The sequence below is a fragment of the Yonghaparkia sp. Soil809 genome (genome assembly GCF_001429705.1).
Lineage (GTDB): Bacteria > Actinomycetota > Actinomycetes > Actinomycetales > Microbacteriaceae > Microcella.
In genome coordinates this window covers 452,121-509,063 of the sequence record NZ_LMSV01000002.1, presented here as the reverse complement: position 1 = coordinate 509,063, position 56,943 = coordinate 452,121, and the positions used below count along the sequence as shown (strand labels likewise).

Annotated in this window: 50 protein-coding genes (2 of these 50 running past the window's edge); 27 read left to right on the top strand and 23 right to left on the bottom strand. The window is 69.3% G+C overall.

From position 1 onward, the window contains the following. The 3 genes from ASG83_RS09910 to ASG83_RS09900 form a co-directional block, all read left to right on the top strand. On the top strand, nucleotides 1–153 hold the 3' portion of the coding sequence (locus ASG83_RS09910) for a hypothetical protein (RefSeq protein WP_055860673.1). 75 nt of this gene lie to the left of the window's left edge; the window shows 153 of its 228 coding nt (coding positions 76–228); the start codon falls outside the window, past its left edge; the stop codon is at nucleotides 151–153. A 264-nt stretch (nucleotides 154–417) separates the two neighbouring features. After that, on the top strand, nucleotides 418–708 hold the full coding sequence (locus ASG83_RS09905) for a hypothetical protein (RefSeq protein WP_055860670.1): 291 nt from the start codon (nucleotides 418–420) through the stop codon (nucleotides 706–708). A 125-nt stretch (nucleotides 709–833) separates the two neighbouring features. Continuing rightward, nucleotides 834–2,981, top strand: a complete 2,148-nt coding sequence (locus ASG83_RS09900; protein WP_055860667.1) for a DUF2510 domain-containing protein — start codon at nucleotides 834–836, stop codon at nucleotides 2,979–2,981. A 60-nt stretch (nucleotides 2,982–3,041) separates the two neighbouring features. Here the strand turns inward: ASG83_RS09900 and ASG83_RS09895 are convergent, their stop codons facing one another. Further along, on the bottom strand, nucleotides 3,042–3,710 hold the full coding sequence (locus ASG83_RS09895; RefSeq protein ID WP_055860665.1) for an alpha/beta fold hydrolase: 669 nt from the start codon (nucleotides 3,708–3,710) through the stop codon (nucleotides 3,042–3,044). A 78-nt stretch (nucleotides 3,711–3,788) separates the two neighbouring features. Here ASG83_RS09895 and ASG83_RS09890 point away from each other — a divergent pair, with 78 nt between their 5' ends. The 3 genes from ASG83_RS09890 to ASG83_RS09880 are packed head-to-tail and all read left to right on the top strand — an operon-like array spanning nucleotide 3,789 to nucleotide 6,369. After that, on the top strand, nucleotides 3,789–5,300 hold the full coding sequence (locus ASG83_RS09890; RefSeq protein ID WP_055860661.1) for an NAD(P)/FAD-dependent oxidoreductase: 1,512 nt from the start codon (nucleotides 3,789–3,791) through the stop codon (nucleotides 5,298–5,300). Continuing rightward, nucleotides 5,300–5,797: an SRPBCC family protein gene (locus ASG83_RS09885; RefSeq protein ID WP_235460172.1), complete on the top strand. Its 498-nt coding sequence runs from the start codon at nucleotides 5,300–5,302 to the stop codon at nucleotides 5,795–5,797. Before ASG83_RS09890 ends, ASG83_RS09885 begins: the two co-directional genes overlap by 1 nt. Nucleotides 5,798–5,841: 44 nt before the next feature. Further along, entirely contained in the window at nucleotides 5,842–6,369 is a 528-nt protein-coding gene (locus ASG83_RS09880; protein ID WP_055860658.1) for a heme-binding protein, read from the top strand. A gap of 32 nt (nucleotides 6,370–6,401) precedes the next feature. Here the strand turns inward: ASG83_RS09880 and ASG83_RS09875 are convergent, their stop codons facing one another. Both ASG83_RS09875 and ASG83_RS09870 read right to left on the bottom strand, forming a co-directional pair. Next, nucleotides 6,402–6,665, bottom strand: coding sequence for a hypothetical protein (locus ASG83_RS09875; RefSeq protein WP_055860655.1), 264 nt, complete (start codon nucleotides 6,663–6,665; stop codon nucleotides 6,402–6,404). 90 nt (nucleotides 6,666–6,755) lie between these two features. Continuing rightward, nucleotides 6,756–10,418, bottom strand: a complete 3,663-nt coding sequence (locus tag ASG83_RS09870) for a bifunctional RecB family nuclease/DEAD/DEAH box helicase (RefSeq protein ID WP_055860652.1) — start codon at nucleotides 10,416–10,418, stop codon at nucleotides 6,756–6,758. A gap of 129 nt (nucleotides 10,419–10,547) precedes the next feature. Here ASG83_RS09870 and ASG83_RS09865 point away from each other — a divergent pair, with 129 nt between their 5' ends. The 5 genes from ASG83_RS09865 to ASG83_RS09845 all read left to right on the top strand — a co-directional run bounded on the left by ASG83_RS09865 (nucleotide 10,548) and on the right by ASG83_RS09845 (nucleotide 14,921). Then, a complete protein-coding gene (locus ASG83_RS09865) occupies nucleotides 10,548–11,153 on the top strand; it encodes a helix-turn-helix domain-containing protein (RefSeq protein WP_055860648.1) in 606 nt (201 codons plus the stop codon). Further along, nucleotides 11,150–11,710: a DUF6036 family nucleotidyltransferase gene (locus ASG83_RS09860; protein WP_055860644.1), complete on the top strand. Its 561-nt coding sequence runs from the start codon at nucleotides 11,150–11,152 to the stop codon at nucleotides 11,708–11,710. The genes ASG83_RS09865 and ASG83_RS09860 overlap by 4 nt, the downstream gene beginning before the upstream one ends. After that, on the top strand, nucleotides 11,707–11,994 hold the full coding sequence (locus ASG83_RS09855; RefSeq protein ID WP_055860642.1) for a nucleotidyltransferase family protein: 288 nt from the start codon (nucleotides 11,707–11,709) through the stop codon (nucleotides 11,992–11,994). The genes ASG83_RS09860 and ASG83_RS09855 overlap by 4 nt, the downstream gene beginning before the upstream one ends. A gap of 78 nt (nucleotides 11,995–12,072) precedes the next feature. Then, nucleotides 12,073–12,984, top strand: coding sequence for a M48 family metalloprotease (locus ASG83_RS09850; RefSeq protein ID WP_055860638.1), 912 nt, complete (start codon nucleotides 12,073–12,075; stop codon nucleotides 12,982–12,984). A 38-nt stretch (nucleotides 12,985–13,022) separates the two neighbouring features. Then, nucleotides 13,023–14,921 (top strand): hypothetical protein, encoded by a 1,899-nt coding sequence (locus tag ASG83_RS09845; protein ID WP_055860635.1) that lies wholly within the window; start codon nucleotides 13,023–13,025, stop codon nucleotides 14,919–14,921. A gap of 33 nt (nucleotides 14,922–14,954) precedes the next feature. Here ASG83_RS09845 and ASG83_RS12925 read toward each other — a convergent pair whose 3' ends face one another. The 3 genes from ASG83_RS12925 to ASG83_RS09835 are packed head-to-tail and all read right to left on the bottom strand — an operon-like array spanning nucleotide 14,955 to nucleotide 17,281. After that, complete coding sequence (locus ASG83_RS12925) at nucleotides 14,955–15,248, bottom strand: dual specificity protein phosphatase family protein (protein WP_200959285.1); 294 nt, start codon at nucleotides 15,246–15,248, stop codon at nucleotides 14,955–14,957. Nucleotides 15,249–15,278: 30 nt separating this feature from the next. Next, nucleotides 15,279–16,394, bottom strand: a complete 1,116-nt coding sequence (locus ASG83_RS09840) for an ADP-ribosylglycohydrolase family protein (RefSeq protein WP_200959284.1) — start codon at nucleotides 16,392–16,394, stop codon at nucleotides 15,279–15,281. Continuing rightward, nucleotides 16,391–17,281: an ARPP-1 family domain-containing protein gene (locus ASG83_RS09835; protein WP_055860632.1), complete on the bottom strand. Its 891-nt coding sequence runs from the start codon at nucleotides 17,279–17,281 to the stop codon at nucleotides 16,391–16,393. The genes ASG83_RS09840 and ASG83_RS09835 overlap by 4 nt, the downstream gene beginning before the upstream one ends. 85 nt (nucleotides 17,282–17,366) lie before the next feature. Here ASG83_RS09835 and ASG83_RS09830 point away from each other — a divergent pair, with 85 nt between their 5' ends. Together ASG83_RS09830 and ASG83_RS09825 are read left to right on the top strand one after the other, a co-directional pair. Next, the gene (locus tag ASG83_RS09830; RefSeq protein ID WP_055860629.1) at nucleotides 17,367–18,032 is read left to right on the top strand and encodes an NUDIX domain-containing protein; all 666 of its coding nucleotides are present in this window, start codon (nucleotides 17,367–17,369) and stop codon (nucleotides 18,030–18,032) included. Between the two features lie 40 nt (nucleotides 18,033–18,072). Continuing rightward, on the top strand, nucleotides 18,073–19,632 hold the full coding sequence (locus tag ASG83_RS09825; RefSeq protein WP_055860626.1) for an SIR2 family protein: 1,560 nt from the start codon (nucleotides 18,073–18,075) through the stop codon (nucleotides 19,630–19,632). Between the two features lie 40 nt (nucleotides 19,633–19,672). Here ASG83_RS09825 and ASG83_RS09820 read toward each other — a convergent pair whose 3' ends face one another. Next, on the bottom strand, nucleotides 19,673–21,007 hold the full coding sequence (locus tag ASG83_RS09820; RefSeq protein ID WP_082599243.1) for a hypothetical protein: 1,335 nt from the start codon (nucleotides 21,005–21,007) through the stop codon (nucleotides 19,673–19,675). Between the two features lie 377 nt (nucleotides 21,008–21,384). On the opposite strand from ASG83_RS09820, the gene ASG83_RS09815 reads away from it, so the two are divergent. Continuing rightward, nucleotides 21,385–24,714, top strand: coding sequence for a DEAD/DEAH box helicase (locus tag ASG83_RS09815; RefSeq protein WP_055860620.1), 3,330 nt, complete (start codon nucleotides 21,385–21,387; stop codon nucleotides 24,712–24,714). Beyond that, on the top strand, nucleotides 24,711–26,705 hold the full coding sequence (locus ASG83_RS09810) for an AAA family ATPase (protein ID WP_156711088.1): 1,995 nt from the start codon (nucleotides 24,711–24,713) through the stop codon (nucleotides 26,703–26,705). The genes ASG83_RS09815 and ASG83_RS09810 overlap by 4 nt, the downstream gene beginning before the upstream one ends. A gap of 27 nt (nucleotides 26,706–26,732) precedes the next feature. Here ASG83_RS09810 and ASG83_RS12715 read toward each other — a convergent pair whose 3' ends face one another. The 6 genes from ASG83_RS12715 to ASG83_RS09785 form a co-directional block, all read right to left on the bottom strand. Next, nucleotides 26,733–27,008, bottom strand: coding sequence for a DUF2130 domain-containing protein (locus tag ASG83_RS12715; RefSeq protein ID WP_235460171.1), 276 nt, complete (start codon nucleotides 27,006–27,008; stop codon nucleotides 26,733–26,735). Next, nucleotides 26,989–29,535 (bottom strand): DEAD/DEAH box helicase family protein, encoded by a 2,547-nt coding sequence (locus tag ASG83_RS09805; protein ID WP_055860614.1) that lies wholly within the window; start codon nucleotides 29,533–29,535, stop codon nucleotides 26,989–26,991. The genes ASG83_RS12715 and ASG83_RS09805 overlap by 20 nt, the downstream gene beginning before the upstream one ends. Then, nucleotides 29,528–31,171 carry an Eco57I restriction-modification methylase domain-containing protein gene (locus ASG83_RS09800; RefSeq protein ID WP_055860611.1) on the bottom strand — a complete coding sequence of 548 codons (1,644 nt, stop codon included), beginning with the start codon at nucleotides 31,169–31,171 and terminating at the stop codon, nucleotides 29,528–29,530. The genes ASG83_RS09805 and ASG83_RS09800 overlap by 8 nt, the downstream gene beginning before the upstream one ends. Then, on the bottom strand, nucleotides 31,168–33,399 hold the full coding sequence (locus ASG83_RS09795; protein ID WP_055860607.1) for a DUF262 domain-containing protein: 2,232 nt from the start codon (nucleotides 33,397–33,399) through the stop codon (nucleotides 31,168–31,170). The genes ASG83_RS09800 and ASG83_RS09795 overlap by 4 nt, the downstream gene beginning before the upstream one ends. Continuing rightward, nucleotides 33,396–34,055: an N-6 DNA methylase gene (locus ASG83_RS09790; protein WP_235460169.1), complete on the bottom strand. Its 660-nt coding sequence runs from the start codon at nucleotides 34,053–34,055 to the stop codon at nucleotides 33,396–33,398. The genes ASG83_RS09795 and ASG83_RS09790 overlap by 4 nt, the downstream gene beginning before the upstream one ends. 202 nt (nucleotides 34,056–34,257) lie before the next feature. Then, a complete protein-coding gene (locus ASG83_RS09785; RefSeq protein ID WP_055860603.1) occupies nucleotides 34,258–35,994 on the bottom strand; it encodes a nuclease-related domain-containing DEAD/DEAH box helicase in 1,737 nt (578 codons plus the stop codon). A 105-nt stretch (nucleotides 35,995–36,099) separates the two neighbouring features. Between ASG83_RS09785 and ASG83_RS09780 the strand changes: the two genes are divergently transcribed. The 4 genes from ASG83_RS09780 (at nucleotide 36,100) to ASG83_RS09765 (ending at nucleotide 38,389) form a co-directional block, all read left to right on the top strand. Then, nucleotides 36,100–36,996 carry an HNH endonuclease gene (locus tag ASG83_RS09780; RefSeq protein WP_082599199.1) on the top strand — a complete coding sequence of 299 codons (897 nt, stop codon included), beginning with the start codon at nucleotides 36,100–36,102 and terminating at the stop codon, nucleotides 36,994–36,996. Nucleotides 36,997–37,102: 106 nt separating this feature from the next. Continuing rightward, nucleotides 37,103–37,585 (top strand): DUF2510 domain-containing protein, encoded by a 483-nt coding sequence (locus ASG83_RS12920; RefSeq protein WP_055860597.1) that lies wholly within the window; start codon nucleotides 37,103–37,105, stop codon nucleotides 37,583–37,585. Nucleotides 37,586–37,691: 106 nt separating this feature from the next. Continuing rightward, a complete protein-coding gene (locus ASG83_RS09770; RefSeq protein WP_055860594.1) occupies nucleotides 37,692–38,102 on the top strand; it encodes a DUF2510 domain-containing protein in 411 nt (136 codons plus the stop codon). 80 nt (nucleotides 38,103–38,182) lie between these two features. After that, entirely contained in the window at nucleotides 38,183–38,389 is a 207-nt protein-coding gene (locus tag ASG83_RS09765; RefSeq protein ID WP_055860592.1) for a dodecin family protein, read from the top strand. Between the two features lie 100 nt (nucleotides 38,390–38,489). Here ASG83_RS09765 and ASG83_RS09760 read toward each other — a convergent pair whose 3' ends face one another. Next, nucleotides 38,490–39,311 carry a hypothetical protein gene (locus ASG83_RS09760; protein WP_156711082.1) on the bottom strand — a complete coding sequence of 274 codons (822 nt, stop codon included), beginning with the start codon at nucleotides 39,309–39,311 and terminating at the stop codon, nucleotides 38,490–38,492. 199 nt (nucleotides 39,312–39,510) lie between these two features. Further along, nucleotides 39,511–40,287 (bottom strand): DarT ssDNA thymidine ADP-ribosyltransferase family protein, encoded by a 777-nt coding sequence (locus ASG83_RS09755; protein WP_055860586.1) that lies wholly within the window; start codon nucleotides 40,285–40,287, stop codon nucleotides 39,511–39,513. A gap of 175 nt (nucleotides 40,288–40,462) precedes the next feature. Here ASG83_RS09755 and ASG83_RS12705 point away from each other — a divergent pair, with 175 nt between their 5' ends. The 4 genes from ASG83_RS12705 (at nucleotide 40,463) to ASG83_RS09740 (ending at nucleotide 44,006) form a co-directional block, all read left to right on the top strand. Further along, nucleotides 40,463–41,017: a hypothetical protein gene (locus tag ASG83_RS12705; RefSeq protein WP_156711080.1), complete on the top strand. Its 555-nt coding sequence runs from the start codon at nucleotides 40,463–40,465 to the stop codon at nucleotides 41,015–41,017. A 122-nt stretch (nucleotides 41,018–41,139) separates the two neighbouring features. Next, complete coding sequence (locus tag ASG83_RS12700; RefSeq protein ID WP_156711078.1) at nucleotides 41,140–41,895, top strand: hypothetical protein; 756 nt, start codon at nucleotides 41,140–41,142, stop codon at nucleotides 41,893–41,895. 208 nt (nucleotides 41,896–42,103) lie between these two features. Beyond that, entirely contained in the window at nucleotides 42,104–43,057 is a 954-nt protein-coding gene (locus ASG83_RS09745; protein ID WP_055860580.1) for a carbohydrate kinase, read from the top strand. Nucleotides 43,058–43,148: 91 nt separating this feature from the next. Further along, nucleotides 43,149–44,006, top strand: coding sequence for a DUF429 domain-containing protein (locus ASG83_RS09740; RefSeq protein ID WP_055860577.1), 858 nt, complete (start codon nucleotides 43,149–43,151; stop codon nucleotides 44,004–44,006). On the opposite strand, the gene ASG83_RS09735 is transcribed toward ASG83_RS09740, so the two are convergent. The 6 genes from ASG83_RS09735 to ASG83_RS09710 all read right to left on the bottom strand — a co-directional run bounded on the left by ASG83_RS09735 (nucleotide 44,003) and on the right by ASG83_RS09710 (nucleotide 50,737). Then, the gene (locus ASG83_RS09735) at nucleotides 44,003–44,392 is read right to left on the bottom strand and encodes a hypothetical protein (RefSeq protein WP_055860574.1); all 390 of its coding nucleotides are present in this window, start codon (nucleotides 44,390–44,392) and stop codon (nucleotides 44,003–44,005) included. The two genes, ASG83_RS09740 and ASG83_RS09735, sit on opposite strands and share 4 nt — an antisense overlap. Before the next feature lie 54 nt (nucleotides 44,393–44,446). After that, a complete protein-coding gene (locus ASG83_RS09730) occupies nucleotides 44,447–44,884 on the bottom strand; it encodes a hypothetical protein (protein ID WP_055898725.1) in 438 nt (145 codons plus the stop codon). Between the two features lie 165 nt (nucleotides 44,885–45,049). Continuing rightward, nucleotides 45,050–45,982 carry a DnaJ domain-containing protein gene (locus ASG83_RS09725; RefSeq protein WP_055860568.1) on the bottom strand — a complete coding sequence of 311 codons (933 nt, stop codon included), beginning with the start codon at nucleotides 45,980–45,982 and terminating at the stop codon, nucleotides 45,050–45,052. Between the two features lie 47 nt (nucleotides 45,983–46,029). Next, nucleotides 46,030–48,177, bottom strand: a complete 2,148-nt coding sequence (locus tag ASG83_RS09720) for a glycosyl hydrolase (protein WP_055860565.1) — start codon at nucleotides 48,175–48,177, stop codon at nucleotides 46,030–46,032. Next, nucleotides 48,174–48,917, bottom strand: a complete 744-nt coding sequence (locus tag ASG83_RS09715) for an HlyD family efflux transporter periplasmic adaptor subunit (protein ID WP_055860562.1) — start codon at nucleotides 48,915–48,917, stop codon at nucleotides 48,174–48,176. The genes ASG83_RS09720 and ASG83_RS09715 overlap by 4 nt, the downstream gene beginning before the upstream one ends. Further along, on the bottom strand, nucleotides 48,914–50,737 hold the full coding sequence (locus tag ASG83_RS09710; RefSeq protein ID WP_055860561.1) for a glycosyltransferase family 2 protein: 1,824 nt from the start codon (nucleotides 50,735–50,737) through the stop codon (nucleotides 48,914–48,916). Before ASG83_RS09710 ends, ASG83_RS09715 begins: the two co-directional genes overlap by 4 nt. Before the next feature lie 305 nt (nucleotides 50,738–51,042). On the opposite strand from ASG83_RS09710, the gene ASG83_RS09705 reads away from it, so the two are divergent. Beyond that, complete coding sequence (locus ASG83_RS09705; RefSeq protein ID WP_156711076.1) at nucleotides 51,043–53,289, top strand: S9 family peptidase; 2,247 nt, start codon at nucleotides 51,043–51,045, stop codon at nucleotides 53,287–53,289. Nucleotides 53,290–53,319: 30 nt separating this feature from the next. Here ASG83_RS09705 and ASG83_RS09700 read toward each other — a convergent pair whose 3' ends face one another. Continuing rightward, complete coding sequence (locus tag ASG83_RS09700; protein ID WP_055860555.1) at nucleotides 53,320–54,246, bottom strand: aldo/keto reductase; 927 nt, start codon at nucleotides 54,244–54,246, stop codon at nucleotides 53,320–53,322. Between the two features lie 36 nt (nucleotides 54,247–54,282). Continuing rightward, nucleotides 54,283–54,777 (bottom strand): 8-oxo-dGTP diphosphatase, encoded by a 495-nt coding sequence (locus tag ASG83_RS09695; RefSeq protein ID WP_235460213.1) that lies wholly within the window; start codon nucleotides 54,775–54,777, stop codon nucleotides 54,283–54,285. Nucleotides 54,778–54,826: 49 nt separating this feature from the next. Between ASG83_RS09695 and ASG83_RS09690 the strand changes: the two genes are divergently transcribed. From ASG83_RS09690 to ASG83_RS09680, 3 genes are all read left to right on the top strand, one after another. Beyond that, complete coding sequence (locus tag ASG83_RS09690; RefSeq protein ID WP_055860551.1) at nucleotides 54,827–55,540, top strand: Pr6Pr family membrane protein; 714 nt, start codon at nucleotides 54,827–54,829, stop codon at nucleotides 55,538–55,540. A gap of 1 nt (nucleotide 55,541) precedes the next feature. Beyond that, entirely contained in the window at nucleotides 55,542–56,417 is an 876-nt protein-coding gene (locus tag ASG83_RS09685; RefSeq protein WP_055860548.1) for an aminotransferase class IV, read from the top strand. 70 nt (nucleotides 56,418–56,487) lie between these two features. Then, nucleotides 56,488–56,943, top strand: partial view of a hypothetical protein gene (locus ASG83_RS09680; protein WP_055860545.1) — the 5' portion only. Its footprint extends 870 nt past the window's final position; the window shows 456 of its 1,326 coding nt (coding positions 1–456); its start codon is at nucleotides 56,488–56,490; the stop codon falls past the right edge of the window.

The following is a 56,943-nucleotide window of genomic DNA, read 5'->3' as shown; positions in this document are numbered from 1 at the left end:
GTTCCCGGCGACCAGGTCACGAGCGGCGGCGGAGTCTCCGCCGACCCGCTCGACGGGCAGAACGCGACCGGCGGCTACGGCGACGAGTCCACGGGGCTCTCCGACCAGGCCGACGACGCGGACGAGCGCAGCGGCGGGACCACCGACCGCTGAGCAGGCGATCGCCGGCCGCGGTGCGCGACTCGGAGGGCGGTGCATCCTCCGGCGCGAACATCTGTGACGGATGCGCGGCCGGCGATCAACGAACCGGCTCGGCGGAGGCTGGAGCCCCACCGGGTCGATGAGCCGCGACGACATCAGGGCTGACAGCGTTGCGGCTGCGGGCGCCCCTCCCTCCGATCAGGGGGGCGCCCGCGTCCTACTCCCCCGATCGTCCGCCCCCTGACCGCTCCCACGATCCAGAAGAAGGCGCATGACATGGATGCTCAGACCGACCGCCACGGAAGCGACGACCCCGTCGCCCACGACATCGAGAGCCGCAACCCCGACTCCGGCGACATCGTCGCCGGCGAGCAGGTGCTCGACGAGGGGCACGTCGCTCCCGACCAGGACGAGCGGGGGCCGAACGAGGGCTCGGCGTCGGCGGCTGCCGGCGGTCCGATCGAGGGCTCACCGGAGGGCGAGCCCGAGTCGCTCGAGGAGCGCCGCGACGGCGCCGACGAGCGCACCGACGCCGCCGCTCCCCCGAAGCAGGAGCAGCCCGGCTAGTACGCGCCGCCCGCCGCCGTGTCCCCCGCTTACGGGGGTATGACCGGCGTTTTCCCCGACCTAGACTCGCCTGAAGCTGTGCTGCGTGCACAGGTGATTCCGGGGGGAACACGATGACTGAGTCGATGACGGGGAGCGCACTGCCGCCCGCGGGGTGGTACCCCGACGCCGGGGGGCCCGGATTCGCTCGCTGGTGGGACGGCAGTGCGTGGACCGAGCACGTCCAGGCCCTCGGCCCCGCTCATGCCGAGCCGCTCGCTCAGGACATGTCGCGCCCCGTCACTCCCGTCTCGCTCGGTCAGCCCGGCCCGATCGGCGTCGGCATGGACCCGGTCGACATCGTGCAGCGCCTCCAGGATGCGGGCGAGCCCGCCCCCGTCTCCCCCGTCGACTTCGTCACGGGGCAGCACTCGACCTCGGCCTTCCTCGACGGGGGCTCCAGCGGTTCCGGCCCCTCCGGCTCCGGCGGCGGCGCGGCGCCGTCGAGCTCCGGCGGCGGTGAGCTCGTGCTGAGCCGCCGCCAGCGCCGCGAGCTCGAGGCCTCCGGCACCGTGCTCGTCGAGCCGGCCACCGCCGCGCCCGAGGCGACCACGACGACCGTCGCACCCGAAGCGACCGTCGCCGAACGTCTCGCCGAGGCCGGAACGGCCGCGGCCGCCGCGCCCCGCGCCTCCGTCGTCCCGCCCTCTCCGGCACCCACCATCCCGCCGCCCGGTGCGGAGGCGCCGGTCGCCCCGGCCCACGAGGTCGTGCCCGCGGCCGAGGCCGCCCCCGTCGCCGACGTGACGCCCGAGCCCACCGCGTCCGCCGCGCCGACCCCGGAGGAGATCGCCGCAGCGATCGCCGCGCGCCCGCGCGGAGCGCGTGCCACGGCGCGCGCCGCGACCGCCGCCGCCGCGACCGCGCCCGGGGTCGACCCGCTCATCGCCGCCGCCGTCGCGGCGCAGCCCCCGGTCGTGGTGACGACGCCGTCGAGCGCCTTCGGAACGTCCACCGCGCAGACCTCGCTCGCGGGCGACCCGGCCGACGCCGCGCCGCACGGCGTGCCCGTCGACTACCCGATGTCGGCGACCGTGCTCCAGGTCGAGCTCTCCGTCTCCATCCCCTCCGCGCCCACCGTCGCCCCCGAGTTCGAGGCGCTCGCGCCGTCGGCGCCGGGCGCGGGCGGGCTCGTCGAGCCGGCCCGCTCACCGCTGGCCGGGCTCACCGGGCCGCAGCGCATCGCGCCGCAGGCCGCGCGCGCGACCGCGACCGCGCATCCGTCGCTCGCCGCGCCGGGCGGGCCTGTCGCAGCACCCGTCGCCGCAGCGCCCGCGGCTCCCGCACCCGTCTCGGCCGCCACGACCGCCGGCGCGACCGGCTTCGACTCGCTGCTCGCGATGGCCCCGCCGCCCGAGCCCGGAACCGCCGCGGCTCCGGTCACGGCCGGTGCAGCCCGCGTCGCCCCGCCGTTCGCCCAGGCTGAGGCCGACGCGTCCGCTCCGGCGCGCGGCCGCTCGTTCGCGCAGCCCGCCTCGGGCGAGCCGGGCTCGGCCGACTTCGGGGCGATGGGCCGCGGCTGGCCCGGATCGGTCGCGACGCCGCCGCAGCGCGCGGGGCGCGCATCGACGGGCGCCGCGTGGATGCTCGCGCTCTCGCCGCTCGTCGGCCTCATCGTCACCGCGCTCGTGCTCGCCGACCGGATCGCACTCGCGGTGCCCGCCCTCGCCCCGGTGCTCACGCCGGTCGGCGGTGCGATCGCCGGCGCTCTTGCTCTGCTGCCCGCGGCCGTCGCCCCGTTCGCGCCGCTCCTGCTCGGCGTCGTCGCCATCGTGCTGACGGTCCTGCTCGCGGCGCTCGACGCGCGCGCGCTCGCGAGCTCCGGTCACGCGAATCGTCCGTCCGCCGTCTGGGCGCTGCTCGGCCCGCTCGTCTACCTCGGCGTGCGGGCGATCGTGCTGCGCCGCGCGCCAGGCGGTCAGGCTCCGGCGTGGGTGAATCTCGCTCTCTCGATCGTCGCCGGCGCCGCGACCGCCGCTGCCGTCGTGCTGCTGCCCTCGGTCGCGACGGGCGAGCAGCTGCGGATGGTCGAGTCGCTCATCGCGCAGGATCTCGCGACGCAGGGCGTGACGGCGACGGTCGCCTGCCCCGACGGCATCCTGTTCGGGCTCGGTCAGACCTTCACGTGCGAGGCGCGCGACGACCTCGGCGTCGTGGGACTGTCGACCGTGACGGTCACCGGCCCCTCCTCGGTGGAGTGGACGACGCAGCTCGCGGCGGCCCCCGCCGAGTAGGTCGAGGCCCCCGGGCCGCTGCGGCCCGAGCGGATCAGTGCCGCGGCTCGGTGCCGCGGATCAGTGCCGCGGCTCGGCCGCCCAGCGCGCGACCTCGTCGAGCACGAGCGGGTGCTCCAGCACGCGGAAGTGGCCGACGAGCGGCAGCTGCACGTTCGTCGCGCCCTCCAGGCGGCTCGAGCCGGGGATGTACTGGTCGAAGGCGCTGAAGATCGACACGATGCGCCCGTTGACCTCGGTCGCCTGCGCGAGCGAGCGGATCACGGGCCGCTCGGGCGCGAACTCGCGCCACGCGGAGATCGCGTAGCGCGCGAGCGGGCTGCCCGGGAAGGGCGTGTTGATCGCGATGAGTCGCGCGATGCGCTCCTCGTGGTCCTCGACCGTCATGAGCTGCTTGCCGATGAGCCCGCCCTTGGAGTGCCCGACGATGACGACGTCGCGCAGGTCGAGCTCCTCGAGGTGCTCGCGCACGAGCGAGGCGGTCTCCTCGATCGGGTTCCGGTTGAGCCCGAGCCGCTGGAGGAAGTGCACGGGGTGCCCCTCGGCGGCGAGGCGGTCGCCGATCGCCTCCAGGTAGTGCCAGGTCTCGAACACCCCGGGGATCAGCAGGACGGGCGCGGCGAGCCCCGTGCCCGGGTCGGGCGGCGTGGAGCCGATGCGGATGGATCGCCAGCGGCTGCGCGCGACGAAGCCGTAGTCGCGGATCACCCCACCGGTTCGCTCGAGCATCCTGACAGTCTGGCCCCTCGCTCCGACAGAGGCGCAGGGGCTTGCGCCGCACGGGGCGCACCGGCCTAGGGTCGAGTCATGGACGATGCGCGCGCGACCGGCCCCGGCACTCCCGACGCGATCGTCGTCGGCTCGGGCCCCAACGGTCTCGCCGCGGCGGTGACGCTCGCCCGCGCGGGCCTCGAGGTCATGGTGCTCGAGCGCGCGTCGACGATCGGCGGCGGCGCCCGCAGCGGCGCACTGACCATCCCCGGCTTCACGCACGACCTCGGCTCGGCGGTGCATCCGCTCGCGCTGTCGTCGGGCTTCTTCCGGCGATTCGAGCTCGCCAAGCGCATCCGGATGCTCGTCCCGGAGATCTCGTACGGGCATCCCCTCGACGGCGGAGGGGCGGGGCTCGCCTACCGCGACCTCGAGCGCACGGCCGAGGCGCTCGGCGCCGACGGCCCGGCGTGGCGCCAGCTGTTCGGCCCGCTCGTGGAGAACGCGCACCACATCGCGCAGCTCACCGGCTCGCCGCTGCTCCAGCTGCCGCGCCACCCGCTCACGACGCTGCGGTTCGGGCTGCGCGCAATCGAGCAGGGCCTGCCGTCGTGGAACCTGCGCTTCTCGGAGGACGTGGGCCCGGCGATGCTGTCGGGGCTCGCGGCCCACTCGATCCAGCCGATGCCGAGCCTCCCGACCGCGGGTGCCGCCCTCGCGCTCGGCACGACGGCGCACGCGCGCGGCTGGCCGATCCCGGCGGGCGGGTCGCAGGCGATCACGGATGCCCTCGCCGACGATCTGCGCGCCCACGGCGGGTCGATCGTCACGGGTGCGGAGGTCGGCGACATCCGCGAGCTGCCCGCCGCGCGCGCCGTGCTGTTCGACACGAGCCCGCGCGCGCTCTCGCGCATCGTCGGCGAGCGTCTGCCCGCGCGGTACCGCGACCGGCTCGAGGGCTACGAGTACGGCAACGGCGTCGCGAAGGTCGACTTCGCGCTCAGCGGCCCGGTGCCGTGGACGAACGAGGAGCTGCGCACGACCCCGACCCTGCACGTCGGGGGCTCGCGCGAGGAGATCGCCGCGGGCGAGGCGGAGGTCGCCGCAGGCGGGCACCCGGAGAGCCCGTACGTGCTCGTCGCGCAGCCGAGCGTCATCGACCCGAGCCGGGCGCCCGAGGGCCAGCACACTCTGTGGGCGTACACGCACGTGCCGCACGGGTCGACGGTCGATCGCGAGGAGGCGATCATCGCCCAGATCGAGCGGTTCGCGCCGGGCTTCCGGGAGCTGATCCGGGCATCCTCGAGCCGGACGGCGGCGCAGATGCAGCAGCAGAACGCGAACTACCTCGGCGGCGACATCGCGGTCGGCGAGCCGACGTTCGCGCAGCTCGTGGCTCGCCCGGTGCTGTCGACCGATCCGTGGCGCACGCCCGCGAAGGGCGTCTACCTGTGCTCGTCGGCGACGCCGCCCGGGCCGGGGGTGCACGGTCTCGCGGGCTACTACGCGGCGCGGTCGGCGCTCAAGCACGAGTTCGGCTACAAGATGCACCCGTATCTGGGCACGGGAGACCCGGGTGCGGCGGCGTCGGCGCCGGGAGGTGCGTGATGTCGGTCACCGTTCGTGAGATGCACTGCTCGCCCGAGGCGGTGTTCGGGGTGCTGGCGGATGCCTGGGTGTTCCCGACCTGGGTGGTCGGGGCGTCGCGGATGCGCGACGTCGACGGCGCGTGGCCGGAGGTCGGGTCGAAGCTGCATCACTCGTTCGGGCTGTGGCCGCTCGTGATCGACGACCGCACGGAGATGGTCGAGTGGGATCCCCCGCGGCGCGCGGTGATGCAGCCGGCGGGGTGGCCGCTCGGCGAGGCCCGGGTGGAGATCGACGTGAAGCCGCGCGGCTCGGGGTGCGTGGTGCGGCTGGTCGAGTTCGCGGTTCGCGGCCCGGGGCGGCTGGTGCCGTCTCCGGTGGCGGATGCTCTGCTCTCGGTGCGCAATCGGGAGACCCTGACCCGGCTCGCCCACATCGCGGAGGGCCGCGAGGACAACCACGAGGCGCTCGTGTCGGGTCAGGAGCCGGACGACGTGGACGAGGTGCAGGACCGCTAGTCGGGGGCCTGTCGCTCCGGACGTGACGGGTCTACCGTCAGTGCATGACCGAGGAGCTCGATTACGCGGTGGTGCGGAGGTTCCGCGACTTCGAGGTGCGCCGCTACCCGGAGTTCGCCGTCGTCGAGTGCGTGGAGCGCGGCGACTTCGGCTCGGCGGGCAATCGCGCGTTCGGGCCGCTGTTCCGTTTCATCTCGGGCGACAACAGCGCCGGGAGGAGCATCGCGATGACGGCGCCCGTGCTGCAGCAGTCATCGGAGGCCGGTGAGCACCGGGTGGCGTTCGTGATGCCGGCGGCGATGGATGCGGCGTCCGTTCCCGAGCCGCGGAGCGGTCGTCTGCGTGCGCGCGCGGTCGCTGAGCACGACATGGCGGTTCGCCGATTCAGTGGCTCGTGGAGTGAGCGGCGGATGGCGGAGCAGGCACGTGCGCTGGCGGACGCGATGCGCCGGGAGGGCCTCATGCCGTCGGGCGAGGTCACCTTCGCGCGCTTCGACCCGCCGTGGAAGCCGGGCTTCCTACGCCGCAACGAGGTGATGATCGCGCTGCGGGAGCCCGTGCGCGTGGGGTAGGCCGTGCTCCGTGACGCGGCCTGACGGTCGGGTCAGGCGGCGGGCGACTGCGGGTCGGTTCGCGGCGGATCGGTGTGCGGCGGCGCGGGGCGCTGCGGGGTGATGGGGCCGTAGTAGCCGGTGGCGCCGCCGCGGGGCGGCTGGTTCTGGGCCCAGCGGTGGTAGTCGCGCATGCCGCGGGAGACGCCGACGCGGATGATGCCGTAGAGCAGCAGGAGCGTGATCGCGGTGCTGACGACGGCGAGGATGACGGGCAGGAGCAGGCCGGTCATGAGTCCGAAGTCGGGGCTGTACATGGGGTGATTCTCCGTCGCGTTCGGGGTGCGGGCGCGGAGGCGCGCGGGCTGTCGGGCTCGGTTGGGGGCGGCCTGCGCCTGCCCAGTGCGTCAGCTGCCGGCGTCGAGCACGCGGAGGAAGGCGCTGAGCTCGGCGACGCCGGCAGGGGTGTGCGGCAGGTGGTCGGCGAGGGCGGGCGAGTGGACAAGGTAGGCGGCCCATTGGGCGCGTGAGATGGCGACGTTGAGCCGGTTGCGGTTGAGGAGGAATTCCATGCCGCGGGGCGCGTCGCCGGGGTTGGAGGCGGCGAGGCTGACGATCGCGATCGCGGCTTCCTGGCCCTGGAACTTGTCGACGGTGCCGACGCGCGTCTCGCGGTGCCCGGCGGCGTCGAGGGCGAGGCGCAGGGTGTGCACTTGCGCGTTGTAGGGGGTGACGACGATGACGTCGCGGGCCTCGAGGGGGCGGGTCTGGCCGGCGGGCGTGTCGCGGTCGTCGGGGCTCCACGCGGTGCCGATGAGGCGGTCGATGAGGTCGACGACCGCGGCGGCTTCCTCTGTCGATTCGGTGTCGTTGCCGCTGTGCTCGACGGGGACGGCGTGGAGGCCGGGCGGCACGCCGTCGAGGTGCCGGCGGGAGGCGGCGGGGTGCGCGTGGAGGCGCCCTTCGTACGAGAGGTCGCTGACGACGGCGGCGAGGGCGGGATGCACGCGGCGGGTCTCGGCGAGGAAGTATCCGAGCTCGGGCGGGAGGACGTCGTGGCCGTCGCTGAGGTAGCCGAGCGCTGAGCCGTCGATGGGTTCGGGGTGGGTGCCCTGGCTGACCTGGGGCAGCTGCTGCGGGTCGCCGAGGAGGAGCAGCCGTCGGGCGCTCATGGAGGCGGCGATGGTGGCGGCGAGGGAGTACTGGCCGGCTTCGTCGACGACGAGCAGGTCGAGCTCGCGGCGGCCGACGCGGGCGGGATCGCTGAAGTCCCAGGCCGTCCCGCCGATGACGTAGCCGCCGGTCTGGCCAGCGGCGTAGGCGCCGAGCGACTTGGAGCCGTTGGGGAGCACGGTGTAGCGACGCAGCGCGGTGCTCTCGGCGTGGTCCTCCCCTGTGCGCGCGGCTTTCGCGACCTGCGCGGGCGGGAGCCCGGCGGCGACGACGGTGTCGAGCATGTGCTCGACGGTGGCGTGGCCTTGCGCGACGACGCCGATGCGCCAGCCGTGATCGGCGGCGAGGCGGGCGATGACGCGCGAGCCGAGGTAGGTCTTGCCGGTGCCCGGCGGACCCTGCACGGCGAGGTAGGAGTCGTCGAGGTCGAGCAGGCTCGCGACGACGGCGCTGATGCGGTCGGGCTCGCCGTCGGCGTCGTCCTCGACGGCGGCGAGCGGCCCGCCGCTCGCGGTGACGGGCGGGCGGCGCAGGAGCAGGTCGACGACGGCGTCGCGCGGCAGCGCGGGGGCAGCGTTCACGAGCGCGGCGCCCCATTCCTCGATGGCGGGCTTCTGCTTGCCGGGGTCGGGCGGCGGCCCGGGCGTGAGCGCGATCGGCAGGTCGTCGTAGGGGTCGACGGTCTCACCGGTGGCGGGGTCGGTGGCGAGCGTCTCGGTGATGACGACGCCGTCGTCGTGGGCGGCGGTGATCGCGATGGGGCGCGCGGGGCGCGATCGCGGGTCGCGCCGGTTGAGCGGCAGCGGGGCGGGATGCTCGTACACGGCGTAGGGGCCGGTGCGGGCGCTGACGCTCACGCGTGAGCCGGGCGCCCATTCGCCGACGAGGCGCACATGGCGGCGAGGGAGTTTCTGGCGCGCAGTCGTCGTGCCCCAGTCGGTCTGGGTGTGCGCGCCGTCGGGGTCGACGCGGAAGACGTCTCGGGTGTCTTCCCAGTCCTCGAGGAGGCTGCCGAGCCGGTCGTAGTGCTCCCACCAGAAGGTCTTGTGCTCGCGGCGGTGGTAGTCGATCGCGGCGGCGGCGTAGTGGTAGAGCCGTTCTTCGGGTGTGCGGTCGGGCTCGACGCCGTGCGTGCCGTCGGGGCGGGCGGCGAGGGCGATGAGGTCGTCGTGAAGCGGCGAGGCCTCGATCTCTCGCTCGGGCGGTGCGTCGTCGAGCGTCAGGCCGTCGGCATCGTCCCCGGCGCTGCCGCCGTCCGGTCCCCCGTCACCGAACCCTCCCCCGTCCCCGCCCGCGTCGCCGCCGTCGCCCCCGCCTCCGCGCGGGTAGGCGCGCAGCCAGTCGGCGAGCTTGCGGGTGCTGACGCAGTCGACGCGGTTGTACTCGGCGATGTCGTCGATGATCTTCTGCGCGGCGGCGTGGTCGCCGTTCTCACGCAGCTCGCGGGCGCGCACGTATTCGGCGACGGAGTCGTCCCCAGCGGCGACCGCTGCTCCCTCACGCGACTCGGGCCAGTAGAGCGGTTCGAGCTTCTTGATCGAGTAGCTCGGCGAGCCGATGCGGAACGCCCGCTTGACGACCGTGTAGAGGTCGACGAGCACGCCGTCGCGGAGGAGCTCGTCGACGATCTGCTCGCCGACTCCGTGGCGGGCGGCGAGCTGGCGCAGGTGGGTGCGCTCGTAGGCGGCGTAGTGGTAGATGTGCAGGTCGGGGTGGGCGGCGCGTCGCTGCTGCACGTCGTCGAGGAAGGCGATGAGGGCATCCCGCTCTTCGGCGAAGGTGTGCGCCCAGTAGGCGGTGAACTCGTCGTTCGCGTCGACCAGGCCGAAGAGGTAGTCGAGGTTCCAGCGCGCGGGGTCGCCCTCGGTGTAGAGCGGGTCGCCTTCGAAGTCGAAGTAGAGGTCGCCGACGCTCGGCGGGGGCAGTGCGGCGAGGGCGGCAGAATCCACGAGCTCGACGGGGGGCGGGGCGCCTGCGCCCTGCGCGGCAGCGGCGGCCTGCAGGCGCGCCTGGAGTCGGAGCCCTTCGAGCGTGCGGGCGGGCATCCCGTCGATGGGGCCGGTGGAGTCGGCCAGCTCGCGCACGGTCGTGATGCCGGCGGCGCCGAGGCGGCTCCACTGCTGGCCGCGCAGGCCGGCGACCTGCCAGACGTCGTCGTACTCGACGACGGCCGCGTCGCACCAGGCGCACTTCCCGCAGTGGGCGACGCCGTCGGCGCGCCACGACAGCACGGTGCCGGCGCCGACGCGCTCGCGCAGCATCGCGTGCATGCGGGCGCGCTGGCGGCGGTGCACGGGCGCGATGTCGGCGAGGCGGTGGATGCTCGTGGCGCCGGTTCCGAGAATCAGCCCGGTCTCGTCGTCGACGGGCACTCCGAGCCGCTGCAGCTGGTCGGCGTAGGCGGCGAGCTGCAGCAGGGCGGTGACCTTGGCCTTGCGCGCGAGCTTGCTGTCGAGCACGCGGTAGACGCCGTCGCCGCGGTGCTCGAGGAAGTCGGCGAACCCGATGAAGGCCAGCCCGGTGCGGTCGTCGAGCTCGGGTCCGTGCTCGGGGTCGAAGAAGGTGCCCTGCGTGACCATGTCGGTGCGGGCGCGGAGGGCGGCGACCGTCTCGGCCTGGCGCTCGAGGTAGGCCTCCGTGCTCATCGCGTCGGCACGCGCGATGTCGACGAGCGTGCCCGACTCGCGGTAGCGATCGACGAGCCGCGCCTCGTGGGCGTGTCCCATCTCGATCGTGCGCTGCATCATCGCGTCGGTGGACTCCTCGACCTTCGCAATGCGGCCGAGCAGGGCGTCGACCGTGCGGCCGAAGCCGAACTCGCAGCCCGCGGCGCTCGTCAGGTCGCTCGCCGAGGTGACGAGCATCCGCCCGCCATCGGGCCTGGGGAGGAGGAACATGGGCTCACGCTAACGGCGACCACCGACATCGACCGGACAGCGCGTCCGCACGAGTGAACGCAGAGCGCGGCATTGCCTCAATCCTGGAACCTCTCTACACTCTTATGCGTATACGCATAGGAGGTCCCGTTGATTCAGCCCGCAGGGACGCTTCTCCGCGCCCGGCGATCCGCCGGGCTCAGCCAAGCCGCACTCGCTCGGCGATCCGCCATCGCGCAGTCGACGATCAGCCGCATCGAGGGCGGAACGCTCGACCCGACCTGGTCGACGATGCACGCGCTTCTCGAGGCCACGGGTTGGCAGGTGAGCGCCGCCGCCGGGCCCGAGTCGGAGCTGATCGCGCCAGAGACTGCAGCCCGCTCGATCGCAGAGCAGCTCGGCCGCGGCGACATCGATGGAGCGGCCCGCGACCTCACTGAGTCGGTGGGGCGACTGATCCGCTACCTCGACGAGCATCCGGGCGTGGAGCCGCCAGCGTGGTCGGTCGCCGCTCCGAAGACGGCGGACCTCCCGATGATGTGGTCGACGTTCCTGGCCACGGCGTTCGCGTACGCGATTCAGAGCACCGGCCGCGCGGTTCCTCCGTGGATGCTCGACGTGCCCGTGCTGCCCACCGAGACCGCCCTGGGCGACGAGCCCAGTCCACGATTCCGCACATGGCTTCGCGCGCGCACACCCGAGGTGTTCCGCCAGAAGAACCTCTTGTCGCGCCCTGAAGACTGGAGGATCGCGTGAGTCACGGCTACCGCCAGCTCACCGGCGACGAGATCGAGGGCCTCCTCGCCGAACTGCTGGAGCGTGCCGACGATGCAGGTGTCGACGTCGACATCTTCGTCGTGGGCGGGGCCGCCATGGCGCTGCAGCTAGGCCGTGATCAGCTCACCCCCGACGTCGACGGACTCTTCCGCCCATTCGACCGGATCCAAGCGATCGCGCAGGCGATGGCGGAGGAGCACGGGCTGAGTTCGCAGTGGATCAACGAGAACGCTCGCCCCTTCATCGCTTTCGACACCGACGACCCGCGCCACTTCGTCACCGTCACGCTCAGGGGCCGCGCGCTTCGGCTCGCATCGCCCCGGGCGCTCCTGGCGATGAAGATGGCGAGATACGCACGAAAGGACTACGCAGACATCACCGCGTTGATCCGCCATCTGGATCTCGCGGTGCCGTCGGAGATCGTCGAGCTGACCGTTGAGGTGCTGGGCGAGGACTCCCCCGCGCTCGTCGACGGGCGGGAGGATCTTGAGCTCCTGGCCTCGGAGGCTCTTCGCCGGGCGGGTCGCCTGAGATGACACTCGACGACGTGCTGGCGCATCGTCACGAGATCCTCCGTCTCGCTCGGGAGCACGAGTTCCGTGCGGTCACCGTCATCGGCTCCGTGGCTCGCGGGACGGCAAGCGAGTCCAGCGACCTTGACCTTCTCGTAGACCCACTCCCGACGGCCACGTTGCTCAGCCTCGGGGCGTTCGAAGCCCGCCTCGAGGAGCTTCTCGGCGTCGGCGTCACCGCTCTCAGCGCTCGAGCACTTGACCCCAACCGCGATCGCTCCTTCCTGATGGGGGCAGTCGAACTCTGACGCCGTCCTTCCCGCGCCCGCCGCAACTCACTCCGGCACCGCGTGCCACTCCGCCCCGCGCGGCAGTACAGTCACCCCATGTACCGGCAGATCGCCCGCAACAAGCGGTGGAGCATCCTGCTCATCGCCCTGTTCTGCCTCGCCGTGATCGCGCTCGGCCTCTTCGCGTCGTGGGTGTTCGCCGAGCTGTGGCCGCTCGTGCTGCTGGTGATCGCGTGCCCGCTCTACGTGTGGCAGGCGCTGAGCCACGCGACGACGTCGGCGGCCGAGACCGCCGGGGTGCGCTTCGTCTCGCTCGAGGAGGAGCGGCGCCTGCACCGCATCGTCGAGACGACGGCGATCCGCGCCGGCATTCCGATACCCCGCATCGGCGTCATCGATGAGGATGCCCCTAACGCGTTCGCCGCCTCGATGCACCCGCGCGACTCGGTGATCGGAGTGACCCGCGGAGCGCTCGAGCTGCTCGACGACTCCGAGCTGGAGGCGGTCGTCGCCCACGAGGTCTCGCACATCGTCAACCAGGATGGCCGCGTCACCCTCACCGCCTTCGCCCTCGTCGGGTCGATCGTGTCGCTCGCGGCGGCGCTGCTCGTGCTGGGGTGGGCGATGATCCGGTCGGTAATCCCCGAGTTCAAGTTCGGGCTCGGGCTCATCAACGGCGCAATCGGCCTGCTGATGCTCCCGCTCGGAGCCGCCGCCGGCATCGTCGGCTTCCTCATCGGCCCGCTCATCACATCGGCGGTGTCGCGTCGCCGCGAGTTCCTGGCCGACGCGAGCGGGGTGGAGCTGACGAGGTTCCCCGACGCGCTCGTGCGCGCCCTCACCAAGATCGAGAATCGCGGCGGGATGCTCGCCCGCCCGGTGCCGGAGGTGGCCGAGCTCTTCATCGTCGACCCGACGGGCCCCAGCTGGTTCGACCGGCTGCTCAGGTCGCACCCGCCGACGTCAGAGCGTGTGGAGCGGCTCGAGGCGATGGCGCGCGAGTTCTGACGCTCGACAGTGTCGGCGGCTCCCACTAGACATTTCTCATGGTGACCACTGCTCATGAAACCGACGAGGTCGCGGCCCTCGCCCGCTCGATTCTCGACCTCGATCGTCGGCGTCCGCTGGTCGTCGTCACGACGGTCGAGACCACGACTCAGCCATTGGTCGACGTTCTCGAGCTCGAGCAGGCGATCTCCCCGCTCGCCGACATCGTCATCGTGCCCACCGGCGACCGCACCCGTGAGTTGGAGCTCGCGCTCCCGAACAACTGCGCCACGTTCGGGGGCGCTGTGCGCAGCTTTCCCATCGGTGACGAGTGGCGATCCCGACCCTCTCTCGCCCGTCGTCGGTTCTCGTTCTCGCTGGCCGACGGGCCGCGCGTGCTCGAAGAGGTGGTCATCGATGTCATCGGCATGGCCCACCGTGCCGGGCTCATCGTGGCGACTCCGCGGACGGCCGAGCCCGCTGCGGGCGTGATCGCCAGCATTCTCGCGGGTGGGGAGCGCGCGCTCGTCCGACTCGATGGCGACGGTCTCGCGACGGTCTCGGTGGACGCCGTCCTCTCCCCCGCGCCTCTGCCCTGGTTCTTGGCGAGCGGCATGCGGGTGAGCGGCTTTCTCGACCCGGAGTCTCGGCGTCTCTCGCTCGACCTCGAGGTCGGAGACGGCGCCGATCTGTGGTCGCGATTCCCCGACTGCTCGGTCACGCTCGCCCTGGTCCACCGCGTCGAGCGCCAGCGCGCGGTCCTCCTCATCCATCCTCAGCACCCGGTCACCGTGACCCGATCCGACCTGTCGACCAATCCGCTCGACCGCGTCGACCTGCTGCTCACCGAGGGCGACGTCATCGAGGTTCGCGTGACGCGCGACGAGCAGGGACGTCGCGCGCTGCGCACCGTCGATCTGAACGATGACGAGGTCGCCCTTCCCGCCATCCCGCTGGTGCCCGGCGGTCCGCCGTGGCTCGAGCCCGGTCGCACCCTCGTCGAGGCCGATGAGACCCTGACCTCGACGCCCATCGACGAGCTGCTCTCCGTCGTCGAGTCGCCCACCTCGCTCGCGCCCGCTCCCGCCTCGGGCGGTCTGGTTCAGAATGTCGCGCGGACGGAATCGGGGGCTGCGAGCACGCCCCTGCTCTCGCCGACGCACCCTCGCCCCGGGCCCGGCGCGGTGCACGTCCCGTCCTCGGTGGCTGCCCCTGCCGCGCCCCTGCCCGAGGATGCCGGCCCCACCTCTGCGCCGAACCCAACTGCCAGCCGTTCCGCCCTGCACACGGCGCAGGGAACCATCGCTGCGCTGCAGGCAGAGCTGCGGATGGAGCGCGCGCGCCGAGACGGACCGACCACGGACCAGCTCCGACGCGAGCTCGCCGCGACACGCACGATGCTCGGGCAGGTGCACCGCGAGAGCCAGCACTGGCACGAGCAGGCGGAGCGTGCGACCGCGCGAGTCAAAGAGACCCAGGCCGCGCTGCGAGACGCCCGACGAGAGTCGATTGCGCCTCTGGCAGAGTCGCCTCGCTCGCGTCGCGCCCGTTTCGACGCAGCGGAGGACTGGATCAGGCACGAGCTCTACCTGCAGTGGATCGAGCGCTTCGATCCGGCGACTCGAGCGGAGCATCCGCTGCCCGCCGCAGTGACGTTCGGACCCCGTTTCGCCGCCTCAGTCGAGGCGCTCAGCGACCCGCAGCTGTCCAAAGCCCTCCGGTGCGCGCTCGAGGCAGTCACCGGGTTCATCCGCCGAACCTCTGCCCGGGAAGTGCACGCGCTCCGATCCGGTGACGGTGGTGGGGATCGTCCCGTGATCAGGGACGACGGCGCGCGATGCATGCGGGCCTACATCGAGCAGAACACGCCCCAGGCGAGGCGACTGCACTATTGGGTTCTTCCCGGCGGCGAGGTCGAGCTCAGCAGAGTCGTCGCGCACGACGACGTGGAGCCGTAGAGTCCGGTTCCACCACCGCGCACTCGTGGGCGCTCAGCCGATCCGGTCCGCCACCGCGCGCGCTGCGGTCAGTAACGCGTGTTGCGGCGCCGCATCCGACAGCGCTTCGCGTACCGCAGCGAGCGCCGCGTCGAAGTCGGCCCCGAGATGCCGCGCCGCATACAGCGCCGCGACCGTGGGCGTCCGGCTCTGCGCCTGGACGCAGTGCAGCAGCACCCGCTTGCCCTCCGAGCGCAGGGCCGCGACCGCGTCAGCGGCATCCGCCAGCACGAGCTCGAGGTTGGGGTTCTGCGCGGGGAGGTCCGAGTCGATGAGCCAGACCTCCACACGATCGGCGGGGTGGACACCGGCCGGTAGCTAATCGACCCCCACTCGACAAAGCGACACCACGGCATCGACCGGAGCGCCCTCGACGTCGTCGATCGCGCCGAGCAGCACGCCCCCATCGTGAGGGTGCGCAACCAGCACACTGCGGCGCGACCAGCCGGCGTAGTCCATGCGCGCGATGTTCGGCCACCCGGTCGAATCGGGAGACCCGCCCCGCACCGCGAGCACCGCCAGCTCGACGAGGTCGCGCCCGCGAAGCCCCGGCCAGCCGTGCACGACGCGACGCCACGCGCTCGGCACGGCCGAGGCGCCCCAGCGGGCACCGGCCAACCCGCCGGCGATCGCCGCCACGGTGTCGGTGTCCCATCCCGCGAGCACCGCCCGCCGCACGGCGTCGGCGTGCGAGTCGCTGCGGTGCACCGCCGACCAGGCCGCCATGAGCGCCTTCACCTCTCCGCCGTTCGAGCCGAGGGCCGACGGCTCGACGGCCTCCGCCTCATCGAGTCGCGACGCCCAGACCGACGCCCGCTCTGCCGACAGCGCCCGAAGCCCCGCCCGGATGTCGTACTCGCCGGTCAGCACCGCGTGCCTGATCGCGAGGCACCAGAGCACGCACGCCTCCTCCGAGTCGTCGCCAGCGTGGGTGAGCACTGAGACCGCGCGCGCGGCCTCCACGAGCGCGGCCGCATCGTGCAGGTACGCCAGCGCCACCGGCGCCGTGCGCATGAGCGACCCGTTGCCGCGCCCGTCATGCTGCGCATAGTCGTCGGCGGCCCGTGCCGCCGCGTCCGCCGCCGACCCCGACCCGACGGCCACCCCGCGCAGTACCCGCCGCGTCTGGTTGCCCACATCGGTGGCGTCGCGCGACCATTCGACCCACGCGTCGACGATGCCGTCGAGCACCGCGGGCTCGCGCAAGTCGTCGCCCCGCGCCGCGGCCTGTGCGATCGGGATCGCCATCGACGTGTCGTCGGTCCACTCCCCCGGAGCCCAGCCGAAACTGCCACCCCCGGTCATCGCGAGCGGCGTCTCGGGCGGCAGCGGCGGCCGGAACTCGTGCGGGGCGCCGAGGGCGTCTCCGCAGGCGAGGCCGAGTAGCACGCCGGCGGCGCGGTCGATCTGGGCAGTGGTGAGCGTGGTGGTCATGAGTTGCCTCCTACGAGCAGCGGGTGGGAAGGGTCGGTAAGCGCAAGGTGCAGCAGGCGATCAGGCTCGGCGGGGAACGCGAGCGAGCGTCCGCGCGAAGACGTGGCAATCCCAGCACCGCGCACCGACGCCCGCGCGCCCTCGACGGCGACGGCGATGCCCGCTTCATCGACCGGGCTCATCGACAGCTGCTCGACGATCCGGGCGAAGGCCCGAGCCGTCTCGGCCGCGGTCGGTGCCCGCGAAATGCGCCGAGCATCCAGTCGCGCGCCCTCGACGATGCCGCGCCACCGCGACCGCAGCCCGGCGCTCGAGCCGTAGAGCTCGGCGCCGAGGATGCGCCCGGCGATGCCGATGACGACGCCGCGCTGCCCGTCGAGCACGCGCGGCAGCGGAGCCGCCGGTGCGTCGAGGTGGTGCAGCAGCGAGGAGGTGCCGCTTCCGGTGAAGGCCTGGTCGAGGCCGTGGATGCTCTGCCAGACCCGGCTCTGAGCATCCGCCCCTTGCCGGCTCGCGGCGCGGACGCTCGCCGCCGCACGTCGACCGCGTCGCGCAAAGCCCGCCGTCCCGTGCCACCGACCCTGCTCGACGCACAGAGCGGAGACCGGGGAGACCGATCGAGGTGCGAGCACGAGGCTGCGCGCGACCATGCGGTGCTGGAGGCCGCCCTCGGCGAGGTCGCCCTCGAGCGCAACCGCCGGGCGCTCGCTGGCGTTCCTGGCCTCGAGGGTTGCGACGGTCGCACCGCCGGAGTGCTCGCTGAAGCTGACCGCCCCGGGTGACCAGTCGTGACCGGTCACCGCGGGCGTGCCGACCCAGAGCGGGAAGAGGCTGACGCCCTCGTCGTGGATGGCCTTGCCGACGTGCAGTTCGTGAAGCTCTCGCATGATGGAATCCTTTACCGCGCTTCTGCGCTAAAAGCAGTATGCACCCGACCGGCGACATTTGTCGCATTTCTGCGATAATCAGTGCATGACCCCTACGAGCGAGCCCTACCGCGACTCCTCCGGACGATCTCTCACCGACTATCCGCGCCCCTCGGTCGCGGTCGATACGGCGGTGCTGACCGTCGCGGAGGGCGGCATCGCGGTCGTGCTCGTGGAGTCGGAGGGCGAGGCCGCACTGCCCGGTACCTTCCTCCACGAGTCGGAGGCTCTCGCTGATGCTGTCATGCGCAGCCTGCGCGAGAAGGCCGGCATAGAGGGCCTCGCAGCCCGGCAGCTGCACGTCTTCGACCGCCCCGGCCGCGACTCGCGCGGATGGGTGCTGTTGGTCGCGCATCGCGTCGTCGTCCCCGAGCGGATGCTCCGCCTCGACGGCGCCCACGCCCGCGTCACCCCGCTCGCCGATGCACTCGCACGGCCACTGGCCTACGACCACGACGAGATCATCCGCCGCGCTGTGGAGTCACTCCGCTCCGACTACCGCGATTCCCCCGACCCCGAGCGCCTCCTCGCCGAGCCGTTCACCCTGCGCGAGCTGCAGCAGGTGCACGAGGCGGTCGCGGGAGCGCGACTGCCTCGCGACGCCTTCCGCCGCGCGATGGAGCCGCGCCTGCGAGCGACCGGGGAGCTGACGAGCGGCACGCGGGGGAAACCGGCGCGGCTGTTCCGCCACACCGCCGACGCCGCTCGGTAGGGTTCGAGCACCCCTCGAGCCTCGACCGCACGGAGCGCGCATGACCAGCAATGATGCCCCGCACGTCTTCGTCGTGCATGGCGACCTCACCCAGCTCGCGTGTGACGCGATCATGATTCCGACGGACGCCCGCCTCCGCGTCGAGGAGCACTGGCACGGCGTCGTGCCCGAGCACGCCGCTCTCGCCGCACGTCCCGAACTCGCGGCCTTCCGCGACCAGACCACCTACGCTCACGCGCTCCCACCGCACCCGCTTCACGAGGGCGATGACCACGCACCGGTGCGCGTGCTCACCGCCGTGCCGTTGCATGGGTATCAGTCGGCCGATGTGCTGCGGCCGCGCATACGCGCCTTCGTCGAGGAGGCCGCGCGCGCGATCGCCGGCCACCGCGAGTTCGTCATCGGCACCGGCCAGCCCCGTGCAGTCCCACTCGTCGCGATGCCGCTGTTCTCCAGCCGCGGCGGCGGTGGCTCGATGCGCCGCACCTCCATCATCGACATGGTGCTCGACGAGGCGCGCATCGCCGCAAGGGCGAACGGCGTCGACGTCGCGTTGGTGGTGCGGGAGGATCCGGATGCCGCGCTCGCGCAGCAGCGACGCCGCAGTGCCGCCGGCGACAGCTGGTCAGCCGTGGAGCCGCGCCTCGTTGAGGTCGCGCGGCACCTCGCGCGATACGCGCTCGCCAATCGCATAGTGCCTTTCATGGGCGCTGGCGTCAGCATGTCGGCGGGAGCTCCCGGCTGGCGCGAGCTGCTGGGGAAGCTGGCCGACGCGATCGACCTCGACGCCGGCACTTGCGATGCGCTGCTGCATGGCAAGCTCGGCGAGCTCGACCAGGCCACCTACCTCGAACGGCGATATGCCGACACGGAGCGAGACTTCCGCGGGGAGGTCTCCCGCCTTGTCGAGCGCCCCCGCTACGGCCTCGCGCCGGCCCTGCTCGCGGCAACGGCGGACGAGCAGGCGATCACGCTGAACTACGACACGCTGTTCGAACGCGCGAGCACCGCCGCCCGTCGCCCCCGACGTGTGCTGGCCGGTGGTAGCCGCGGTGACCTCACGTCGCCAGCTGACACCGTCTCCGAACGCTGGTTGCTGAAGCTGCACGGTTCAGCGGACGAGCCCAGCACAATCGTGCTGACGCGCGACGACTACCTCGGCTTCGCCGCTGACCGATCGGCCCTGTCGGCGATCGTAAAGGCGAACTTGCTGACCCGGCATCTGCTCTTCGTCGGATTCGGGCTGGCGGACGACCACTTCCACGAGATCCTGCACGACGTGAAGCGCGCGGTTGGCACTTCATCGACAGCCGCGACCGCTCTCACCCTGTTCGATGACCCGCTCAACGCCGCCCTCTGGGGCGATTCCCTCACGATCGTGCCCATGCTCACCGAGCCAGCGTCTCCGGATGCTCTGCCTCGCGCCGCACGAACACTCGAGCTCTTCCTCGACGCGCTCGCGGCATACTCGGTCGACTCCGAGAGCTATCTCCTCCGCGACGAGTACGCCGATGGGCTTTCTGACTCGGAGCTCGCTGTGCGCGATCTCCTTCGGGAGCTCATGCGCACGACCGGCCACTCATACGAACGGAAGCGCTAGCAGGGTTTTGATGCGCCGCAATGGCGGCGTTACCTCCCGGTCAGCTCGAAGGCGGCGCGTCGTCCTCGTCATCGGTGCCGCTGGTTCGCTCTGCAATCTTGCTTGAGATGCGGTGGGTAAGCGATCGTGCCCGGTCCCGAGCCTGACCACTGAAGTCGCGTGCGGCCCGAGCCGTAGTCGCGCCCAGCTCCTTAGCCGCATCGAGCCCTGCTTCTCCGCCCACGACAAGCTTGTCACGGGTGTCCCCTACCGCTTGCCTCCAGCGCTTCGCCTCGACGTCTGATCCGGCGTCGTCGAGCCCGAGCGCCCGCTGGAACGTGACGATCGCCCCGCCAGCGCTGTTCCGTGTATTCACGACCGTGCGGGCGGAGATCGGATTGAGCAGCACGCGCTCGTTGGCGTCTATGGCCGCTGCGTCGAGTCGGGCGAGCAGCTCTCGGGTGGTGGTGGTCAGTAGCTCAACGCGCTTCCCTCGCGCGGCCCGCAGTGACTGGCGGTGGACTTCGAGGTCGTCCGGTGCGGCGTCGAGCACTCGGTCGAGCTCGAGCACAGCGAGGCTGTCGGCGAGCCGGAAGCAGTGCGCGAGCACGGCAAGCCACTGCTCGACGGTACCCGAGATCTCGCGAGCGAGCTTGGCACGGTCATCGACGTGCTTCTGCCGCTCGAGCTTCTCCGCCAACGCGGAGATCTGCCGCACCGCGTAAGCCTGCGTGCGTGCGATGGTCATCCCGGTCGCTTGCACCTTCGACCAGGTCACCTCAGAGACGCGCCCGAGGTGCGCTCTGGTCGTCATAGCGTCGTCGATGACGAGGTCAACGCCAATCATGTCTGCCAGCACCGCGTCTTTCTGGGCGCGCAGGATGTCGTCGACTTTTTCGTCGATCACGGCCAGGTAGCGGTTGATTTCGTCAATGGACTGCTGGAGGGCCATCTGATTGAGCATGCCCCCGAGACCGGCGAGGACAGCCGGGTTGGTCAGGCTGGCGCCTGCGCCGCGCGTGAATTGGACAAGGTGCTTAATGCCGCCCTTTTGGCCCTTGGCGTAGACCACGCCTACCTCGAGGCCCGTCTTGCTGTTGCGCATCAGGTCGTACTTCTTCATGACCTCGTACGACTCTTTGGTCATCTTGACCCAACGACCCGAGTGCTCGGCGACCATGCCGCCCGCCTGCAGTGCGGCTCCCCCCATCGCAGCCGTTCCCGCAAGGCGGCCGAGCGGGAACTCTGCCGCCTCAAGCCCTTCTGCTCGAAGGAATTGCTCCACGGCGGACGGCGGCCCGAGGACGGCGACTCCGTCGCCATCCCCCACGAGCTGAATCTCCTGCCGCTCCTCCCCGCGAACCTGGTCGTCGTCTCGCTCATCGATCTCGGTCATGCCGGGCTCCCTTGCCGTCATTGCTGCACGCGGGCCAGGGCCCGTTGGCATAACCCTACGAGTCGTCACCTACAGCGGGCACCACAAACCTCGACGCCATCGTTGTGTTGCCGCTCGGCTTCGCGGTGGTGACTTCTTGCGCGCTGCAGTTGACTAACAGCATGTTGCGCTTGTGGTGGTCACAGGGGAACTCGATGTCGTCGATGTGTTCCGCCTTCGCTATCCACGGTTCACGATGTCGGGCCCTCTGACTACAGTGGCGAGAAAGAGACGTACGCTCACCGTTGAGCGACTCGTTATCGAGGAAAGCCCGGCCGGAGGATGCCCATGAACCGCTCTCTGTCGACCCTTGCCTGCGCCCGAACGGGCACCGCGACGTGCTGACGTTCCGCCTTCACCCTCTTCCGGATGACCTCGAGGTGGCGCTGCGCGGGGCAACCTTCGCGCGAGCGATCGTGATCGACGAGCCTGTCTCCGAGCTTGTCGGGCTCGTCGGCGAGGTGCGCACCAGCAAGGAGAACGTTCCCGGTCTCCCAGCGGGCATCTACACATTCGAAGGGATCGAAGGGTCGCTGATGATGCAGGTCGGGGCCGGCCCGACCGCGACCTCGATGGAGTTCGTCTCTGAGGTGCTCGAGGACGACCTCGAGCACCAGCTGTTGGACGCCTACGGTTGGGCTGAGCACCTCTGGGAATCGGGTACTCCCGTTCCAGCGCCGCGCTTCGCCGTGGACGACCGTGCAATCACCTCGGGTACCGGCCACGATGTTGAGATCCGCGACCGCTCCTATGACGGGGGGCAGTGGGCATATCGAGTCCGAGGCAACAGCGGCATCAATATGTACGTCGAAAATCGACTCGAGCCGATCGCCGCCCTCGACCTCCCCGACGAATGGGTGCAGGGCGCGCGGGAGTCCGTTGCGCGATTCGGGGCGACCCTCACTCGCACGAAGCTCCGCGGCAGGTTCGCCGACACGATCTACTCGTTTCGCGCGACCCGCACCGTTTTCAGGCCCTACCAGTTCAAGCCAGTGCTGAAGCTGCTGCAGAACGGTCAGGCGCGGATCCTCATCGCCGACGAGGTCGGCCTCGGCAAGACGATCGAAGCGGGCCTGATCTGGACCGAGCTCGAGGCGCGTCACGACGCCGACCGCGTGCTTGTCGTCTGCCCGTCCGGCCTGATTGATAAGTGGCGCGACGAGATGTCGGAGCGCTTCGGATTCGAGCTGACCCTGCTCGACCAGCACGAGCTGCAGCGCATGCTCGAACAGCACCGTGAGGGTCGCCTGCCTAAGCGCAAAGCCTATGTCGTCTCGATCGAGACTCTACGGATCTGGAAGGCACTCGAGGAGCTCGAGGACAACCCTCCCGAGTTCGATCTCGTGATCGTCGACGAGGCGCACGCCATGCGCAACAGCGACACCAAGAGCTATCAGCTCGGCCAGCACCTGTCGGAATGGACGATCGGAACGAACATGGTCTTCCTGACCGCGACGCCGATCAACCTGCGCGAGACCGACCTGCTCCACCTCCTCGGCCTGCTGGAGCCGGCCGACTACGACACCATCGAAGACCTCGAGCTCCGCCTCCAGCCGAATGCCGTGCTCAACGATGTTGGCCGGATGCTCCCGGATCGCGATGCGACAGCGCAGCAGTTCGCGACCGCTCTCAAGGGCCTTCGGGGCCTCGCTTTCGAGAAGGTCATCACCATGCGCCCCGAGTACGGGGAGCTCGAGACGATCCTTGCTCGGGCTCCGCTGGCGCCGAAGGACATCGCGCGCGCCCGCCAAGTGATTGGTGAGCTCAACGCGCTCTCCACCACAGTCACCCGCACCCGGCGCGCCGAGGTCGACGAGAAGAAGGCGATGCGCGACGCCGAGCCGGGTATCGAGATCCGCTGGTCGCCCGCGGAGTCGGCCTTCTATCGGGAGTACCTGCAATGGTGCGCTCGTCGCGCCGACCTAGCTCGCACGCCGATGTACTTCTCGATGCAGATGCCGATCCGCCTGGCAAGCACAAGCGTGCATCTCGCCGCGCGCGACGTGCTGCGCCACGACGAGCCGGAGCTGCTCGAGGGCGACGTGCCGGGCGATCGGCCGTCCGCATGGGTCGATCCGCACCCCGAGCTGGTCGAGACCGCTCGCCGGGTGCTCGCTGTTCCCGACACGAAGCTTGCCCGATTGCGGGAAGTGCTCCTCGAGCTCAAAGGCGAAGGGCGTCAGGCTCTGCTGTTCACCTGGTCGAAAGCCACCCTCCGGTACCTGGAGGAGCACTTCAGAGATGAGTTCTCGATCGCAGTCATGAACGGTGACGTCAAGCGCGAACGCCGTCGAAGAATCATGAAGGACTTCCGCGCGGGCCAGTACGACTTCGTGTTCGCGAACCGTGTCGCCTCCGAGGGTCTCGACTTCGAGTTCTGCAGCGCGGTGATCAACTACGACCTGCCCTGGAACCCGATGGAGATCGAGCAGCGCATCGGCCGCATCGATCGCATTGGACAGCAGTCGGAGAAGATCCTGATCCGTAACTTCTACAACGATGAAGCGATCGACTCCCGGATCCTCTACAAGGTCCTCCACCGCATCGACATCTTCCAGCGCTCAATTGGAGAGCTCGAGCCGATCATCGGCGAGCACTTCGACCTCCTGCGCTCAGCGATGGACTTCCGACTTACCCCTGCGCAGCAGGAGGAGAAGGCGAACCAGTTCCTCACCGCGATCGAGGCGCAGCGCGCGGGGCTCCGCGAGGTGGTCGAATCTTCAGCTGGCCTCATCATTGCGAACGATGTCGAGATCGCGGGACTCGAGGAGGAGCTCATCGCCACAGGTCGCTACCTGGGGCAGACCGAGCTGGCGCACCTCATCGACGACTGGGCGCAGACTGACGGAGGCGAGCGCATCACGCTGTCCGACGACGGGAAGAGCATCGACATCAAGGGCAACGCGGCTATGGCGTCGCGGCTGATCGACCTCTCCAAGCGGGGCGTCCGCGGCCGCGCCGAGGTGAGCACGCTCGTCTCGGCCCTGCAATCGAACATGCCGATCACGCTGTCGATCGATGCCGAATTCTCACGGACATCCGATCTCGAACTGCTTTCGGCAACCCACCCTCTGGTCATGGCGGCAGCCGAGGTGCCGGGCCACCGTCACGCGCGATTCGCTTCCGTGCGCATCCCGGCTACGCCGGAGGTCGCGCCGGGTCGTTACCTCGTCGTACTCTCACACGCCGAGAACGCCCGCAGGGGCGGAGACGAGATCTGGGGCTCGGCCGTCGACCTGGAGGGTCGCGCGATCGGAGAGGCCCCCGCCGACGCACTACTGGCGGCCCTCGCCCGCGGCGACCTGCGTGACGGTCCCGCATTCAACGTGAATGGGTTACCGCGACTCGCAGCTCGGGCTCGTCGTGAGCTTGAGCAGCGTCACCGAACGGTGCAGGATCAGCGCGACCTCGAGGAAGGTGCGCTTACTGAGGCCCGCCGCACCGTGCTCGCCGAGCAGCATGCGCGGCGGCTCCGTGGAATCGCGCGGCGCATGCAGACCATGCTCGACCGAGCGCGCGGCGCGAACGTCGTCCGAATGGTGGAGGGCCAGCGCCGTCGACAGCAGGAGCGATACGAGCGACTGATTGCCGAGCTGGATGCACGCCAGCCCCCGGCTGTCGGACTCAAATACCTGGCCGTGTGCACGCTGGAGGTGACGGGACGATGACCACGACGGATCCCAAGGTGATCGCCGATGAGAAGGCGATCGAGCAGAGATACCGGGCGGAGCTCGAGCGCAAGGCAATCGCCGCTCCGCAGGCCATTCGCGAAGTCATCAGGAACACCTTCCTCGACATGCCACACGAGGAAAGGGCCCGGAACGGCGAGATCGTCGGCCGCGTCGCGCTCGAACAGCCCGAGGAGATCCTCGACGGCAAGCGCGACTTCTACATCGGCACGGCGAGGCTCGGCGGCGACGGGTTCGAGGTCTTCAGCTGGGCCGCCCCCGTCGCATCTACTTACTACCGCGGTTCCCGCGTCCGCCGAGGAGCCCGCGAGCCCCACGAATGGTGCGACCAGGTCGCCGCCGTGCGTGTCTTCGCACACGCGAAGGGCGAGCTGAGCGACTTCCAGGACGAAATCGAGGTCACGGAGGACGTGGCAGCGCTCTTCCCCCCTCTCGAGGTCGAGATCCCGCGAGCCCCGCGCCGCCCCGTCGTTCGGGCGGAGAAGCCCGCGATCGTCCCGGGAGCCCCCGAGCACGAGCCGGCACCCGACAGTGACCTGCCGAGCGCCACGACCGCGGTTGCGCAGAAGACATCGACTCCCGCGGTGAAGCTACCCGGCCCCGCCCTTCGTGCCCCAGAGCTGCTACGCCGTCAGCTCGCGGCGCCCAAAACGGGGGCGATGTCCGCCATGCTCTCGACGCTGCAGACAGACCAGTACGACGCGATTGTGCGCGATGCCATGGAGTCGCAGATCCTCCAAGGTCATCCCGGCACAGGCAAGACAGTGATCGCGGCGCACCGCGCCGCGTACCTCCTCAACCCGGAATCGCCCAAGGAGACCCGCGCCAAGGGCACTGTTCTCGTGATTGGCCCCACCGTGGAGTATGTCGAGCACATCGCCGGCACGCTGCGTCGGCTGATCGACGATCCCGACCGTTACGAGGTGAAAGCCCTCCCCACGCTGCTCGATGAGCTAGCTGGTCTGAACGACTCGAGCGAGCCTACCGAGTCGATCCGCTACACCGATGTCGACCTCGGGCTCGCTGACCTCGTCGATCACGCGTACAAGCTCGCGAAGAGCAATGTCGGAGACGGCGAACAGGCGAACGCGGCAGACGTGTACTACGAGCTCATCAACTTCCTGAACGATCCCCCGAACGGGGTGCTGGAGAAGGAATGGGCCGAGCATCTCCGAGGACTGCCGAAGAGCTACGAGGAGATCCGGCGTCAGCGTCTTCGACGCCATCGGGGGCTGCTGGCCTACATCGGCGCCCGAACCACCCGACGCCCGAACCCTGGTCACGTCATCGTCGACGAGGCGCAGGACATCACGCCCATCGAGTGGAAGGCTCTCGCCTGGCTGGGCAACCGAGGCGGGTGGACGATCCTCGGAGATCTGAACCAGCGCCGCACCGACCACACCTTCAGCTCGTGGGATGGAGTCACCGACATCCTCGCCATCGAGGACGGGGAGGGGCGAGCGCCAGTGCGTTTACTGGAGCGCGGCTACCGATCGACGGGGCAGATCATCTCGTTCGCGAACCAGCTGCTCTCCCGTGGAGACCGCTCGCTCTACTCGCTGCAGCAGGACGGCGAGGTTCCGACCGTGACCAAGGTCTCAAATGGCCAGACCGTCATTGATTCGGGCATCGCGGCAGCGCTCGCCCTCGTCGAACGGGTTGATCGGGGGACGGTGGCGATCATCACCCCGCAGCAGCTCGGCGTCACAGCGGCTCTCAGCAAGCGGGGATGGAAGACGGTTAGCGCAGGCAGCACTACGTGGACAGACGATTCACGCGAGCTGCGAATCCTGGTCCCCGAGCGCGCGCGGGGCCTCGAGTTCGACGGCGTCGTCGTGATCGAACCTGCGGACTTCCCTGAGAACGTCGGGCGTCAGGGCGTGCTCTACACCGCACTGACCCGGGCGAACCGCTACCTCACCGTGGTGCACAGCAAGTCATTGCCGCAGGGACTCAAGGCCCCGCGCTGACGGGAACCAGATCGAGCCGGCCGCGCATCACCCGTCCGGCTCGGTCTGCCCCTCTGCCAACTCCGCAAACTTCGCCGCCATGGTCGAGTTCCCCCGCGTCAGCTTCTTGATGTTCACGTCTTGAGCCTTGCTGTTCGCAAGACGCAAGTTCTCCCCCGAACGCAGCAGAGCATCCTTGACCTTCTGCAACCGCACGATTGCCTTGTCGATCTCGTCGATCGCCTCGCCGAACCGCCGCGGGTGCAGAAAGGATAGACCTTCAAGTCCAATGCCTGGGCATTTGCTAGGTGCCGTGTAGCGCAACCACGGTGTCGTACAACCCGATACGTCGGAGCCCGTCGTGCGACGGGATCCCGGTGTATGACAGCGATGCATCTTCGTAGCGACGGAAGGCGAATACAGCCTGGTTCATGTGCGTCGAGTTGAACACGCCAAGCGACACCAGATGCTCAAAGTCGGCGACCGTCAGTCCAGTGACAGCCTTGAATAGCCCTGGCTCAAGTTTGGTGATGACATCCTTAAGCGTGTTCTCGCGATAGTCGGTCAAGTACATGAACGCCGGAATCCGCGTCGCGAACTTGATCAGCTTCTCTTGAATCTGCTTGCGCTTCGACTTGTATTCCTTCTCCTCGTCGGAGAGCTGCTTCTTCTCTTTCGGTGTGAGGCTCTCGCCCTTCTCCTTCTTTGTGTTCTTGACCGACTCGCTCTTGTTAACCACGGTCTCGAAGACACTCGCGCCCAGCGCCCGGAACCCTTCGATGTTCATGACGGCTTCCATCGCCTTATCACTCGCCATGATGCGCTTGAGGGTTTCGTTGTCGACGTTGACGAGGATCGCCGACTCCCACTTTCGCGCGAGCAGAGTTGCAGATGTTCCAGCCATCGCGATATCGAGAATGGCACCCGCGTCGACCTGGGTCATGTTCGCACCGTCGTAGGCGAGCACGGGCAGAAACGACACAAGTTCCTCCACGGCATGCTCGGGGTTCGGCTCGTCAGGCGACAATCCGATTGCATACTCCGAGAGCTGCTGAAGTGCGCGCGTCGGGGCGAAGTCGAAGACGAAGCAGACTGGCTTCAGCACTTCCTCTTCGTTCGGGTCTTCGCCGTTCGGGTTCTTGATCGACCAGGGCGACTGCACGCGAAACGCTGACTGAAAGTACGTTTCGGGTGACTTGAGATTGCGAAGCATCAAGATCGATGCCCACTGAGGCACTGTGACGCCCGTGGTGAGCTTGCCGCAGGACAGGGTGACTGTCTTGGTGTCGACCCCGTTGCCGATTGCGTTCCGCACCGGCGGCAGTGCCTCCAACCCGATCCCGGCGCCCGGGCCCGCCACATTGAGCACGTTGTATTGGCCCCAGTACGGGACGTTTTGCCTCTCGCCGAGAAGGTTCAGCATCGCGTGACAGGCAGCGACGTTCGGCAAGAACCAAAACGAGTGCTGCAGATACGGCAGCAGTCGCGCGTCGGAGTAGGGGAATGGTGGTCGAGTGCCGCCCTTCATGGCGTCAACTTGGGTCGGAATGTGCTGGCCGCGGATGATATCGAGCCACTTTTGCACGTCGTCTTTGTGGGTGAACTTCGCGTTCACCCCTACCCCGGTCGCGGCGAAGAAAGCGTTGAGGTCGAACTCGTCGAACTCGCCCTGGCTCGCTACCTTTACCAATTCGTCGGGCATCTGGTACGTGAGTAGGCGCATCTCTGGCATGGCGCCGTAGGGGTTTAGCTTGTCGGGGTGCTTCTTCGAGTACTGGGCTTTGGCCCTTTGCTCGTCGGTGTAGGTCCAGTTGAAGATCTGCTCTTCGATGAACTCTCCTGTTGCCAATGCTTTGAACGGAGTGCCCGAGAGGTAGAGGTAGGCGCGGGTGGTGATCGGCAAGAAATCGGTCTCATCGCTGCCGAGCTCGTCGAGTTCTTCATCGAAGGTCTCCAGCGCCTCGCCATATTCGCCGGCGAGCTCTTTCTTCGCCTCCTTCTCGTCTTCCCCCTCGAAGAGCTCCTTGGCGCTGTCACGCCACGCACCGAAGTGGTACTCGTCGAAGATGACGAGATCCCACTCAATTTCGTGAATCCACTCGTTCTTAGCCTTGATGAGTCCCGTCGCCCTGTCGCGCCCGAGCAAGTCCTGAAACGAACCGAAGTACACGAGCGGCTTCTTTTTTTCGACAGTCAGCGGGTTGACGCCTGATGCCTTTGAGACGTACTGCCACGCGTCGAAGTCGCTGTGAGTGAGCAGGTCGGTGGCCCATGCGTCTTCCACTGCCGGCTTGAAGGTCACGACGAGTACACGCTTGGCTCCGAGCGACTTCGCCAGCTGGTAGCTCGTGAACGTCTTGCCGAAACGCATCTTTGCGTTCCACAAGAAGCGCGGCACAGCGTGCATGTTCTCCTTCCAAATCGAATGAAAGTAGTCATGCGTCTTCTCAACCGCCCGCTTCTGCTCGGGCCGCATCGAGAATGTCGCGTGATGGGTGCCGCTCACCGACTGGCCTGTGCGCAGCTCGGTGATCGCAGTGAGCACGTCGGCAACCGAGCACTCCATCCACTCAAGCGTGGGATTGGCGAAGCCCTTTGCCTTCAATCGTTCGCGCACGTCATGGTCTCGAATGAACGATCCATCATCACGGATGGCCGACTCATCGACATCGATCGTGTAGTTCGTCACAGCCGCAGTCTTCAACTGTTGGCCGACTCGAGCCTTGACCTCCTGAGTGGTTTGCCCAACTTTCAGCCAGCCTGCGTGCTGCTCATCATGAATCGCATAGGCGTAGATGCGGAGCTGCCCTTGTGGCCGCTCCGGCATGAGTTCGTTGAGTGATTTACTCATCGACTAATTCTTCGTCATGTGCCGCAACCTGCGATTCAAGGAACGCAATCTCGTCCTTCGTCAGGCCGTAGCGCGCGTAAAGCTTCGCATCGGTCCAGTGCTCAGATTGCGGCAGGTCTGGGACGAAAGAGTAAACGTCGCGGTTCGCGTGCTGTGTCGACTTGCGTAGCGAAACGAGGAACCGAACGAAACGAGTTCGAAGGTAGGCGCTATAACGCTGTGCCTCTGCTTCCGATTTGAAACGACCGGCAACGAGGTAAGTTTCTGTGGAAGCCGTGCCAGGTTCGGCGACTATGGGTTTGCTCAAGAATTTCGTCTCGACCGCAGCACTGGTGCCTTGAACAGCCGTCATGAACACTTTCCAGTCATCCACCCAATCAGCGTTCTGCGGAATCTCGCTGCGGTCGACATAGCTGATTCGCTGCGATCCGTATAGACGCACAGGGTCCTCGATGCCCGTGGCCGAGGGCCGACCATGGAAGAAAGTACGCAGACCGAACGGTTTACCAGGGGAGACACGCAGTTCAAGGGTCTGCTCACCTACAGACGACACCTTCTCGAGAATGGAAACGGCCTCGTTCCGTCGGACCAGCACATCGTACGCATCGAGTGAACGAGCGACAGGCTCCCCTAGAGGCTTGCCATCCCACATCGTCTGAATCCAGCATGGGCCCTTATAGTCACGATCCCACAGAAAGTACGAAATGCCGCCACGAATCTTGACGCCAGGGAAGCCGTCGTAGAGCTTCGGGAAATCGACCAAGTACTTCAACTGGTGTGAGGAGAGCATCCGAGAACGGAACTTGTCCAATCCCCGACCACCCGCGAACCACCGAGAAGGAGTCACCATAACGACGAACTTAGGATCCAGCGCCATCGCGTTCTCGACAAAGTGCTGGTAAATCGGCGTCGCTGAGTTGCCGTGCCCACCGTCATCCAATTGGTAAGGCGGATTCCCTATGATCACGTCAAAATGCACTTCAACCCCAAACTGCTGCGCGACACGCGCCTTAATATCGCTGGTGTGGATAAAGGAGTAGGCGTAGGTCTCAAGCTCGTCGCCGCGGGCGTAGCCTTCTTCGCTTGCGCCGCAAAATGCGCAACGCCCCGTGCCAGCAACGTCGACCTTCAATTCGTTACCGGTTATCGTGTCGACCTGGAGAGCGCGCTCGCGGCCCTTCCAAGTGTGCTCGGTGCGCTCGAACCAAATGTTCCCGTCTTCCGTCGTGAACGACTTGGCTATGGAGTGCTTGCCGTTCGCGAACTTCGAGCAGTACAGACTGCGGCGGGCGAGCATGCCGGTCAGTTCGGTGACAGCGATCCCGTAGACCTGCTTCGTGAGAATGTGATCGACGCGCTCTTGCAAGTCAGGGATGCTTGATGCCAGCCCCTCGGCGAGGCGCGATGTGATCTCACGGAGGAAGACGCCCGACTTGGTGAACGGGTCGAGGAAGGTGACACTCTGGTCTTCCCAAATGTTCGCGCCTTCGTTGGCCTCAGCCCACGCAGCCTCGAGGGTGTCGAGCATCTGGTTCGCAAACTCCGGCGGCGTGAAGACCTCGTCGTTCGACAGGTTCGCAATACAGGTGAGTACGTCGGGGTTGCGTCCTCGCAGTGAGAATGTGGCTTGGCTCAATCCTCACCTCCGTCTTCGATTTCCTCCGCGGCAGAAAGCTCAGCCTCGATCTGTTCGGAGGACAAGGTGTCTTCACCCACGTCATCTCCTCCCGTCTCTTCGCCGAGGCTCAAGCGAAATTCGTTTCGGATCTCCCACAATGTCTTGCCAGAATCACGGATCTTCCAGAATCGCCATCCATTAATCCCGCCCTTATAGAGACCATCAGAGTTGGCCGCAACTCCAGCCGCAGACGGGGTGTCATGGCCGTGGCCGTTGACGTAGATTCGTCCATCCAGGCCAATTGCTGCGCGTGCGCCCTTCAGCACCGCTGGCCGCGCAACGAGTTCCGCCCCTTGCGCAATAGCGCCCTCGGAAACTAGGAGGGCCAAGTCAACGGCCCCGACGCGAGCTGGCTCGTCGTCAACCCCAGGCGCACTGACGTGACCTTCGGGCACGGGCCAGATCTTTAGGATGGTTTCGGTCAACGTCTTTGTGCGACTAGAGATGAGCGACTCGTTCCACTCCTCTGGAGCGCTCTGGATAACGTCATTGGTGATAAGTACGTCGTTGGCCTCTCTGAAATGTGCCACCTTGCTCTTCCACGCACTGTGAGAAACCCGGGAGTTGAGCTTGTTTGTGACAAGCGTCAGATTTCCCAATTCGTGAATTACTCGATCCCGGCTTGCGGACTTAGCGCCCATCTCCTCGTCGGCCCAAGTTGTCTCCCAATTAACGCGCCACTTCCGCGGCATTAGGTGCTCGATCGTACCGATCCGCCGAGGTACTGGCCCCATCCCCATCGCACGCCAGTCAGGGTATCCGCGTCGGTAATCCTCCAACGCTTCCAGAATCATGCGGAGTCGAGCCCGAAGATACTTGTTGAACGCAGGAGCTCCCTCGAGAGCGGACGTCACTTCGTCGTCGTCCGGCCAGTAGCCAACAGGTGTGTTGTTCGACGCGAGGTAATTCTCGGTCTCGATCGCCAGCTCGTCGTGTGGCTTCTTGCTCAGGCGAACCAGAAGGTCCATGAGGAACTTGTTCACGCCTTGTGAGGGCGCCTTGACGATAGCCCGCCGGACAAACCAACTCTCCAGGGATCTGAGGATCGATAGCCTGTCGCCATCCGGAATGTCCGCCTGTGCCTCCTCATCAAGCCAAATGAGTAGGGGTCGGATCACCTCGGAATCGAGGGTGCCGACACGGTAGCTGAACCATTGCTCCCGCGACAGCGGACCATCCTGTTTCTGCGCCCCCTCGATGACTACACGGTAGCGATCGGCCGCCGACTTGATTTCGGGCAAGAGCTCAAGAAGGTCACGGTCACGAGACGAGACATAGCTCTTGAACTGCCCGAATAGTTCACGAATCGGGAAATCTTCAAGCTTTCGTCCGCGAAGCCAGTGCCACAAGAACCACGATGAGCGTGGGTGCGTCACTCGGCCCGATGTTATGAGTTCAACCCACCACGGAGTCTCAAGCTCTGCCCAGTACTTGTAGTAGGCGCTTTCGGTTTCTGCGTCTGTGCCCTTGAAGTTTTGGAAGACGTAGTTCTTAATGAGATCCGCTGCGCTGAGAGGCACGCCCCGGGCGTTCAACGTCTCAAAGATCGCCTGTGCGTCCTCGTTGGCATCCAGGCGGATGCTCACCAATTCGAGTTGCGACGTCACCGCCGTAACCAAGAGGTGCGCACTTGCCCGCGGATTAGGGCTTGAGTCGAGCCAGGATCGGATTGCACTTGCGAAGTACTCGTGCGCTTCTGCCAGACGCGAAGGAACGACTGATGCGTAATCGACGGGAGTGCCCGCCGACATGATGGATACGAAGCCGACTCGATCGTGGTTGGTCGGCCACACCTTGTAGCGATCGTGTTCCCCTATATGAAACGCAGGAGGGTTCTGAATGAGCGGCTCGACCTGTCCTGCAAGGGATATCTCATCTCGCGAGAGCAGTTCAGCGTGCAGTGCATCAAGAAGTACCTGAAGCGTCGTCAATCGCTGCTGGCCATCGATCACGCTCCATGCCGGCATGTGACCGAGATCTGTCGGAAGCTGCTGTACGACAAACGCTCCGAGGAAGTGCGTAGAGGTGGAATCGCGCGCGAGCAACTCCGTGAGTCGCTCAATGTCCTGCCAGAGTGGCTCCCACTGGAGCTCACGGGACCAGACGTATGGGCGCTGGAAAAGCGGCACGACCAACCTCGCCGGCTGGAAGAAGACCTTCTGGGGCGACTCTTTGTCCGGCTTCATTCGGCCAACTCCTCGACACTCATTGGGGGATACTCCTTCACTGGGGCAAAAATCTCGTGCTCTTCTAAGTGCGCCCAAAGTGTGCCCTCGAAGGATGCTCGTTGGGTCAAGCTGTCGTAGCGAAAGTCGCGCCGCTGGAACTTACCCCTGCCTAGGTAGCCCCACTCCGGAAACGTGATCGGCTCGCCGGCTGCGTTGGTCATGCTGAGCGCGTCGCCCTGGACGATATTTGTGGCAACGACCTTCGCTGCCGCTTGATACCAAGCGTCTCCCGCTCCCTTGCATACAAATTGGGCGAAAACGCTCAGCAGATTCTCCCGACACTCCGCCGCATTGTCGGCCAAGAGCTCGATGCCGTACGTGCACATGAGCGCGAGCATCGCGTAGTGGTTGCGCTCGAATTCGCTCGCGCCGTAGCGGACGCCGACGGTCGCCAATTTGCGCATGAGTACGGGCACAAGGAAGTTTCCTGAGCCACAGGCCGGCTCAAGAACTCGTGAGTCAATGCGCTCCGACTCCGCCTTGACCAGGTCGAGCATGTCGTTGACCATCCAGTCAGGGGTGAAGACTTCCCCGTGATCTGCCACTCGCTTCTTTGATCGGGTCAACGCTGGGGGCGGCGATGGCTGTTCTCTTTCAGGCTGTTGGTTGACCACGTCGCCAACAGTACTTGTGAGGGAGGACGTTACTGGGAGCGTGCGGACGGAGAGAACCGGGAGTGTGCTCACGAGGTGCTTCAAGCTACGGCCTCGGCCGAATGCTCGGCATACCTGACATCGCGCCGCATGAATCTCCCCTTCAGTAGGACTTGAACACGACAAGTTCACTGACGTCATTTCTGAGTGAGATTAGCTCAGATCAGGCGCCTTCAGTGCTCTGCTCGATCACCACAAGTCGATCCGTCGCTCTCGACGCCCCCACATAGAGCAGATCGCGGTGGTACTCCTTCGACAGGTCGACGTCGGTCAGAATTACCGCCGGCGCCTCAAGACCCTTGAACTCGTGGATGCTCCCCCACCGAATGCGCGTCGGGTCTTCAATACCTGTGCCGAGGCGTGAGGTGAGGCGGGCATCCGCGGTCGGGTCAGCAAGAGCCTGGCCGACCGCCGACCGCTCGCGGGCGTAGGACGACAGAATGACCAGCTCGCGCACCGTGAACGGCTCCGACATGATGCGCTCGACGGCGTCGGCGAGCAGGCGCAGCTGCTCGTCCAGGGTGGTGAAGGCGTGGCGCTCGACCGAGACCCGGTCGTCGTCGCTGCGGCGGTGCTCGCTGTAGAGGGTCGGCTCGCCGATGAGCTCGGCCACGAAGCGCGCCACCTCGGGGGTCGTGCGCACGTTCTTGTCGAGTCGGAGCGTCATGAGACCCGGCATGCGGCTGAGCACGGTGGCGCGGGCATCCGTAACCTCGTCGTCGTCTGCATGGCGACGGTAGATGACCTGGTGCTCGAAGTCGCCGGTGATGAAGACTGGCGCGCCCTCGAGTCCGCCCACTAGTAGCGCGTCAAGCACGTCGAGGTACTGCTCAAGCGCCACGTCTTGCGCCTCGTCGACAACGAGATAGTCGTATTGCGGGCCCAGTTCGAGCGCCGCCTCGAGCGCCTGTTCGGGCAGAGTCTGGTCGTACCACTCGGGCTCCACGCGCCCGCTCTCGAGCTTACGCCGCGCCTCGTTCTTGCCCACGTGCCGATCGACCACCTGCGCCATCAACGAGTGGATGCGCCGCACCTCCAAGCCTTCACCGCAGAGCTCGGCGAGTCGGGCTTCGATGAGGCGATTGAAGACGACGACGAGTGTGCGCTTCCCGGCGACGCAGGCTCGGCGCGCGGCCTCCGCCGCTACCCAGGTCTTTCCCGAGCCGGCGGGCCCCTCGACCAGCAGCCGCGGGTTGGTTCCGACCACGTCGAGCACCTTCACTTGCTCGGCCGTGAACTGGGCCTGCTCGGCTTCGCGGCGGCGAGCGAGCTCTTTGGCGCTGAGCTCGGCGACGAACCGCGGGGTCAGCATCTCGACGATGCGGTCGGCGTGTGGGGCGTCGGGTTGGCCGGCGACGCGGCGGTAGCCGCTGACGCTCTCGGCGAGGTGGGTGTTCGCGTGGGTCAGCGCGCGGATCACCGCGGCGGCGGCGTTGCCGTTCGCGAGGTCGGCGGCATCCAGCAATTGCCAGTCATGCCAGCCGATGCTGGGGGCGAATTTCGTTTTGCTCAGCTGCGTGAGCCACGCGGCGTGAAAGACCGGGTAGCCGACTGGGCCGGCCCCTTTCGACTGCAGGTATTCGATGATGGAGTGCTGCGCGCTAGACGCCTGCTCGAAGGGGCTGCGGGTGACCCAGGCGCGGCTGCCGTAGCGCCAGCGCCCCTCACCGTCGGCCTCGATGCTCTCGTGCGACTTCACTTCAATGACCAGGATGCCCTGCCCCGGCGCCACGACCACAAAGTCGGCTTCGCCCTGCACTTGGCTGACGTGCCGCGCGATCTCGAGCGAGTGGAAGACGACCCAGTCATCGGTGCGAGGCGCGTCGCGGAGCGCCGCGAAGACAGCGCGCTCCCCCGGTGGGGCGTCATCGCCGATCGTCCGAGGGATCATCCGTGCCATTGGAATTGAGCGTAGGTCGATTGGTTGTCGCAGTCGACACCCCCGAAGCGGTGGCAAGGTCTGGGCTCGCGATTAGGCTGCGTTGAAATAGGGCGAGGAGCGAGGATGCTGTCGAGCGAGGAACAGGCACGTTTGCGGTTGGAGATCTTCGCCGAGCTCGAACTATTTATCGACGCACGCGGCGGGTTCGCCAGCCGTGACGAGCTCACGTCATTCACCTTGCGAGGCGGCACGCGCATCCCGCTCATCGACCGCAACAAGGGCATACGCAACCCGGCCGAGTTCGACGCCACGCTGGCGATCGTCTCGGCCGGCGACAAGGGCCGCTACAACGTCTACGACGACGCCATCGACCGCTCGAGCGGGTTGCTCTATTACTCGTGGGCGCAAGGCCCTCTCAACGCGGGCGACAACCGCAAGCTGCACGTCGCGTTCGAGCAGCAGGTGCCGATCATCCTTTTCGAAAAGCCGCTGCCCAACCTCTACGTTCCCGTCTTTCCGGTTCGCGTCATCGACGTACTGCCCGAGCAACGACAGTTCGTCATCGACCTCGACGAGAGCGGCGCTCGCGCCACCACGGCGACCCCGCTCGACAAGCGGTATGTCGAGCGCCTCGTGAAGCAGCGCGTGCACCAGCCGGTCTTCCGGGCTCGCGTCCTCAGCGCCTACAACATGCGATGCGCGGTCTGCACGCTGAAGTACGCCGAGCTACTCGACGCGGCGCACATCATCGCCGACACCGACGAGCGCGGGCTCCCGGTGGTCACGAATGGCATGGCAATGTGCAAGATCCACCATGCGGCGTACGACCAGAACTTCCTCGGCGTGAGCCCCGACTACGTCGTCCACATCAACGAGCGGCTGCTCGCCGACCGCGACGGGCCGATGCTGCAGTACGGACTCCAGGCGATGGACGGCAAGCCGCTTGAGCTGCCAACCCGACGCGACAACCGACCCGATCGCGACTTCCTCGCCGAGCGCTTCGCCAGCTTCGCCTCGTAGCCCCCGCCCCAGCGCTCGCCACGGCGCCGCCTCACGCCGCATAATGAACTCACCTCACGCGCGCGCCTCACCCACGCGCCCCCACCCGAGCCCCGAGGAACCCGAGATGACCCTCAACCCCGCCGACTACGGCCAGGCGCCGCCCGCCGAGGGCTGGTTCCCCGACCCAACCTCCCCCGGCCACGAGCGCCGCTGGGACGGCACCTCCTGGACGAACGAGACGCGCGAGTCCGCCAAGTCGCAGCTCATCGAGCCGTCCGCGCTCGCGAGCCCCGACCAGCTGAACGCCGCCATCCTCAGCGCCGAGGCCTACAGCGAACTCGTCGACCTCGCTCCCCCGACGCCGCCCGCCTCCGTGCCGCTGCTGTCGGTCGCCACCGCGCCCAAGCGCGACCGGAAGACGCGCCGGCTCGTCGGCGGACTCTCGCTGCTGCTCGTCTTCGCCGGAGTCATCGCCGTCATCGTCGGCGTCTACGGCCTCGTCGGCGTGCTCGCGCTTCCCTCCAGCGCGGCGATCCTGCTCGCCGTCGCCGGCGCCGTCGTCTTCTTCGTCGGCATCGTCGTCGGGGCGATCCGCACGCGCCGCTGACCTCCGAACGAGCACAAACCAGCAGCGCGAGCCGCGATCGCAGATTCACACCCCCCATTCGGGGGGCACTCCGAGAAATGCCAGGGGCATCCCGGACGATTCTCACGTGACTGACATCGTGATCATCCAGCCGCGCGAGGGATGGTTCGCCGACCCCACCGTCCCCGGCCAGGAGCGCTGGTGGGATGGCGCCGCATGGACGCCCCTCACCCGCCCCGCCGCCCGAACCGCACCCGTCGGCCCCGAGCAGCCCGCGAGCCCCGACCAGATCGAGACTGCGATCGAGAGCGCCGAGGCCTACACCGAGCTCGTCGACCTCGCTCCCCCGCGCATCGACGAGCGCCTCGTCACCCGCGTCGACGCCGCCGAGCTCGCCGACGCCGCGCGCCAGCCGTCGGCGCGGGCCGGCTATGCCGCCGCGGTCGCCGTCGGAATGCTCGGTTCCGCCCTCATCGCCGCCACCGCCGTGATCACGAGCAGCCTCGTGCAGTCGGGCACAGTAGCGCTTCCCTTCTAGCCGGCGCACCCCCTTGCGGTACATCGGCCGCGCACCTTGACTGGCCCCTTCACCCGCTTCACCGAAGAAGGAGGAACGTTATGTCATCAGTCGCCCGCGTCACCACCATCACCGCACGATCCGAGAAGAGCTTCGAAGACGCCATCCGCGTCGGCATCGAGCGCTCGAGCGCCACGCTGCGCAACGTCGAAGGCGCCTGGGTCAAGGAGCAGAAGGTCGACATCGACAACGGCACCGTGCGCATGTGGCACGTGACGCTCGAGGTCACGTTCGTCCTCGACGACTAGACACCACGAACACTGCAACGGATGCCCGTGAGGGCTCCCGAGCGCAGACGAGAGCCCGGCGGGTGCATAGACACCGCCGGGCTCTCGAGCTGCGTGGGGGCTAGCCGAACGGCAGCGGCGACGGCGCCGAGGCCGCCTTGCCCCAGTCGATGGTCTGCGCGAGCGAGTCGACGAGCTCGGTGAACGCCGCCCCGTGCTCGCTGTTGGCCTCGAGCAGCATCGAGTAGACCTGGTTGGCTCCGGCCTGCGAGCTGACGCCCGCGAAGTCGGCGACGTCGAGGGGCATGCGCGCGGCGACCGCGGCGAGAGCCGTGTCGAAGTACTGCGGCATGATCTCGCGCTCGTCGACGCGCTCCTGGATGATGCGTCCGCCGAACTTGCTCAGGGCGGTCAGGCCGAAGCTCTGCCACAGGATGAACCCGTGCCGGTCATCCCACGCCTCGGGGTAGGCCTTCGCGACGGCCGACCAGTAGTACGAGACCATGCGCGTGATCAGGCGCGCGCCCTGCTCGAGCTGCAGCTGCGACGCCGAGTGCGGGCCGCCCTCGATCGCGGCGAGCACGACCTCCGGCGGGAAGCACTGCGCCTCGACGCGCGGCATCTCGCGCAGCGTGATCGAGACGATGGCCTTGAGGGCGCTCAGGGTGATGGGCTCGACGGCTCCGGCCTTCTTGGCGAGCTTCTTCGCCTGCGGCACGTGGACCTTGCCGTCGAACACGGCACCGGCCTTCACGAGCTCGGCGGCGATCCATTCGGCGCGACCGTTGGAGTTGTGGAGGAGCTCGGCGTCATCGGGCCGGGGCTCGGCGGTGACGACGCTGATCAGAGGCGGCACGGAGGCGGGGGCTCCGGCGGCGGGGAGGTTGGGGCGGGCGAGGCCCGCGTAGTCGAAGCGCGAGCGCGCGGGGGCGATATCGGTCATGATGCATCCCATCGGGGGGTCCGTCGAGCGCGAGGATGGGTGGTTCGGGTGCCACGCGCGGGACTGGGTGCGGGTATTCGGGTATGACGGAACGCGCGGGGACACGAACCGTTCTCGTCATTGTGCACCCGAGGGCGCTAGAACGACACCCCGCGTGCGGGGGACACGCCGGAGCGGATCGGCGAATTCGCGCTGCCGACTACGCGATCGGCGTCGGCACGAACCACGGCGGGTAGACGGCGACCTTCGCCTTGAGCCCCGCGTCGGCGAGCGCGCGCTTGACCTCGTCGCGGCGCTTGTCGTTGGCGACGGCGACGAGCGCGACGCTCGCGAGCGGCACCGTGCCGGGAACGAGGGCCTCGGCAGCCTGCATGACGTCCTCGTCCATGGCGGCGCGGGCGAGCATCCGCTTCGCCGCGTCGGGGCTGCTGCCGACGGCGGTCGTCATGGCGGCCGCGTCGCCGTCGGTGACGATCAGTCGGTCGGCGACGGCCGGGATGTCGACCCCGAGCACGATGAAGTCCACGGCGAGGGCGCGGCGGGCCTCGTCGCTCCAGGTGGGGCCGGCGGCGCCGTCCTGCACGAGCGACCACCAGGTCGCCCGCGGCGTGAGCGAGAACGCGATGCACTCGAGCACGGATGCGTCTGCCGTCGCCTGGGCGGTCGCCCGCAGCTCGTGCGTGATCGGACTCGCGAGCACGACCTCGGCCTGCTCGGCGCTCAGGGTGCTCGGCTTGAGCTCGCCGCTCGCGATGATCGCGGGCAGGTTGCGCACGTGCGTGACGTGGAAGATGCGCTTCGGCAGGTTGCTCGCGCGCGGCTCAGGGGCCTTCGCGGCGGTCGAGCCCGGAGCGGGAGTGCGCAGATTCGTCTTCGGAGCCTTCGGCGCACGACGCACGGCGACCTTCTCCGGCTCGGGCGGAGGGAAGCACGACGCGCACATGCCGGGCTCGAAACCGTGAATGCACTCGTCCATGTACTGCTGCTCCCTCAATCCGTTGCGGGCTCGTGGCCCAACGGTTAACGGTACGCGGGTTTCTGGGGAGCTATGACCGCGGTGCGGGTCGTCCCCCTGCGGTGGGCTCTTGGCTCTCTCCTCCGGAGTGTGGAGAACGCTCGAAGGCGACGAATGCTCTGTCTACCCTGTGCGGGTGACGTCGCTTCGCCTGCCCCTGGCCCTCCTGATCGCCGCATCCGCATTCGCCCTGACCGGATGCTCGCCCGAGGCCGCAGTGCCCAGCGCGCCGCCCTCGGCCGAGGCCGAGCCGTTGTTCGCGAGCGACGAGGAAGCGCTCGCGGCCGCGGAAGCGGCTTATGCCGAGTACCTCGCCGTATCGAACGAGATCCTTGAGAGCGGAGGAGTGGGTGAAGAGGAGCTACGTCCGCTCGTGTCCGACCAGGTCTTTGAGGACGAGAGCGCTTCATATGCGGAACGACGAGCCAAAAACTGGCGAAGCGTCGGCTCTACCGAGCTAGTCAGCACCAAACTGCAGCAGTCATCTGAAACTGCGAGTGGCGCGGAAGTCATCGCTTTTGTCTGCGTTTCGTATCTTGATGTCGACGTGGTCGGGCCCGACGATGTATCTGTTGTAAACCCCGATCGACCCCCTTACGTGACGTTCGAGGCCGTAGTGTCCTTCGACTCAGAAGGCAAATGGCGACTCGAACGAAATGAGTTCTGGGAAGCGTCGGAGTCATGCGAGTAACCACGACGTTTACTTCGGTTCTTCTACTCGCCGGGTTGCTCTTTGCGTTTGACCCCACAATCTCCTCAGCACAAGCGGCCGAAAGCTGCAACACCAACGCCAATCATCAAACCGGCGGACAGGTGTGTGCCAAGAACGGCACAGAGGAAACCACGATTGAAGGCACCGAAAGCGCTGGGTCAACCGAAGAGAGCAGTTCGGCCAACGCCCCTACCGACAACACAGTCGCCGACCGCGTCGCCTGGACCCCGCCGCCCGGCATCCCGCCGTGGGTCGTCCCGGTCGAGCGCTGCGTCGCTCAAGGCGACATCGCCGCTGACTGCACAGCGGCCCGACCCGACACCCCCGCCGCTCCCCCGCCCGCAGACGCCGCGCCCGGCACCCCCGGCATCACGATCCGCGACGTCGCCTCCTTCCGGCCCGAGCTGGCGACCCTCTCCTCCGAGCCCGACGGCTGGGCCGTGCGCGGGCTTCACGCGAACGTCCTCGCGGCGGGCGGCACGAGCATCCGCACGGGCGAGCTCTTCGGCATCACCGCCGAGGTGCGCTTCACCCCCGTCGCCTACTTCTTCGACTACGGCGACGGCTCCGCACCGCTCAGCACCTCGACGCCCGGCGCCACCTGGGCGGCGCTCGGCCTCGACGAGTTCGACGCGACCCCCACCAGCCACGTCTACGAGAGCTCCGGCACCTACGCCGTCACCCTCCTCGTCGACTACGCCGCCGAGTACCGCATCGGCGGCTCCGGCCCCTGGACGCCCATCCCCGGCACCCTCGCCATTCCCTCTGACCCCGCGACGATCGTCGTGGCCGACAGTGCTGCGACCGCCCTCGTCGACCGAGACTGCGCCGCCAACCCCCGCGGGCCGGGCTGCTGACGTAACAACACCAGGTCCCCCAATTTGTCCCCCTAAATGCGGACACCCCCAAGTCGGGGGTGAAATGGTCTCACCACCTCGTTTACCTGCCGTTCACGAGATAAAGTCGCGGTAGAACGACCACTGGGGGTGGTCGGCACATCCAGGGGGAGGTGCAATGGTGGACACCCGACGTCACACGACGCCACCGACGCGCACACGAGCACTCGTGATCGGCGAATCGCTGATCGACATCGTCCACGACGACCGCGCCGGCGACGCCAGCGGGCCGCTCACGACCGAGTACCCGGGCGGAAGCCCCATGAACGCCAGCATCGGGCTCGCCCGACAGGGCATCGACGTCCAGTTCGCCACCGAGTTCGGCGCCGACCAGCGCGGCGACCGGCTCGAGGAGCGCCTCGTGCGCGAAGGCGTCGACCTGCTCATCGCGCCCCGCGCCGGCAGCACCGCGACCGCCAGCGCCCACCTGCGCGCCGACGGCTCCGCCGAGTACTCCTTCGACCTCGACTGGAGCCTCGGCTGCGGCGACATGCCCGCCCACCGCCCCGTCGACGTGCTCCATTTCGGCTCGCTCGCCGCCGCCATGCACCCCTGCTGCGGCGACCTCGAGAACACCGTCCGCGCCGCCCGGACGGCCGCGACCATCAGCTACGACCCCAACATCCGCCCCGCGCACGACACCGACCCCGTCGCCGCGCGCGTGCGGGTCGAGCGGCAGGCCCGCCTCGCCGACATCGTCAAGGCCAGCGACGAAGACCTCGCGTACCTCTACGGCGACGAGCCGCACGCCGCCATCGCCCAGCGCTGGCTCGACGCCGGCGTCGCCCTCGTCGTCATCACCCGCGCCGCCGACGGCGCCCTGCTCATGACCGCCGATACCGTCGTCGACCTGCCCGCCTACGCCGTCGAGGTGCACGACACCATCGGCGCGGGCGACGCCATGACCGCCGGCCTCCTCGCCGGGCTCGGCACCCTCGGCCTGCTCGGAGCCGACCGTCGCGAAGAGCTGCGCAGCATCGACGAGCGCACGCTGCGCGCCGTCGGCGACTGGGCGCAGCAGACCGCCGCGCTCACCATCGGACGCCCCGGCGCTGAGCCGCCGACCTCCGCCGAGACCCGCGACGCGCTCCTGCAGACCAGCTCCCGCTCCGTCGCCGCCTGACGACCACAGCGACGATCACAGCGACGACCACACCGCCGACCACACCGCCGGCCCGGCGTCCGAGCCCAGACCGCTCGACTACGCTCGCCGCGTGGCGCGCTACTTCGGCATCGACCTCGCCTGGGGTCTCGGCCGCACCGACCCGCGCACCGGTCGCGTGCGGCCGCCCAACGAGACCGGGCTGTGCCTGCTCGACGCCACCGGGCGCATCCTCGACGCCGGCTGGGCCCGCGGAGTCGACGCCGTCCACGCCTTCATCGCCGGGCACGAGCAGCCGGGCGACGTCATCGCGATCGACGCGCCCCTCATCGTGCCGAACCCCACCGGCATGCGCGCCGCCGAGCGCGAGGTCGCCTCCCGCTACGGCCGGTGGAAGGTCGCCGCGAACGCGTCGAACGCGGGCTCGGCGGCCCGCGCCGGAGAACTGCTGCTCGCCACACTCGAACCCCGCGGCATCCGCTACACCGATGGCACCGGGCCGCCGCCCGCCGTCACGACCGTCGCCTTCGAGTGCTACCCCTACACGACGCTCGTCGGCGTCGCCGAGCTCGGCTACGACGTGGAGCGCCCCCGCTACAAGCGGCTCATCCCCGGCATCGACCGGGCGGATGCCCGCGCCCGCCGCGCCGCCGCCTGCGACGACCTCATCGCGCGGCTCTCCCGCCTCGGCCCGAGCACGCCGCCGCTCGACCTGCGCAGCCACCCCGCGACCCGCGCGCTCGTCGACGAGCCCTCGCCGATCGCCGACGCCGCCTACAAGCACCGCGAGGACCTGCTGGACGCGGTCATCTGCGCCTGGACGGCCGCCCTCTGGCACGCGAACGGCCCCGAGCGCACGCAGGTGCTCGGGGCCGAGTCGGGTGAGGTGGATGCCCGGGGCCGTCGGGCGACGATCGTCGCCCCCGCGCGCCCCGAGCAGCGCCGCGCCGCAGAGGACGAGAGCGGCTAGCGCTCCTCGTACTGCTGCAGCGACGCGGCGAGCTCCGCGAGCCGCCACTCGGAGACCGGGATGCCCGACTGCTCGAAGCGCTGCGCGAGGAGCTCGAGGGCTGAGCGAGCGTGGCCCTGCTCGAGGTCCTGCCGGGTCTGATCGAGGATTCCGGTGATCTTCTGCTCATCGGTGGCGTCGAGAGCGCCGTCCTCGATCGGGCGGGACTGCTCCGCCTCGGGGCCGGCATCCTGCGCGTCGAGTCCCTCGTGCCGCTGGCTGTCCGCCGTGCCGGAGGTCTCCGCCGTCTCGACGAACTCGCCGGAGCCGCTGCCGGCGGGCGGGGCGCCCTCGACGTCGCGCGGGTCGAGGTGAGCGGGTGAATTCTCGTGGGGCTGCCAGGTCATGCCTCGACTCTGGCCCTGCTTCCGGGGCGTTCCCTGAAACCGCTCGACGGACGTTCAGGCAGCGGGCGGGTTACCCTCAGCGTCCTGCTCCTGCTCCGCTGCGGCCGCTTCCTCAGCCTCCCTCTCCTCCCGCAGCCGCCGCGCGCGGTCGACATCACGCAACGACTCCGCGAGGTCGGCGATCTCCGCGTCGCTGAGCGACATGCGGCACGCCTTGAGCCGCTCGCGCAGCAGCGTCTCGGCCTCGAGGTGGTGACCGCGACCGAGGTCGAACCGCATCTGGTCCATGAGGCCGTCGAGCTTGTCGCGCTCGCGCGCGCCGAGAGCGCCGTCGAGCACGGGGATCTCCTGCGTGGTGGGCTCGTGCTTCGGCTTCGGCTGCAGTGCCCACGGGCCCTGCTTGAGCGACTTCGTCGCGAACAGCGGCTCGCGCGGAGCATCCGTCGCCCACAGCCGCCGCACCGGACCGCTCGTCTTCGACTTCCAGGTCATCGTCGTCCCCTTCGTCAGCGCGCAGTCCGCCGGCCACCCGATCATGCAGACGGCGGACTGCGCGTGCGGGCAACAGTGCGCCGCGAGACGGGGAGGACGCTGGAGCGAGACCGCGTGTTCTCTGTCAGTGAGTGGCGAAAACGCCGTGGGCGGAGTGCCGCCCAGTTAGACGAAGCGGATGCTCGCCTGCAGGCGCGTGCGCACCTCGAACAGGTCGGTACCGCCGACGCCCACGCCGGGCAGCCCCGTCCGGAGCAGGTTGACCAGGCGCGAGCGCTCCACGAGCATCCCCTGCGCGCCGCGCACGCTGCCGAGCTCGGTGAGCGAAGCGGGCGCCTGGGAGTCCTCGACGACGATCACGAGGCCCGAGAACGTGACCTTGGCCGAGCGCGCGATCGTCTTCGCGCGCATGCCGAGCTGGTGCAGGGGCTTCTCGCCCGAGGCGAGCCCCTCGCCGATGAGGTCGCCGCGCTTGACCTTCACGGGGCCGCCCCAGTCCTCGCTGAGCACCGCCCAGAGGCCGGTCGGGCCGAGCACGACGTGGTCGACCTTGTCGTCGGGGCCGGGGCCGGCGACGACGTCGTGCCAGATCGTGAAGCCGATGCCGAGCGTCGCGAGCGCCGTCGCCGTCTTCTCCTCGGCCACCGCGGCGGCGAGCGTGTGCCGGATCTCCCGCGGCGCGCTCCGCACGAGCTGCGGGTCGTACGGGTCGTCGAGCGCGGCGCCGCGCCCCACCCACTCGCGCATCATCGCGAGGTACCGCTCGCGGTACATGCCGCCGGGATGCCCGTGCGACTTCGCGTTCGGCCGCGAGTCGCCGCGGCGCGCGCCCGCCCCTCCCCCAGAGCTGCCCGAGGTCCACGCCGCGGAGCCGCCCGCGCCGACGTCGGCGCCCGAGTCGTAGGCGTAGCGGGCCGAGGGCGTGCCGATGCGTTGCCACGCCTGCTGCACGCGATCGAACTCGGCGCTCGATCCGCCCGTGTCGGGGTGCGCCTGACGGAGCCGGCGGCGGTAGGCGCGCTTGAGGTCGTCGTCGCTCGCCGTCGGGGCGACGCCGAGAACCTCGTACGGGTTCGCGGCGAGAGGGGACTCCGACATAGTGCACCGAGCCTAGCGAGCGCGGGCGAGGAAACGGCTGGGCGCGACTACCGCTGGCTCATGATGAACGCGAGCGTGTACGCCCGCGAGCCGCCGTCGTCGATCTTCGCGGCGGGGAGCTCGCGCGCGGCGGCGAGGGCCGCCTCCGCCTGCTCGGGGCCGGCGAGCGACTGGTACATGAGCAGCGAGTCGGCGAAGAGGGTCGCGGTCTCGGCTCCGCCCGGCGCGGCTTCGGCGATGTTGTCGAGGATCCGCTCGGCCTCCACGCCCTCGGCGAGGTAGCCCGCCATCGGGTGCATCGGCAGCAGCTGGATGCCGACGATCGCCGAGGGCTCGGGGCTGAACCACGTGCCGAAGTCGCGCTTGGCATCCCACACGATGCCGACGGTGCCGCGCTCGTAGCCCGCGTAGGGCTCTGCGGCGCGATCGAAGGCCGTCCAGTACGAGCGGGCGCTGTGCGCCTCGGCCGAGAGCATCCACTGCGCCTGGTCGGCGAGGGCGTCATCGCCCGTCGCCTCCGCCCACAGCGCGAGGCCGTTCGCGGCGCTCACGGCCTCCGAGCTCGACTCCTGGTTGTTGCCGTCGGCGAAGGGCGAGAAGCCCGACGCCCACGAGTGGCCCGAGTACGGGTCGAAGGCGCGCTGCGCGGGGAAGACCTCGCCGCCGCTGCTCGCGATGTCGGCGGCGAGCAGGTCGATGACGGGCCGCAGCTCGTCGACGAGCTCGGCATCGATCTCTGCCGAGGCAGGGCCGCCGCCGACACCGGCGCCGGTCGCGCCGGCGAGCACGCCCGCGGCGTACAGGAAGTAGCCGTAGTGGAAGTGGTGGTCGTTGAACTCCTCCGAGCCGAACGACGCCTCCTGGCCGACGATGCCGCGCAGCCGCGGGTCGTAGGTGAAGCAGCGCTCAGCGCGCTCCTCGCAGCCCTGCGGCTCCGTCCACGTGCGCAGCTCGGCGGTCAGGCGCTCCTCGAGCCCCGTGGCGATTCCGGCGGCCGCCCCGGCGGTCGCGTCGTCACCGGTCGAGAGCTGGCGGGCGAGCTGCAGCATCGTCGCGAGGCGCGCGAGGGCCTTGCCGCCGAAGTAGGTGTCGGCGGGGCTCTCAGGGGTCTCGGCGACATCCTGCTCGAGGGCGGCGACGAGCTCGGCGCGGTCGTCGCCGGTCAGCTGCGCGTCGTCGAGCGCGAGCGCGCCGGCGGGGGCGAGCTGCGGCACGCTCCACTCGAGCTCGGCGCTCGCGCACAGCTCCATGGCGCCGTACGCGGTGAGGAACGAGCCGAGCTCGCACGACGCGCCCTCGCTCTGGTGCGGCAGGCGGCCCGTGACGGTGTCGCTGCCGTCGGCCGTGGCGTAGGTGAGAGCGGTCGTCGCGGCGTCCTCCGCGAGCGAGGCCGAGACCTCCACGCGCGTGATGGGCGATGCGGCGAGCGCCGCGAGCTCGGCGACGTCGGCGCCCTCGGGAACGGCGACCCAGTTCGCGGTCGCACCCTCCGGGAGCTCCACGACGAGGCCGTCATCCGAGACGGATGCCTCGGGCGCGACGAGCGCGAACGTCGCGGTCGGCGTCTGCAGCGTGTGCACGCCCTCCCCCGCGTCGGGCGCGGCCTCGACGGGCGCGTTGAGGCGCAGCTGGTGCGCGGCGGTCGCGGTGTAGCTCACGACGGGCGAGCCGCGGGCGATCGTGACCTCGGCGGTCGGCTCGTCGGCCGCGGCGAGCGCGAGCGTCACCGAGACCTCGTCGTAACGGGTCACGACGGCCGAATCCGTGCCGGCGGTGAGCGTCACGGCGGGCGCGTGCGGGGCGCTGATGGCCCCGGGGCGCGAGGTGACCTCGGGCACGCCGAACGCGACGCCGTCCGCGACGAGACCGAACGACAGCGGCAGGGGGAACACCGGCTGCGGCTCGCTACCGAAGACGAGGCCGCTGAACCACGAGTTGGTCGGCGGCACGAGCCCCTCGGCGAGGCGGTCGAGCGACACCTCGGTGCCGGGGGCCTCCGGGAGCGCGTCAGCGAGCGGGCGCGTCTGCTCGTCGGCGAGCACGGGCTGGCCGAGAGCGGTGGCCGGGGCGTCGCCGCCGGAGCCGCCCTGCCCGGCCGGGCTCGCGCATCCGGCGATCAGAGCGCCGACGCCGAGCGCGGCAACGGTCACGAGCGCGGCGCGGAAGGCGCGGAAGGTGCGGGGGCCGCGACTCATGCGAACAGCGCCTCGCGCACATCGGAGATCAGGGTGCGCAGCTCGGCGACCGAGGTCGCGAGCAGGTCGTCGTTGCGCAGCTGGAGCGTCGCCTCGACGGGCGTGCCGGGCGTCATGAGTCCGCCCTGCTCGGAGAACTGCGACTCGTCGATGTCGACGCGGGCCGTGGCGACGGCCTTGTCCTCGACGGTCGCGACCTCGATCGACTCGACCGTGCCGGCGAGCTTCTGATCGTTGGGCAGCGTCACGTCGACGCGGGCGCCCTGATCGATGCGCTCGAAGTCCTTCGGGTCGAGGATGAACTCGGCCGAGACGAACAGCGAGTCGAGGGCGGCGATCGTCGCGAGGGTCGAGCCGCCGGCGGCGTAGCCGCCCTGCTGGACGGCGACCTCCTGCACGAGACCGTTGACGCTCGACAGCACGGTGTAGGTGCCGTCGTCGTTGACCTGGAAGACCTCGCTGTCGGGCACCGAGATCTCGTCATCGATGTCCTGCAGCAGCTGCGTGGACTGGATGCGCGCGATCGGGTCGCCGGCGGCGACGGCGTCGCCCTGCACGACGAACTGCTCGATCACGGTGCCGGAGTAGTCGGTGCCGACGGGGTACTCGATGGCGTCCATCGAGGCCGAGCTCGCGTCGGTCTCGCCCTTGCGGTGCGAGAGCGCGACGGTGAGCGCGAGGACGAGCAGGAAGACGGCGATGACGCCGAAGAACATCTTGAATCGGGTGGCCCAGGTCATGCGGAGACTGCCTTTCGGTCGGAGCGACGGGCGCGGCGGCGCCCCTCGAGGGCGTGCTGGCGGTCGGAGCGGCGGATCGCGCGCTCACGGGCCTTGCGCTGTCGGCGCTCGCGGGCGATCTGCCGCGACTCCGCCGAGGCGGTCAGGATGAACGCGCCCATGATGAGGGTGTTGGTGACGTTCCACGCGGTGGCGAGCGTGAGCGCGCCGTTCGTGACGTCCTTGTAGATGGCGACGATCGAGGTCAGCAGAAGGAACCAGAAGAACAGCGTCTGCGGGATCATCACGTTGAACGGGCTCGACCTGTCCCTCTTGCCGCCCGTGACGTGCCAGGCCTGGTCGCGGCCGAGGATCACGTTGCCGAGCGCCCGGAGGTAGATCGGGAAGGACACGCTCGCGAGCATCAGGGTCTCCCAGCGGAAGGACCCCATGGTCGTGAAGGCGAGCATGATCTGCAGGCCGTAGAAGCCCAGGTAGAACAGCAGCCAGGTCACCCACGTGACCGTGAGGTTCACCGGGCGCAGGTCGAAGAAGATCTCGAGCGGCGGCACGAGCAGCAGCAGGAACGGGACGATTCCCACGAGGTAGTGCGTGGCCGTCACGAAGTACTGCACGCGCTGGTCGGGCGTGAGCCGGCGGCGCGGGTTGAGCGGGTTGGCCTTGAGGAGGATCTCGAAGCCGCCAGTCGCCCAGCGCAGCTGCTGCTTGGAGTAGTCCTCGATCGTCTCGGGGGCGTCGCCGATCGCGAGCGTGACGGGGATGTACACCGAGCGCCAGCCGGCCTGGTGAAGCTCGTACGAGGTCCACACGTCCTCCGACTTCGAGTCGGTGTGCATGCCGCCGATGTCGTCGATCGCCGTGCGGCGGAAGATGACGTTCGTGCCGACGCTGAAGGCCGCGTTGAAGCTGTTGCGGCCCGGCTGGACGAAGCGGTAGAAGATCTGCTGCATGTAGGCGGCGCCGCGCGAGATGAGCGTGTGCAGGTTGCCGTACGCCTGCGGGGTCTGCACGAAGGCGACCGCGGGGTCGACGAAGAACGGCACGGTCTCGTACAGGAAGTCGGGCTGCGGGACGAAGTCGGCGTCGAGGATGACGTAGAAGTCGCCGTTGCTGATGCTGAGCGCGTGGTTGACGTTGCCGGCCTTCGCGCCATTGCTGCTCAGGCGGCGCACGTAGCGGGCGCCGACCTCGGCGGCCATGTCGCGCACCTCGTCGCTGCGGCCATCGTCGAGGATCCACGTCGTGTGCGCGCCGCGCATCGCGACGGCCGCGCGCGCGGTGCGCTCGATCGTCTCGAGCGGCTCGCCGTAGACGGTGATGAAGACATCGACCGACACGGGCTTCTCGTCGATGAGCAGCGGCCAGCGGGTCGGGTCGTCGTCGAGGGCGTTCTCGCGGATCGCCGCGGTGTCGAAGAGGCGCTCCTGCGCGTGGTGGAAGAGGAAGTCGCGCGGGTCCTTCGAGCCGGAGAGGATCGTCCACATCGACAGCAGCGCGGTGCCGACGAGGACGACCTCGGCGATCACGACGAGCGTGTACGGCAGCCAGTCGCCGCGGTTCTCGGGGTTGAAGAGGAAGAACGTGTACGCGAGCACGCCCAGCAGGGCGATGACGACGAACAGCAGCAGGGTCGGCGAGGTGACCGACTGGTTCTCCACCGCGCGCGGCAGCGGCGCCTCGGGCGGACGGCGCTCCCCCGCGAACAGCATGTCGGAGCGCACGGACGCGCGCGTCGGCAGGGTCGATGCCGGCGCGCGGCTCGATCGGCGGTCGGTCGCCTCGGTGGTGAGGGCTGCTTCCCGCTGTCTCCGGGTGTTCATGCGCATGCTCGTCACGCAGAGTCCTGTTCTCTCGGTCGCGGCTCGGGGGCGTCCTTCGCGAAGAGCGCGCGGATGCTGAGCCTCGGTATGAGGAGGCGGCGACGGTGACGACTCCCCCCGTTCCACCGCCGGCGGATCGCTGAGGCGGTGACGGGTGGTCGTGAAGCAGGCCACGTTAGAGCATGAGCCCAGCATCCGCACCCCCCTTCGGGGGTCAATTCCCAGCCGGCGGCCCCGCGATCGGCGTGAGCGCGCGGATCGGGGCGTAGATGAGAGTTCTCTCACCGCCCGCCTACGCTGGTCGGATGAGCAAGACCTCCACGGCCCCGATCGCCGAGCGCATCCCCCACCGCCGCGAGCACCACGGCGACGTCGTCGTCGACCACTACGAGTGGCTGCGCGACAAGGAGAGCCCCGCGGTGCTCGACCACCTGCGCGCCGAGAACGCCTACAGCGACGCCCGCATGGCGCACCTCGAGCCGCTGCGCGAGCGCATCGTCGCCGAGATCAAGGGCCGCGTTCGAGAGACCGACATGGGCATCCCCGTGCGGGAGGGCGACTGGTGGTACTACGGCCGCACGGTCGAGGGGCTGCAGTACGCCATCCAGTGCCGCGTGCCCGCCGCGCCGATCGACCCCGCGAACCAGCAGGACCCGGTCGCGTGGACTCCCCCGCCGCCGCTCGACGACCCGTCACAGCCGCGCGAGGGCGAGCAGGTCATCCTCGACGCGAACGTCGAGGCCGAGGGCCACGAGTTCTTCAGCCTCGGCTCGCTCGACATCACGCTCGACGGCCGCTTCATGCTCTACGCGACCGACACCGAGGGCGACGAGCGGTACACGCTGCGGATCCGCGACCTCACCACCGGCGAGAACCTGCCGGATGAGATCGCCGAGACCGCGGCCGGCGCGTTCTTCTCCCCCGACGGCCGCTTCGTCCTCTACTGCACGGTCGACGACTCGTGGCGCCCCGACACCGTCTGGCGGCACGCCGTCGGCACGATCGGCGGTGAGGCGGGCGGCGACGTGCGCGTCTTCCACGAGCCCGACGAGTCGTACTGGGTCGGCGCGGGGCTCACGCGCTCGCAGCGCTTCCTGCTCATCGAGGCCTCGAGCTCGATCACGAGCGAGGTGCGCTACCTCGACGCGTCGACGCCCGAGGGCGAGTTCGCGGTCATCCGCCCGCGCGTCGACGGCGTCGAGTACGACGTCGAGCACGCGATCATCGACGGCCGCGACCGCTGGCTCATCACCCACAACGACGGCGCGCCCGACTTCCAGGTCGACTCCGTCCCGATCGAGGCGGGCACCGGGTCGACGGACACCGGGTCAACGGGCACCGAGGCGGCGGATGCTGCGCTCGCCCCGGTCGTGACGCTCGTGCCGCACCTGCCGGGCCGGCGGGTCGAGGGCGTCGACGCCTTCGCAGGCTTCCTCGTGCTCGACTCGCGCCGCGACGGCCTGCCGCGCACGGGCGTCGCGCGGCTCGCGCCGGGCATCCGCGAACAGGACCTCGATTTCGTCGACCTCGAGGTCGGCGACGGGCTCATCTCGATCGGCGCGAGCGGCAACCCCGAGTGGGGTCAGCCGATGCTGCGCGTCGGGTACACGAGCTTCATCGAGCCCGCCACCGTCGCCAACCACGTCGTCGCGACCGGCGAGTGGATCATCCTCAAGCGCCAGCCCGTGCTCGGCGGGTACGAGTCGGCCGACTACGCCGAGCGGCGCGACTGGGCGGTGGCCGACGACGGCACGCGCATCCCGATCTCGCTCGTCTGGAAGCGCGGGCTCGTGCCGGCGCTCGACGGCCCTGGTGCCGAGAGCGAGGCCGCCGAGCCGAGCCCGCTTCTGCTCTACGGCTACGGCTCGTACGAGGCGAGCATGGACCCGGGCTTCTCGATCCCGCGCCTGTCGCTGCTCGATCGCGGCGTCGTGTTCGCGATCGCGCACGTGCGCGGGGGCGGCGAGATGGGCCGCGCCTGGTACGAGAACGGCAAGACGCTCACCAAGACCAACACCTTCACCGATTTCGTCGCGAGCGCCCGGCACCTCATCGACGCCGGGGTCACCGCCCCTGACCGGATCGTCGCCGAGGGCGGCAGCGCGGGAGGGCTGCTCATGGGCGCCGTCGCGAACATCGCGCCGGAGCTCTTCGCGGGCATCCTCGCCGACGTGCCCTTCGTCGATCCGCTCACCTCGATCCTCATGCCCGAGCTGCCGCTCACGGTCATCGAGTGGGACGAGTGGGGCGACCCGCTCCACGACCCCGACGTCTACGCGTACATGAAGGCCTACGCGCCGTACGAGAACGTGACCGAGCAGCCCTACCCGCGCATCCTCGCCGTGACGAGCCTCAACGACACGCGCGTGCTCTACGTCGAGCCCGCGAAGTGGGTCGCGCGGCTGCGCGAGGTCGGCGCCGACGTGCTGCTGCGCTGCGAGATGGAGGCCGGCCACGGCGGGGTCTCGGGCCGGTACTCGGCCTGGAACCAGCGCGCGATCGAGCTGGCGTGGATGCTCGACGTGCTCGGGCGAGCCGACACCGCCCCGTAGGGCGGGGCCGGCCCGCGATCGCGGCGCTCGCTAGGCCGAGGGCGCGGTCGGCGCGCCGACCGCCGCGAGCTCGTCGGCCGTGAGCTCCAGGGCGAACGACTGCAGCAGGTGCGGCAGCTGCTCGACCGTGCGCGCCGACGCGATGGGTGCGCCGATGGTCGGCTGCTGGCGGAGCCAGGCCAGCGCGACGGCCGCGACCGAGACGCCACGGGCATCCGCCACCCGATCGAGGGCGTCGAGCAGCACGAGGTTGCGGGGGTCGTCGAGGAGCTTCGTCGCGTTGCCGGCGCGCGCCGAGTCGACCTCGACGCCCGGGCGGTACTTGCCGGTGAGGAACCCGCCCTGCAGCGCGCCGTAGGGCAGCTCGACGAGGCCGAGCTCGGCGACCGTGCCGCGCAGCGTCGTCTCGTAGTCGCGGCGGACGAGGCTGTAGCCGTCCTGCGCGACCGTGAAGCCCGTCACGCCGAGGTCGGCGGCGACCGCGACGGCGCTGCGGAGGCGCTCGGCGGTGAAGTTCGAGGCGCCGACCGCGCGGATCTTGCCGGCCGTCACGAGCTCGCCGAACGCGGCGACGTACTCCTCCTGCGGCACGGAGTCGTCGTCGCGGTGCGCGTAGTAGAGGTCGAGGTGGTCGGTCTGCAGGCGGCGCAGCGAGTCGTCGACCGCGGCGCGGATGTTGGCCGCCGAGAGGCCGGGGCGGGCCTCGAGCGCGAAGACCTTCGTGTGGATCTCGACGTCGTCGCGGCGCCCGCGGCGGGCGAGCCACTCGCCTAGCACGGTCTCCGACTCGCCGCCGGAGTTGCCGGGCGCCCAGGAGGAGTAGACGTCGGCGGTGTCGATCGCGCGGCCGCCCGCGGCGACGAAGGCGTCGAGCACCGCGAAGCTCTCCTCGCGCGAGCTGGTCCAGCCGAAGGTGTTGCCGCCGAGGACGAGCGGCCCGAAGTCGTGTGCAGTCATGCTGTCGACGCTACCCAGCGCACCTGGAGCCGACGTTCAGGTGCGGCGAGCGCCGGTCCAGTCCTCCGCGACCATCACGTCGCCCTCGCTGAACGTCAGCGTTGCGGCGACATACTCCCCCGCGAGCGCCCGCGCGACCCACCGGCCCGCATCGGCCCACATGCGATCGAACGGGATGCCCGACACCGGGAACCACGCCGGCTCGAGCTCGGCGCTCGTCGTCGCCTCGCCCGAGAAGACGCTCGCGGTGAACACGCGGTGGAGCTGCGAGAGGTGCGGCCGGTCGAGGAACGGGTACGCGATCTCGGCTACGGGCACGAGATCGCGGGCCGCCACCTCGAGGCCGACCTCCTCGCGCACCTCGCGGATGGCGGCATCCACGGCGGTCTCGCCCGGCTCGAGCTTGCCGCCGGGGGCGACGAGCCGGTCGATGCCGAGGCCCGTGCGCTTGCGGCCGAGCAGCACCTCGGTGCGCGGCCCGTCAGGGGTCGCGACCTCGCGCGTCACATAGACGGCGGCGACCTCGAACATCGGCACGGCGCCAGCCTAAGCCGGCGGTGCGGGTTGATAGCGTGTCGGCGTGACGACGACGTCTTCCCCCGCGCCCTCCGCCGACCCGCGCCCCGGCGCCGCCGAGCCGACCCCGAGCGCGGTGATCCTGCGCCTGCGCCGCATCGCGGGCGTCCTGAGCCTCGTCGCCGGGGTGAGCGTCCTCGCGAGCATCGTCTGGCAGGTGAGCGACCAGGTCGCGGCCGGGCGATTCGAGCCGACCGAGTACTTCGCGTACTTCACGATCCAGACGGCGCTCATCAACATCGTCGTGCTCATCGTCGGCGGAGTTCTCGCCTTCCGCACGCCGATCGACACTCCGCTTTACGCGGCCATCCGCGCGAGCGTGTTCGCGTACGCGGTCGTCACGGGCGTCGTGTACAACCTGCTGCTGCGCGGCATCCCGAACGACGACGGCTACATCGCGCCGCCGTGGCCGAACGAGAACCTGCACGTGTGGATCCCGATCTACATCGCCCTCGACTGGCTGCTCAACCCGTCGCGCCCCCGCCTGCGCTGGAGCACCATGGGGCTCGCGGTGAGCTTCCCGCTCATCTGGGTCGGCGTGACGATGGTGCGCGGCGCGCTCACCGGCTGGTACCCGTACCCGTTTCTCGAGCCGTACGGCCCCGCGGGCGTGCCGGGCGTCGCGCAGTACGTCGTCGGCATCGCGGTGCTCATCATCGCGCTCGCCGCCCTCGCCGTGGTCATCACGCGCGTCCACCACCGCGTGGCGCGGCGCTGACATGGCGACGCACGAGCACCTGATCCTCGTCGAGCACGACGTCGAGGGGCACGCCACCGGCTGGGTCACGGCCCACCCCGACCTCCCGCAGGTTCGCGTGACCGACGTCGCCGCGACGCGCGGCGACGGCGTCTTCGAGACGATCAGCATCGGCAGCGGGCACCCGCAGGCCCTCGCCGCCCACCTGGAGCGCTTCGCGCGGTCGGCGCGCATGCTCGACCTGCCCGAGCCCGACCCGACCGTGTGGGCGGATGCCGTGCGCGCGCTCGCGGACCTGCTGGCCGATCATGAGGAGGCCTGGGTGAAGACCGTCCTCACGCGAGGCGTCGAGGGCCAGCCGATGCCGACCGGGTGGGCGTACGCGACGATCTCGGCCGACTTCCGGCGCGAGCGGACGGACGGGATCGACGTCGTCCTGCTGGATCGCGGGCTGCGCAGCGACGCGGCCACGACATCCCCCTGGCTGCTCGCCGGAGCGAAGACGCTCTCCTACGCGGTGAACCGGGCGGCCGCTCGGGAGGCGGCGCGACGCGGGGCGGACGACGCGCTGTTCGTCTCGAGCGACGGGCTGCTGCTCGAGGGGCCGACGTCGACGCTCGTCGTGCGCCGCGGGACGGAGCTGCTGACGCCGCCCGCCGCCCTCGGAATCCTTCCGGGCACGACGCAGGTCGACCTGTTCGCGGCGGCTCCGGAGTGGGGGCTGGAGGGACGCGTGGCGACCCTCACGGCCGCGGATCTCGCCGCCGCCGACTCGGCGTGGCTCGTGTCGAGCGTGCGGCACGCGGCGCCCATCCGATCGATCGACGGCGTCGAGCGCGCGATCGACTCGGAGCTCTCCGCAGCGATGAACGGGTTCCTCCGGCGCCGGCTGCGCTGAGCCGGCCGGGCCTGGGAGTCCTCGGGACGTTCCTCGCCGTCCCGGAGCCCACGCGCGTAGGGTGGCGGATATGAGCAGCAGTCTGGAGTGCCTGACCGACTGGATGACCCGGCAGCGCTGGTACGCCGGCAAGGGCCGCGTTCCGAACCTCGTCGAGGTGACACGCGAGGTCTGGCCGACCGATGAGCCCGAGGCTCGCGTGATCGTGCTCATCCTTCGCGACCTGGCGAACAACCCGCCCTCGCTCTATCACGTGCCGCTCGTCGCCCGGAGGACGATCCCGAAGGGCGCTGGGCCTCACCTGATCGGCCGCGACTCGGACGACGACTACCTCTTCGACGGCGCGTACGACCCCGCGTACACCTCGGCGCTGCTGAAGCGCATGCACATCCACCGCAGCGATCGTCGCGCGCGCGTGCACGGCGGCGAGCAGTCGAACACGTCGATCATCTTCGACCAGGGCGGCGAGGCGCCGCTCGTGGCGAAGGTCTTCCGGCTCGTGCACACGGGCGAGAACCCGGACGTG

Coding starts and splice junctions, on each gene's coding strand:
- ASG83_RS09905 (WP_055860670.1), top strand. CDS start 418: ATGGATGCTCAGACCGACCGCCACGGAAGCGACGACCCCGTCGCCCAC.
- ASG83_RS09900 (WP_055860667.1), top strand. CDS start 834: ATGACGGGGAGCGCACTGCCGCCCGCGGGGTGGTACCCCGACGCCGGG.
- ASG83_RS09895 (WP_055860665.1), bottom strand. CDS start 3,710: ATGCTCGAGCGAACCGGTGGGGTGATCCGCGACTACGGCTTCGTCGCG.
- ASG83_RS09890 (WP_055860661.1), top strand. CDS start 3,789: ATGGACGATGCGCGCGCGACCGGCCCCGGCACTCCCGACGCGATCGTC.
- ASG83_RS09885 (WP_235460172.1), top strand. CDS start 5,300: ATGTCGGTCACCGTTCGTGAGATGCACTGCTCGCCCGAGGCGGTGTTC.
- ASG83_RS09880 (WP_055860658.1), top strand. CDS start 5,842: ATGACCGAGGAGCTCGATTACGCGGTGGTGCGGAGGTTCCGCGACTTC.
- ASG83_RS09875 (WP_055860655.1), bottom strand. CDS start 6,665: ATGTACAGCCCCGACTTCGGACTCATGACCGGCCTGCTCCTGCCCGTC.
- ASG83_RS09870 (WP_055860652.1), bottom strand. CDS start 10,418: ATGTTCCTCCTCCCCAGGCCCGATGGCGGGCGGATGCTCGTCACCTCG.
- ASG83_RS09855 (WP_055860642.1), top strand. CDS start 11,707: ATGACACTCGACGACGTGCTGGCGCATCGTCACGAGATCCTCCGTCTC.
- ASG83_RS09850 (WP_055860638.1), top strand. CDS start 12,073: ATGTACCGGCAGATCGCCCGCAACAAGCGGTGGAGCATCCTGCTCATC.
- ASG83_RS09845 (WP_055860635.1), top strand. CDS start 13,023: ATGGTGACCACTGCTCATGAAACCGACGAGGTCGCGGCCCTCGCCCGC.
- ASG83_RS09840 (WP_200959284.1), bottom strand. CDS start 16,394: ATGACCACCACGCTCACCACTGCCCAGATCGACCGCGCCGCCGGCGTG.
- ASG83_RS09835 (WP_055860632.1), bottom strand. CDS start 17,281: ATGCGAGAGCTTCACGAACTGCACGTCGGCAAGGCCATCCACGACGAG.
- ASG83_RS09830 (WP_055860629.1), top strand. CDS start 17,367: ATGACCCCTACGAGCGAGCCCTACCGCGACTCCTCCGGACGATCTCTC.
- ASG83_RS09825 (WP_055860626.1), top strand. CDS start 18,073: ATGACCAGCAATGATGCCCCGCACGTCTTCGTCGTGCATGGCGACCTC.
- ASG83_RS09820 (WP_082599243.1), bottom strand. CDS start 21,007: ATGACCGAGATCGATGAGCGAGACGACGACCAGGTTCGCGGGGAGGAG.
- ASG83_RS09810 (WP_156711088.1), top strand. CDS start 24,711: ATGACCACGACGGATCCCAAGGTGATCGCCGATGAGAAGGCGATCGAG.
- ASG83_RS09805 (WP_055860614.1), bottom strand. CDS start 29,535: ATGAGTAAATCACTCAACGAACTCATGCCGGAGCGGCCACAAGGGCAG.
- ASG83_RS09795 (WP_055860607.1), bottom strand. CDS start 33,399: ATGAAGCCGGACAAAGAGTCGCCCCAGAAGGTCTTCTTCCAGCCGGCG.
- ASG83_RS09785 (WP_055860603.1), bottom strand. CDS start 35,994: ATGGCACGGATGATCCCTCGGACGATCGGCGATGACGCCCCACCGGGG.
- ASG83_RS09780 (WP_082599199.1), top strand. CDS start 36,100: ATGCTGTCGAGCGAGGAACAGGCACGTTTGCGGTTGGAGATCTTCGCC.
- ASG83_RS12920 (WP_055860597.1), top strand. CDS start 37,103: ATGACCCTCAACCCCGCCGACTACGGCCAGGCGCCGCCCGCCGAGGGC.
- ASG83_RS09765 (WP_055860592.1), top strand. CDS start 38,183: ATGTCATCAGTCGCCCGCGTCACCACCATCACCGCACGATCCGAGAAG.
- ASG83_RS09760 (WP_156711082.1), bottom strand. CDS start 39,311: ATGACCGATATCGCCCCCGCGCGCTCGCGCTTCGACTACGCGGGCCTC.
- ASG83_RS09755 (WP_055860586.1), bottom strand. CDS start 40,287: ATGGACGAGTGCATTCACGGTTTCGAGCCCGGCATGTGCGCGTCGTGC.
- ASG83_RS09735 (WP_055860574.1), bottom strand. CDS start 44,392: ATGACCTGGCAGCCCCACGAGAATTCACCCGCTCACCTCGACCCGCGC.
- ASG83_RS09730 (WP_055898725.1), bottom strand. CDS start 44,884: ATGACCTGGAAGTCGAAGACGAGCGGTCCGGTGCGGCGGCTGTGGGCG.
- ASG83_RS09725 (WP_055860568.1), bottom strand. CDS start 45,982: ATGTCGGAGTCCCCTCTCGCCGCGAACCCGTACGAGGTTCTCGGCGTC.
- ASG83_RS09720 (WP_055860565.1), bottom strand. CDS start 48,177: ATGAGTCGCGGCCCCCGCACCTTCCGCGCCTTCCGCGCCGCGCTCGTG.
- ASG83_RS09715 (WP_055860562.1), bottom strand. CDS start 48,917: ATGACCTGGGCCACCCGATTCAAGATGTTCTTCGGCGTCATCGCCGTC.
- ASG83_RS09710 (WP_055860561.1), bottom strand. CDS start 50,737: ATGAACACCCGGAGACAGCGGGAAGCAGCCCTCACCACCGAGGCGACC.
- ASG83_RS09705 (WP_156711076.1), top strand. CDS start 51,043: ATGAGCAAGACCTCCACGGCCCCGATCGCCGAGCGCATCCCCCACCGC.
- ASG83_RS09700 (WP_055860555.1), bottom strand. CDS start 54,246: ATGACTGCACACGACTTCGGGCCGCTCGTCCTCGGCGGCAACACCTTC.
- ASG83_RS09695 (WP_235460213.1), bottom strand. CDS start 54,777: ATGTTCGAGGTCGCCGCCGTCTATGTGACGCGCGAGGTCGCGACCCCT.
- ASG83_RS09685 (WP_055860548.1), top strand. CDS start 55,542: ATGGCGACGCACGAGCACCTGATCCTCGTCGAGCACGACGTCGAGGGG.